Consider the following 57,274-nt stretch of genomic DNA (forward strand, 5'->3'; position numbering starts at 1 on the left):
GCGGCAGCAGCGGGGCCACCCGCTCCCACAGGTCGTCAGGAACAAGATCAGCACGCACTCCGGACACCCTGCCGACCAAGATCGTCGAGCACAAGACCCGCAGCGCAACTCATTCTGAAACGATCAGTAAGTCACACGGTGTCGGCTGTTGGCCGGGGATGGTGCGTTGTCGGTACCGGACTGGCGGGGCGTGTCCCGGTAGGGGCCTGCCGATCGTTGTGGCGTCCTCACGATTCTGACCGTCCGACGCGGCCCGGTACCGGCAACGCGACACGTCATCGGACCGGGAAGGGATCGGGTATGGCGAATTCGACCATGTCCAGTACGTTGCCTGCTCCGAAGGCCCGCCGCCGCCCCGCGGGTGAGGTGGTGCTGGGCGTGGATACACATCGTGATGCCCATGTGGCTGCGGTGCTTTCCTTGACGGGGGCGGTGCTGGCCACTGACGAGTTCCCGGCCACCGCGGCTGGATACCGCGCTCTGCTGAAGTGGGCCGGGAAGTCGGGAACCGTGAGGCGGGCTGGAGTGGAGGGGACCGGCTCCTACGGGGCGTCCCTGTCCCGCTATCTGCTGGCCCAGGGTGTGGACGTGTTTGACGTGAACTGGATGGACCGGGCGGATCGCCGTCGGCGCGGCAAGTCGGATCCGCTCGATGCCCAGAACGCGGCGCGAGCCGTGTTGAGCGGGCGGGCCCGCGCCCGGGCCAAATCGGGTGACGGGCCGGTGCAGATCGCGAGAATGTACAAGCTCACGAAGGCGTCGGCGGTCAAAGCCCGCACGCAGGCCATTAACCAGCTCAAGGCCGTACTCGTCACTGCCGAGCCCGCCTTACGGGAAGAGCTGGCTGGACTGGGTAATGCCGAACTCTTCCGTACCTGTGCGCGGTTCAACGACGCGAGCGGCCAGGAAGAGGTCGGCGAAGAGCCGGTAGCGCAGGCCACGCGGATCACGTTGGGCCTGCTGGCATCCCGGATCGGCCGGCTCTCCGAAGAGATCCGGGAGGTGGAGGTTCGTCTGGCCCGGCTTGTGCAACGGCATGCCCCGCAGCTGCTCGACGTGGTGGGGATCGGTCCGGACACGGCGGTCGCTCTGCTGGTCACGGTGGGGGACAATCCGGAGCGGCTGGACAGTGAGGCGTCGTTCGCTGCGCTGTGCGGTGTCAGCCCTGTCGAGCGTTCCTCGGGGCGCCGGCAGTTCCGTCGTCTCAACCGCGGCGGCGACCGGCAGGCCAATGCCGCGCTGCATCGCATCGTGTTCACCCGCCTGCGGGTCGATCCGCGCACTCAGGACTACTACGAGCGGCGGATCAAGGAGGGCAAGACCCGGCGCGAAATCGTCCGTTGCCTCAAGCGCTACGCGGCCCGGGAGGTCTTCCATCTGGTCAAACAGCTAAAGCCAGACCCCCGCTCATAGGGGCTGTCGTGACAGATGAGAGGCTCAGACGGGTGAGCGAGACACCACCGAACACCCTGCAATACCGCTTTGACGGGCCAGAAGACGCCCCGGTCCTGATCCTGGGCCCCTCGCTGGGCACCACGTGGCACATGTGGGACCGCCAGGTACCGGAGCTGGTCAAGCAGTGGCGCGTCTTCCGCTTCGACCTGCCGGGCCACGGCGGCGCCCCCGCGCATCCGGCCGGTTCCGTCGGCGAGCTGGCCGCCCGGCTGCTGGCCACCCTGGACGGCCTCGGCGTGCAGCGCTTCGGCTACGCCGGCTGCTCGCTGGGCGGCGCCATCGGCATCGAGCTGGCCCTGCGCAACCCCGAGCGGCTCGCCTCGCTCGCGCTGGTCGCCGCCTCGCCCCGGTTCGGCACGGCCGACGAGTTCCGCCAGCGCGGTGTGATCGTACGGACGAACGGGCTCGACCCGATCGCCCGCAGTGCCCCCGACCGCTGGTTCACCACCGGCTTCTCCGCCGCCCAGCCCGCCATAACCGACTGGGCCGTGCAGATGGTGCGCACCACCGACCCGGGCTGCTACATCGCCGCCTGCGAGGCGCTCGCCGGGTTCGACGTGCGGCCCGAGCTGGGCCGGGTCGACGCGCCGACGCTGGTGCTGGTCGGCTCCGACGACCAGGTCACCGGTCCGGCCGAGGCACGCACCCTGGTCGCCGGGATACCGGACGCGCGCCTCGCGGTCGTCCCCGGCGCCTCGCATCTGGTGCCGGTCGAGCAGCCCGCCGCCGTCACCGACCTCCTCGTACGGCACTTCTCCACCGCCTGGCGGCAGCTTTTCGACACCGGCCAGACCGCGCTTCCGGCCGCCCCGGTCAACCCCGCCCTGACGGCCGCGCCGCACGCCGGCCCCGTCGCCGAGATCGCCCCGGCCGTCGTACCGGCGCAGCCGCCCGGGACGCCCGACCGGTACGAGACCGGGCTGAAGATCCGCCGCGAGGTGCAGGGCGACGCGCACGTCGACCGGACCCTGGCCGACGCCGACGACTTCTCGGGCGACTTCCAGCAGTTCGTCACCCGCTACGCCTGGGGCGAGATCTGGGACCGGCCCGGCCTCGACCGCCGCGCCCGCAGCTGCGTCACGCTCACCGCGCTGGTCGCCGGCGGTCACCTGGAGGAGCTGGCCACCCACGTCCGTGCCGCCCTGCGCAACGGCCTCACCCCGGACGAGATCCGCGAGGTGCTGCTCCAGGCGGCCGTGTACTGCGGGGTGCCGGCGGCGAGCGGCGCGTTCCGGGTGGCCCAGCGGGTCATCCGTGAGGAGACCACGCCCGCCGAGTGAGCCCCGGGCACCCGGTGACGGCAGGATGGGGAGGCATGAAGCTCACCAAGAAGTCCCACGCCTGCGTCCGCCTGGAGAAGGACGGGCGGACGCTCGTCATCGACCCGGGCGGGTTCAGCGAGCAGGACGCGGCGGCCGGCGCGGACGCGATCCTGGTCACGCACGAGCACGCCGACCACTTCGACGAGGGCCGGCTGCGCGCCGCTCTGGAGGCGAACCCGGCCGCCGGGATCTGGACCCTGAAGTCCGTCGCCGACCAGATCTCGGCGGCTTTCCCGGGGCGCGTGCACACCGTCGGGCACGGCGACACCTTCACCGCCGCCGGCTTCGACGTCCAGGTCCACGGCGAGCTGCACGCGGTGATCCACCCCGACATCCCGCGCATCACCAACGTCGGCTACCTGATCGACGGCGGCCGGGTCTTCCACCCCGGCGACGCCCTCACCGTCCCCGACCGGCCGGTGGAGACCCTGATGCTCCCCGTGATGGCCCCCTGGAACAAGATCGCCGAGGTCATCGACTACGTCCGCGAGGTCGCCCCGCAGCGCGCCTACGACATCCACGACGCCCTCCTCACCGACCTCGCCCGCCCGATCTACGACCGCCAGATCGGCGCCCTGGCCGGCGCGGAGCACCTGCGGCTCGCCCCGGGAGCCTCCGCCGAGCTGTGAGCCGTCCGCCGTCAGCCGTCAGCCGTCAGCCGTCAGCCGTCAGCCGTCCGCCGTCAGCCGTGCACGGTGTGCTGTGCGCCGGGCCGGTTGTCAGACCCGGCAGGTAGGTTGTGAGGCATGCGCATCGCCACCTGGAACGTGAACTCGATCACCGCCCGCCTGCCGCGGCTGCTCGCCTGGCTGGAGAGCAGCGGCACCGACGTGCTCTGCCTCCAGGAGGCGAAGATCGCCGAGGAGCAGTTCCCGGTCGACCAGCTGCGCGAGCTGGGCTACGAGTCGGCGGTCAACGCGACCGGCCGGTGGAACGGCGTGGCGGTGCTCTCCCGCGTCGGCCTTGAAGACGTCGTCAAGGGCCTGCCGGGCGACCCGGGCTACGAGGGCGTGGTCGAGCCCCGCGCCGTCTCGGCGACCTGCGGCCCGGTCCGCGTCTGGTCGGTGTACGTGCCCAACGGCCGCGAGGTGGACCACCCGCACTACGCCTACAAGCTCCAGTGGTTCGAGGCACTGAAGGCCGCCGTCGCCGACGACGCGGCCGGCGGCCGCCCGTTCGCGGTGCTGGGGGACTACAACGTGGCGCCGACCGACGACGACGTCTACGACAGGGCCGCCTTCGAGGGCGCCACGCACGTCACCCCCGCCGAGCGCGCCGCCCTCGCCTCCCTGCGCGAGACGGGCCTGACCGACGTCGTCCCGCGCCCGCTGAAGTACGACCACCCGTTCACGTACTGGGACTACCGCCAGCTCGGCTTCCCGAAGAACCGCGGCATGCGCATCGACCTGGTGTACGGCAACGGTCCGTTCTCGAAGGCTGTCAAGGACTCCTACGTCGACCGAGAGGAGCGCAAGGGCAAGGGCGCGTCCGACCACGCGCCGGTGGTGGTCGATCTCGACGTGTGATGCCACGCTGGGTGCATGCATCTTCCGTTCCTGGGCCATCGGCACGACAAGAGCGGTGGTGCGGAGCTTCCGGCCGACCCGGAGGCGATCGCCGCGCTGCTGTCGGAATGTGAACTGCTCCGCTCCCAGGCGGCCGAGGCGGACGTCCAGCTGGACGACACGCCGGCCTCCCTGGCGGCGCTGGACCAGTTGGTCCCGCGCTGGCGCGACGACGCGGAGACGCTGCCCTGGCTCGGCAACGACGCCGGGCTGTACCTGGGCACGGTGGTCGTGCGCACCGTACCCGGCGCCGTGTGGCGCATCCGGTCCGACGGCGAGCCGGTCATACAGCTCCCCTCGGGCCGCGAGGTCGAGGTCGTGGAGTCAGGCCAGGAGTGGGCGGCGAGCGGCGTCCCCGAGCTGTCGCAGCTGTACGCGGAGGTCGCCGAGTCCTGAGCCCGGCCACGGGCACCGGCATCCGCCCGAAGCCCACGCCCGAAGCCCGCGCCCGAGGGTTAAATACGCCTAATGCCTGAAAGTGCGTGTCGTCCGTCGGCTCCACCGCTCTCTGGATAGTTTGCGGCGACCACGACACGGCAGAAGGTGAGTAGGGCTGCGGATGGCCGTCGAGCCGTTGATCGAGCTGCGCAACGTCAACAAGTACTTCGGGGAGCTGCACGTCCTGCGGGACATCGACCTCACGGTGGGCAAGGGGGAGGTGGTCGTGGTCATCGGCCCCTCGGGGTCGGGGAAGTCGACGCTGTGCCGGACGATCAACCGCCTGGAGACCATCGAGTCCGGCACGATCACCCTCGACGGACAGCCGCTGCCCTCGGAGGGCAAGGCCCTCGCGAAGCTCCGCGCCGAGGTCGGCATGGTCTTCCAGTCCTTCAACCTCTTCGCCCACAAGACGGTCCTGCAGAACGTCTCCCTCGCCCAGGTGAAGGTCCGCAGGCGCAGGAAGGACGAGGCCGACAGCCGCTCCCGTGCGTTGCTGGACCGGGTGGGCCTGCTGGCCCACGCCGACAAGTGCCCCGCGCAGCTCTCCGGCGGACAGCAGCAGCGGGTGGCCATCGCCCGCGCCCTCGCCATGGAGCCCAAAGCCCTCCTCTTCGACGAGCCCACCTCCGCCCTGGACCCCGAGATGATCAACGAGGTGCTGGAGGTCATGCGGCAACTGGCCCGTGAGGGCATGACCATGGTCGTCGTCACCCACGAGATGGGCTTCGCCCGCGCCTCCGCCAACCGGGTCGTCTTCATGGCCGACGGCCGCATCGTCGAGGACCGCACCCCGGAGGCCTTCTTCACCAACCCGCGCAGCGAACGCGCCAAGGACTTCCTCTCCAAGATCCTCAAGCACTGAGCCGGGGGAGTGCGACCCATGTCCCGTACCACACGTGTGCCTCTCCTCCTGACCGTTCTGGCCGTCCTGACCGCGCTGTTCGCCGCCGCCTGCGGCAAGGAGGGCAGCCCGCCCACCAAGGGTCCGGTGCAGAACAGGCTTCCCCACTACGAGGTCGACCGGGCCTTCACGCTGCCCGATTCCCCGACCTGGACCCGGGCGAAGAAGCGCGGGTACCTGCGCGTCGGGGTCAAGGAGGACCAGCCCTACCTCGGCGAGCGGGACCCGGCGACCGGTGTCTACTCCGGCTTCGACATCGAGGTCGCCAGGATACTGGGGGCCTCGCTCGGCTTCCCGGCGGACCGGGTCCGCTTTCGCACCATCGCCTCGGCCAACCGCGAAACCGCCCTGCAGAACGGCCAGATCGACTACTACGTCGGCACCTACACCATCAACGACAACCGCAAGAAGCTCGTGGGCTTCGCCGGTCCCTACTACATGGCCGGACAGTCGCTGCTGGTCCGCAAGGACGAGAAGCACATCCGGGGGCCGCAGGACCTCGACGGCAGACGCGTCTGCTCGGCGGCCGGTTCGACCCCCTACCAGCGCATCAAGGAACAGTTCCCGAAGGCGGTCCTGGTCGCCTACGACACCTACTCGGTGTGCGTCGACAACCTGCTCACCTACCAGGTCGACGCCGTCACCACCGACGACGCGATCCTCATCGGCTACGCGGCGAAGGCACCCGACGAGCTCAAGGTCGTCGGCAGGCCCTTCTCCCAGGAGCCCTACGGCATCGGCGTGCCGCGCGGCGACAACGCCCTGCGATACGCCCTCGACGACGCGCTGCGGGCACGCGAGGAGAACGGCGACTGGAAGAGGGCGTACGAGGCGACGCTCGGTCAGTCCGGAGTGCCCGCCCCCGAACCGCCCCCGATCGACCGCTATCCGGCGAGCTGAAGCGAAGACGGCATGAACGTACTGACAGACAACTTCTCCCTCTTCGCCGAGGGTTTCCTCGGCACGGTCGAACTGACCGTCTACGCCTCCCTGCTGGCCCTGGTGCTGGGCTTCGTGACGGCCTCCTTCCGTGTCGCGCCCGTCGCCTCGCTGCGCGTCTTCGGCACGGCCTGGGTCACCGTGCTGCGCAACACCCCGCTCACCCTGCTGTTCTTCGCGGTGCTGCTGGGCCTGCCGCGGTTCGGACTCGTCCTGCCCTTCAAGGTGTTCGCCGTGCTCGCGCTCGGCTGCTACACCTCGGCGTTCATCTGCGAGGCGTTGCGCTCCGGCATCAACACCGTGCCCAGGGGACAGGGCGAGGCGGCACGCAGCCTCGGCATGACCTTCACGCAGACCCTCGCACTGGTCGTGCTGCCGCAGGCGTTCCGGTCCGTGATCCCGCCGGTCGGCTCCACGCTCATCGCGCTCGCCAAGAACTCCGCGATCGCGGGCGCGTTCAGCGTCACCGAACTGCTCGGCACCTACAAGACCCTGGGCGAACTGGGCTACAACGTCGTCTGGACCTTCGTCTGGATCGCCGTCGGCTACCTGATCATCACGCTCGCCATCAGCGCCCTGTTCAACGTGCTGGAGCGCACCTACGGAGTCGCCCGATGACCGACGCCACCGCGCTCTACGACGTCCCGGGGCCCGGCACCCGGCGACGGCACGCCCTCTACGGCGTCCTGTCCACGGCCGTCCTGCTCGCCCTCGTCGCCTGGATCCTGTATCTCCTCTTCGCCACCAGGCAGTTCACGGCCACCAAGTGGGCGCCGTTCGAGTACAAGGGCATCCAGAAGCTGCTGCTGCGGGGCCTCGGGAACACGCTCAAGGCGTTCGCGATGGCGGCCGTCCTCTCGCTCGTCCTCGGGGGCGTCCTGGCCACCGGACGGCTCTCGGAGCACCGGGTGGTGCGCTGGGCGGCCACGGTCGTCGTGGAGTTCTTCCGCGCCATGCCCGTACTGGTGATGATCTTCTTCATCTTCGTGGCGCTCAAGGTCCAGCCGCTGCCCGCGCTGGTCGCCGGACTCGCCCTCTACAACGGCTCGGTGCTCGCCGAGGTCCTGCGCTCCGGCGTGAACGCCGTCGAACGCGGCCAGAAGGAGGCCGCGTTCGCGCTCGGGATGCGCAAGACCCAGGTCATGTCCCATGTGCTGGTCCCGCAGGCCGTGCGGGCCATGCTGCCGGCCGTCATCAGCCAGCTGGTGGTCGCCCTGAAGGACACCTCGCTGGGCTTTCTCATCACCTACGAGGAGTTCCTCCACGCCGGCAAGCTCATCGCGTCGAACCTCGACTACGATTTGCCGTTCATCCCTGTGGTGATGGTGATCTCGCCGATCTACATCGGGATGTGCATGCTGCTCTCGTGGTTCGCCGGCTGGGTGTCCCGCCGTGAGCAGCGCAGTCCCAAGACCGAGGCCGTGGCGCTCGACACGGTCGAACCTGGGACGCTGCTGCCGGGTGGGGAGCCCCCCACGGCCCCGCGACCTTAGGGGGGCGGCAGTTCACACGGGCCAGGCTCGTCCGGCGGCAGCCGGAGATCACTGCTCGCGCACGGGGACGGACGCGTACGACGGGTCGTCCGGGGGCGAGGAGAAGGTCAGCTGCGCGCCGGACGGGTTGTGCCTGTGCCGGGCGGTGTCACGACGCCCGGTGCCTGCTCCGCGCCTCCGTGGCGGCCGGCAGCGGCGCCTGGGCCACCCGCGTCACGTCCGCGACCAGCTCGACCAGATCGGGGCCGTACGCCTGGGAGTTGACGACCTTCAGCAGCAGCACGAAGGTGCCCGAGCCGTGCTTGCGCGCCAACCGCTCGTGATTGCGGGCCAGATAGCGGGTCGCGGCCTGGTTGGTGATGGCCCGCTGGCCGCAGAAGAGGAACACCGGCCGGGTCTCCGTACCCGCCGAGACCCGGGCGAGCAGGACGTACTCGGTGACACCCGCGTCCATGCGGTAGCGCTCGGCGCCGATCTGGAACGCGCCCCGGTCCGCGACCGGTTCGGGGTCGACGTTCACGCGTATGCCGGGCAGCATCGCCGACATGTGGGCCATCATCCGCCGGTTGGAGGCGGGCCCGCCCACGCAGAACTCGGTGCGCTCGCCGAAGCTCTGCTGGGGCGCGTCCTGCGTGACCATGGTGACGTGCGCGCCGCAGTCCTTGATCAGCGCGGCGAGCTCCAGCAGTGCGAACACGTCGAAGCGGTGGACCGCGGGCTCGGACGTGGCGGGGTCCCGGTTGACGACGAGCAGGGCCTCCGAGTTCTCCGGCAGACCGAAGAAGGCCTGTTTGCGGCGCAGCTTGCGGCGCCACAGATAGGTACGGGCGAGCCAGCCCAGTGAGGCGCTGATGCCGGCGGCCACGACACCCAGGACGATGTTGCGTACGTCGTCGTTCATGGGGGCGCATGGTAGCGGGCCCCGGTGGCGGGTACGTACCCCTGTTCGAACTGTGGCGTTCGTGCAGTGAGTGACTCAGGCACTCTGTCGGTACCGCCGGTAGTCTGGTTAGGCTGCGCGGACGGTTCCGACGGGAGGTTAGTATGGGTCGTCCTTGCACGCGGAAGCTGGCGGTTCTGGCGGTCTCGGCCGCTGTGGTGACGGTGGGAGCGGCGGCTCCGCCGGGCGCACCGCGGGCCCCCGCCCCGAAGGTCCCCGTCGCGGTCGGCTACGGCGGCGCGGTCGCGAGCGTCGACGAGGACGCCTCGGCAGCCGGCATCGAGGTACTGAAGAAGGGCGGCAACGCCGTGGACGCGGCCGTCGCCACCGCCGCGGCGCTCGGCGTCACCGAGCCCTACTCGGCCGGCGTCGGCGGAGGCGGCTACTTCGTCTACTACGACGCCAAGTCCCGCACGGTGCACACCATCGACGGCCGCGAGACCGCGCCGCTGAGCGCGGACTCCGACCTGTTCACGGAGAACGGCAAGCCGCTCGCCTTCGGCGACGCCGTCAGCAGCGGTCTGAGCGTCGGCACCCCGGGCACCCCCGCCACCTGGCAGACGGCACTGGACGAATGGGGCAGCAGGAAGCTCGGCAAGGTCCTCGAACCCGCCGAGCGCATCGCCCGCGACGGCTTCACCGTGGACGACACCTTCCGTTCGCAGACCGCCTCCAACGAGAACCGGTTCCGCTACTTCCCCGACACCGCAAGGCTGTTCCTGCCGAACGGACAGCTCCCGGTCGTCGGCTCCACCTTCAAGAACCCCGACCTGGCCCGGACTTACGAGGAACTGGGCCGCAAGGGCGTAGGCGCGATCTACCACGGCGACCTGGGCGACGACATCGTCCGGACCGTCAACAAGCCGCCGGTGGACCCCGGTTCGGGCTGGAACGCCCGCCCCGGCCAGCTCTCCGACAAGGACCTCGCGGTCTACCACGCCAAACTCCAGCAGCCCACGAGGACTTCCTACCGGGGCCTGAAGGTGTACTCCATCGCGCCCTCCTCCTCCGGCGGCACCACCGTCGGCGAGGCCCTCAACATCCTTGAGCGCACGGACCTGTCCAGGGCGAGCGAGACGCAGTACCTGCACCACTACATCGAGGCGAGCCGTATCGCCTTCGCCGACCGGGGCCGCTGGGTCGGCGACCCCGCCTTCGAGGACGTACCGGCGAAGGAACTGCTGTCGCAGAAGTACGCCGACTCGCGCGCCTGCCTGATCAAGGACGACGCGGTCCTCACCAGCCCGCTCGCCCCCGGCGACCCGCGCCACCCCGCCGCCTGCGCCACCGGCGGCACGGCGGCCCCGACGACGTACGAGGGCGAGAACACCACCCACCTCACCGTGGCCGACAAGTGGGGCAACGTCGTCGCCTACACGCTCACCATCGAGCAGACCGGCGGCAGCGGCATCACCGTGCCCGGCCGGGGCTTCCTGCTCAACAACGAGCTGACCGACTTCTCCTTCACTCCGGCCAACCCGGCCGTGCACGACCCGAACCTGCCCGGACCCGGCAAGCGGCCGCGCTCCTCGATCTCCCCGACGATCGTCCTCGACCGGCACGACAAGCCCGTCGTCGCGCTCGGTTCGCCCGGCGGCGCGACCATCATCACCACCGTGCTGCAGACCCTCACCGAGTTCGTCGACCGGCATCTGCCGCTCGTCGACGCCATCGCCGCACCCCGCGCCAGCCAGCGCAACGCGGCCCGGACCGAACTCGAACCCGGCCTGTACGACAGCGACTTGAGAAGGCAACTGGAGGCCATCGGGCACAGCTTCACGCTCAACCCCGAGATCGGCGCCGCGACCGGCGTCCAGCGGCTGCCGGACGGCAAGTGGCTGGCCGCCGCCGAGAAGGTGCGGCGCGGCGGCGGCTCCGCGATGGTCGTGAACCCGACACCGTAGAGCACGACACCGTAGAACCCGACACCGTAGAGTCGGCGCCCCGGAGATCTCCGGGGCGTCACGCCTCGGCAGGGGACGGCGGCCGGGCCTCCCGCACGCGGAAGTCCAGCTGTTCGTCCCGCACGTCCACGGTCACATGGCCGCCCTCGGAGACCGTGCCGTTCAGCAGCAGCCGGGACAGCCGGTTGTCGACCTCGCGCTGGATGGTGCGGCGCAGCGGCCGGGCGCCGTACTCCGGCTGATAGCCGTGCTCGGCCAGCCAGTCCACGGCCGCGTCCGTGAAGTCCACCGTGACACCCTGGCCGTCCAGCATCCGGCGGGTGCTCCCCAGCAACAGGTCGGTGATCTGCCGCAGTTGCTCGCCGGTGAGCTGCCGGAAGACCACGATCTCGTCGATGCGGTTGAGGAACTCGGGCCGGAAGTGCTCGCGCAGGGGCCGCAGGATCCGCTCCTGCCGTGCCTCCTCGTCGGCGTTCGCGCCGCCCGGCCCGAACCCTATGCCCGCACCGCGCCGGGTGATGGCCTCGGAGCCGAGATTGCTCGTCATCACGATGACCGTGTTGGTGAAGTCCACCGTGCGGCCCTGGGAGTCGGTGAGCCGGCCGTCGTCCAGGACCTGCAGCAGGATGTTGAAGACGTCCGGGTGCGCCTTCTCCACCTCGTCGAGCAGCAGCAGCGAGTACGGGTGCCGGCGCACCACCTCGGTCAGCTGGCCCGCCTCCTCGTGGCCGACGTACCCGGGCGGGGCGCCCACCAGCCGGGAGACGGTGTGCCGCTCCTGGTACTCGCTCATGTCGAGCCGGACCATGCGGTCCTCGCTGCCGAACAGGGCCTCGGCGAGCGCGCGGGCCAGCTCGGTCTTGCCGACGCCGGTCGGGCCGAGGAAGAGGAAGCTGCCGATCGGCCGGCTCGGGTTCGACAGCCCGGCCCGGGAGCGCAGCACGGCCTCGGAGACCACGCCGACCGCCTCGTCCTGGCCGACCACCCGGTGGTGCAGATGCTCCTCCAGGCCGAGCAGCCGCTCCTTCTCCTCCTGGGTCAGCCGGCTCACCGGGACACCGGTCTGCCGCGACACCACCTCGGCGATCGCCTCCGCGGTCACCTCCAGGTGCTGCCCCTCGTCGGCCTCGTCCTCGTCGCTGGCGTCCGTGATCCGCTGCTTCAGCTCGCCGATCCGGTCGCGCAGCTGGGTGGCCTGCTCGTACTGCTCGTCGGCGACCGCCTGGTCCTTGTCCCGGACCAGCTGCTCCAGCTCGCGCTCCATCACGCGCACGGCCGTCCCCTTCGTCCGGGCGCCCAGCCGCACCCGCGCGCCCGCCTGGTCGATCAGGTCGATCGCCTTGTCCGGCAGCCGGCGGTCGGTGAGATAGCGGTCGGACAGCTCCACGGCGGCCACCAGCGCCTCGTCCGTGTAGCGGACCTGGTGGTGGGCCTCGTACCGGTCGCGCAGCCCTCGCAGGATCTCGATGGTGTCCTCGACGGTCGGCTCGGGCACCATGACCGGCTGGAACCGGCGGGCCAGAGCCGCGTCCTTCTCGATCCGCCGGAACTCCTCCAGCGTGGTCGCGCCCACGATGTGCAGCTCGCCCCGGGCGAGGGCCGGCTTGAGGATGTTGCCCGCGTCCATCGCGCCGCCCTCGGCGCCGCTGCCGGCCCCGACGACGGTGTGCAGCTCGTCGATGAAGACGATCAGCCGGTCGGAGTGCGCCCGGATCTCCTCCACGATGTTGTTCAGGCGCTCCTCGAAGTCGCCCCGGAACCGGGTGCCCGCGACCACCCCGGTCAGGTCAAGGGCCACGACCCTGCGGCAGGCCAGGACGTCCGGGACGTCACCGTCCACGATGCGCTGCGCGAGCCCCTCCACGATCGCCGTCTTGCCGACACCCGCGTCACCGATCAGCACCGGGTTGTTCTTGCCGCGCCGGGACAGCACCTCGACGGTCTGCTCGATCTCCGTGTCCCGGCCGATGACCGGGTCGATACGACCCTGCCGGGCCAGCTCGGTCAGATCGCGGCCGTACTTGTCGAGCGTCGGCGTCGACGTGGGCCGCTGGCGCTCCGGGCGGGTCTGGGTGACCTCCGCCGTCTCCGGCGGCCCGCCGCTCGTCGGGAAACGGGCCGCGTGCAGGATGTGGCCTGCGGCCGAGTCCGGGTTCGCGGCCAGCGCGCTCAGCACATGCTCCGGGCCGATGTACCCGGCGCCGCTCGCCCGCGCCAGCTCGTGCGCGTCCAGCAGGGCCCGCTTGACCGCCGGGGTCAGCGACAGCGAGGTCGGCGGGGGCCCCTCGCCCGGCTGGTGCTGGGCGGGGCCCGCACGGCCGTCGATCTCGGTCGCCAGCGAGTCCGGGTCCGCGCCCGCCCGGCTGAGCAGGCTCCGGGTGGGTTCGGCCGACAGCGCCGCACGCAGCAGGTGCTGGGTGTCCAGGTCCCGGCTGCCGTGCTCGGCGGCGTATTGCGCGGCCCCTCTGACCAGCTCCCGGGCCGGCTGGCTGAGCAGACGGCCGATGTCGATGTGGCGCTGGCCGGGCTGTCCCGGCGTGGTGCCGGTTCCGCCGAAGAAGCGGGCGAAAAACTCTCCGAAGGGGTCGCCCTCCGGGCCGAGGTAGCCGCTGTTCATCGTGTCCGTCCTTCGCCGAAGGATGTGCGGAGCGGCCGCGCTGCCGGGGGGCCGCTCATGCCACGATGACACGATCCGTTGGAGGGGGCATGTTCGCTCGCGGGGGCCCGGCGTCCGCCGACGAGAGGGCGCCCGCGCTCGCTCCGAGGCGCCCGCGCTCACCCTAAGGGGTGTGAAACACGATCGACTCAGCGGGTTGACGACGATGGTCTTGGCAAGGACCCCGGTGAGGCTTACTTTCGTCCCTCTACGGCCGTTTCTACGGGCGTAGAGGCTCGGACGCCGCGTCGAAGGAGCAACTCATGGCCAACGTCGTACGTGCCGCACTGGTCCAGGCCACCTGGACCGGCGACACCGGGTCCATGGTGGCGAAACACGAGGAACACGCACGTGAGGCGGCCCGCCGGGGTGCGAAGGTCATCGGTTTCCAGGAGGTCTTCAACGCCCCCTACTTCTGCCAGGTCCAGGAGCCCGAGCACTACCGCTGGGCGGAGCCGGTGCCCGACGGGCCCACGGTGCGCCGCATGCGGGACCTCGCCCGCGAGACCGGCATGGTCATCGTCGCACCGGTCTTCGAGATCGAGCAGCCCGGCTTCTACTACAACACCGCCGCGGTGATCGACGCCGATGGTAGCTACCTCGGCAAGTACCGCAAGCACCACATCCCGCAGGTCAAGGGCTTCTGGGAGAAGTACTACTTCAAACCCGGCAACCTGGGCTGGCCCGTCTTCGACACGGCCGTCGGCCGGGTCGGCGTCTACATCTGCTACGACCGCCACTTCCCCGAGGGCTGGCGGCAACTCGGGCTCAACGGAGCCCAGTTGGTATACAACCCCTCCGCCACCCACCGTGGCCTGTCCGCCCACCTGTGGCAGCTGGAGCAGCCCGCCGCGGCCGTCGCCAACGAGTACTTCGTCGCCGCCATCAACCGGGTCGGCCAGGAGGAGTACGGGGACAACGACTTCTACGGGACGTCGTACTTCGTCGACCCGCGCGGGCAGTTCGTCGGCGACGTCGCCGGCGACAAGACCGAGGAACTCCTCGTCCGCGACCTGGACTTCGACCTCATCGACGACGTGCGGCAGCAGTGGGCCTTCTACCGCGACCGCCGCCCCGACGCCTACGAAGGGCTGGTGCAGCCGTGAACGACCTCTTCGACCGCCACCGCCAGGTGCTGCCCGACTGGCTCGCCCTCTACTACGACCGGCCGCTGGAGATCACCCACGGCGAGGGACGCCACGTCTGGGACTCCGCCGGCAACCGCTACCTGGACTTCTTCGGCGGCATCCTCACCACCATGACCGCGCACGCCCTGCCCGAGGTGACCAAGGCGGTCAGTGAGCAGTCCGGCCGGATCATCCACTCCTCGACCCTCTACCTCAACCGGCCGATGGTCGAACTCGCCGAGCGCATCGCGAAGTTGAGCGGCATCCCGGACGCCCGGGTCTTCTTCACCACCTCCGGGACCGAGGCCAACGACACCGCACTGCTGCTCGCCACCACCTACCGGCGCAGCAACACGATCCTGGCCATGCGCAACAGCTACCACGGCCGCTCCTTCAGCGCCGTCGGCATCACCGGCAACCGCGGCTGGTCCCCGACCTCCCTGTCCCCGCTGCAGACCCTGTACGTCCACGGAGGCGTCCGCACCCGGGGCCCCTTCGCCCACCTGGACGACCGCGCCTTCACCGACGCCTGCGTGGCGGACCTGAAGGACCTCCTCGGACAGACCCGGCCGCCCGCCGCGCTGATCGCCGAACCCATCCAGGGCGTCGGCGGCTTCACCTCCCCGCCCGACGGACTGTACGCGGCGTTCCGCGAGGTGCTGAGCGAGCACGGGATCCTGTGGATCGCCGACGAGGTGCAGACCGGCTGGGGCCGCACCGGCGACCACTTCTGGGGCTGGCAGGCACACGAGGGGAGCGGCCCGCCGGACATCGTCACCTTCGCCAAGGGCATCGGCAACGGCATGTCCATCGGCGGGGTCATCGCCCGCGCCGAGATCATGAACTGCCTGGACGCCAACAGCATCTCGACCTTCGGCGGCACCCAGATCACCATGGCCGCGGGCCTCGCCAACCTGGCCTACCTCGTGGAACACGACCTCCAGGGCAACGCCCGGCGGGTCGGCGGACTTCTCATCGAGCGGCTGCGGGCCGTCGCCGCACAGCTGCCCGGCGTCCGTGAGGTGCGCGGGCGCGGGCTGATGATCGGCGTCGAGCTGGTCAGGCCCGGCATGGACGAGGCGGATCCGCGGGCGGCCTCCGCGGTCCTGGAGGCGGCCCGCGAGGGCGGCCTGCTCATCGGCAAGGGCGGCGGCCACGATACGAGTGCTCTGCGCATCGCCCCGCCGCTGTCGTTGACGGTCGCGGAGGCGGAGGAGGGGGCGGCGATCCTCGAACAGGCCCTGAGGAGCGCGTATTAGCTCCGTCGGAAGAGCCGTGACGGGGTCCGTCGTCGAACGTCCGCGGGTTCGTCGTGGCTTGTCGCGCAGTTCCTCGCGCCCCTTCGGGGGCGCGCTGTCCCGGGCATCGTCCGAGCGAGGGATACGGTCATGGTCAGCACTTCCGTCACCCGGCGACCGGGCCGGCAGCCACCCGAACCCGTCCTCTCCGTGCGGCACGTCCTCGCGCTGGAGCGTGTGCTCGCCGGGGAGCCCGAGGTGGTGGCCGGTGCCGGGCAGCTCGACCGGGCCGTGCGCTGGGTGCACGTCGCCGAGGCGCCCGATGTCGGCGTGATGCTCAGCGGCGGCGAGATGGTCCTCACCACCGGCGTGCTGCTCGCCGGTGACGAGGCCAAGCAGGCCGAGTACATCCAGTCGCTGCACCGCGCGGAGGCCGCCGCCGTGGTCCTCGGCCTCGGGCGGGCCTTTCCCGCGCCGCCCGAGGTGATGCGCCGGGCGGCCGAACGGTGCGGGCTGCCCCTGGTCGTCCTGCACCGGCCGTTCCCGTTCGCCGAACTGACCGAGGAGGTCCAGTCCCGCCTGGTACGGCGGAAGTTCGCCGCCGTCAGCCTCTCGGAGACCGTACGCACGGCGCTCACCGCGCTGATCACCGCGGACGCGCCCCTGCAGCGGCTCCTCGACGAGGTCGCCCAGCACAGCGGCTGCCCGGTCGTCGTCACCAACCTCGCCCACCGCGTCCTCGCCACGGCGGGGGAGCGGCCCGCCGTGGACGACGTGCTGCGCGACTGGGAGCGCATCGCCCGGCAGGCCGGCGGCGCCGAGGGCGACGGCTGGATCCGCGCCGAGCTGGGCGGGCGCGGCGAGCACTGGGGGCGTCTGCTGCTGTGCGGGTACCGGGGCGAGGCGGCCACCGGGCGGCTGCTCGCCGACCGGGCGGCCGAGGCCCTCGTCCTGCACCGCATGCTCGGCGGCGGCTCCGCCCACACCTGGGAGGAGCAGGCCGCGCAGAGCCTGCTGACCGACCTCGCCAGTGGCGTCGTACCGGCCAGGCAACTGCTGCCGCGGGCGCGGGCGGCCGGGCTGCCGGTGAACCGGCGGACCTTCGTGCCCCTCGTCGTCCCGGGCGCGCGGCCGGGCCGGCTGGAGCGCGTGCTGCGGCTGCTGGGCCTTTCCGGACTGGTGGCCGAGCTGGCCGAGGAGAGCACCGCCGTCCTGCTCAGCCTCGCCCGCGACCAGCACGCCGAGGCGCTCACCGCGCACTTCGCGGCCCGGCTGCGCACCGAGACCGGAGCCCCGCACGCGGTGATCGCCGCCGCCGACCCGCGCACCGACTGGGACGACGTGCCCGCCGGGCTGCGCGAGGCCCGGCACGTCGCCGACGCCGTCGCCGACTCCTGCGCCGCCCGCGACCTGCCCTCTGTCGTACGGCTGCGGGACGTCCATCTGCGCGGCCTGGTCCGGCTGCTCCGGGACGATCCGCATGTGCAGTCCTTCGCCGAACGCGAGCTGGACGGGCTGCTGAGCGAGGCCGACCCGGAGCTGCTGAACGTCCTGCGCACCTACCTCGCCACCGGCCGCAACAAGTCCCGCACCGCCCAGCTCCACCATGTCTCCCGGCCCGCCCTCTACCGCCGCCTGGAGGCGATACGGGCACGGCTGGGCGCCGACCTCGACGACTTCGAACAGGCCGCCTCCGTCCACATCGCGCTCCTCGCGCACGACGCGCAACAACGGTGAAACATGCCACGACCTGGGAAAACGACGGTGAAACATGGGCTCGCCGACACGTGACACGGTGGCACGCCCACGGCCCCGGGACGTGACACGCTGCCACTCAAACGCCGCCCCGGGACTTCCTAGGCTCACCGCACACCGAGCTACCGGAGGTCCCGATGAGCCGAGTGATCCGTGCCGCCCTCTTCCAGACCGCCTGGACCGGCGACAAGGAATCCATGATCCAGGTCCACGAGCAGGCCGCCCGCGACGCCGCCGCGCAGGGCGCCCAGGTCCTGTGCTTCCAGGAGCTGTTCTACGGCCCCTACTTCTGCCAGGTCCAGGACAAGGCGTTCTACGAGTACGCCGAGCGGATCCCCGAGGGCCCGACCGTCCAGCGCTTCCAGGCCCTCGCCCGGGAACTGGGCCTCGTCCTCGTCCTGCCCATGTACGAGGAGGAACAGCCCGGCGTCCTCTACAACACCGCCGCCGTGATCGACGCGGACGGCTCCTACCTCGGCAAGTACCGCAAGACCCACATCCCCCAGGTCCACGGATTCTGGGAGAAGTTCTACTTCCGCCCCGGCAACAGCGGCTGGCCCGTCTTCGACACGGCCGTGGGCAGGATCGGCGTCTACATCTGCTACGACCGCCACTTCCCGGAGGGCTGGCGGGCGCTCGGCCTCGCCGGCGCCGAGATCGTCTTCAACCCCTCGGCCACCTCGCGCGGACTGTCCCGCTATCTCTGGCAGTTGGAGCAGCCGGCGGCGGCGGTCGCCAACGAGTACTTCGTCGGCGCGATCAACCGGGTCGGCGTGGAGGACCTCGGCGACAACGACTTCTACGGCACGACCTACTTCGTGGACCCCGAGGCCCAGTTCGTCGGCGAGCCGGCGAGCGACAAGGAGAGCGAACTCGTCGTCCGCGACCTGGACCTGGCCAAACTCCGCGAGGTCCGCGACCGCTGGCAGTTCTACCGGGACCGGGCACCGGGTGCGTACGGGCCGCTGACGGCGCCGTGACAGCACCGGCGGCCTTGGTTCCGTCAGGGGCGCGGGGAACCGCGCGACCAGCCACGAACGACCCGCACGTACCGAGGAGAGGCACATGAGCAGCCGTACTCTCGTCCGGGGCGGTCTCGTCATCACCGCGTCCGACGAGATCCACGCCGACGTCCTGATCGAGGACGGCCGTATCGCCGCCCTCGCCGTCACCGGCACGCCCGCCGCCGAGGCGTTCACCGCCGAGAGGGTCATCGACGCCGCCGGGAAGTACGTCATCCCGGGCGGCGTCGACGCCCACACCCACATGGAGCTGCCGTTCGGCGGCACCTTCGCCTCCGACACCTTCGAGACCGGCACCCGGGCCGCCGCCTGGGGCGGGACGACCACGATCGTCGACTTCGCCGTGCAGAGCGTCGGCCACACCCTGCGCGAGGGCCTGGACACCTGGCACGCCAAGGCCGAGGGCAACTGCGCGATCGACTACGGCTTCCACATGATCGTCTCCGACGTGAACGAGGAGACGCTCAAGGAGATGGACCTCTTGATCGAGGAGGGCGTGACCTCGTTCAAGCAGTTCATGGCCTACCCCGGGGTGTTCTACTCCGACGACGGCCAGATCCTGCGCGCGATGCAGCGCTCCGCCGAGAACGGCGGCCTGATCATGATGCACGCCGAGAACGGCATCGCGATCGACGTCCTCGTGGAACAGGCGCTGGCCCGCGGCGAGACCGACCCCCGCTACCACGGCGAGGTCCGCAAGGCCCTGCTGGAGGCCGAGGCCACCCACCGCGCCATCCGGCTCGCCCAGGTGGCCGGCGCCCCCCTGTACGTCGTACACGTCTCGGCGGCGGAAGCGGTCGCCGAACTCGCGCGGGCCCGCGACGAGGGCCTGAACGTCTTCGGCGAGACCTGCCCGCAGTACCTGTTCCTGTCCACCGACAACCTCGCCGAGCCCGACTTCGAGGGCGCGAAGTACGTGTGCAGCACGCCCCTTCGCCCCAAGGAGCACCAGGCCGCCCTGTGGCGGGGCCTGCGCACCAACGACCTCCAGGTCGTCTCCACCGACCACTGCCCCTTCTGCTTCGTCGGCCAGAAGGAACTGGGCCGCGGCGACTTCTCCAAGATCCCCAACGGCCTGCCCGGCGTCGAGAACCGTATGGACCTGCTGCACCAGGCCGTCGTCGACGGGCACATCTCCCGCCGCCGCTGGATCGAGATCGCCTGCGCCACCCCGGCCCGCATGTTCGGCCTCTACCCCACGAAGGGCACCATCGCCCCCGGCGCCGACGCCGACATCGTCATCTACGACCCGCACGCCGAGCAGATCATGTCCGCCGAGACCCACCACATGAACGTCGACTACTCGGCCTACGAGGGCAAGCGGACCACCGGCCGGGTCGAGACCGTGCTCTCGCGCGGCGAACCCGTCATCACCGAGCGGGAGTACACCGGACACGCCGGACACGGCGTCTACACCCCGCGCTCCACCTGCCAGTACCTCGACTAGGAGCAGCGCCCATGGACTTCGGACTCGTCCTGCAGACCGACCCGCCGGCCTCCCGGGTCATCAGCCTGATGAAGCGGGCCGAGCGGGGCGGCTTCCGCTACGGCTGGACCTTCGACTCCGCCGTGCTGTGGCAGGAGCCGTTCGTGATCTACAGCCAGATCCTCGCCAACACACAGAAGTTGACGGTCGGCCCGATGGTCACCAACCCGGGCACCCGCACCTGGGAGGTCACCGCCTCCACCTTCGCCACCCTCAACGACATGTTCGGCAACCGCACCGTCTGCGGTATCGGCCGCGGCGACTCCGCCATGCGCGTCGCGGGCCGCAAGCCCAACACCCTCGCCCGGATCAGCGAGGCCATGAAGGTCATCCGCGCCCTCGGCCGGGGCGAGTCGGCCGACCTCGGCGGCGGCACCGTCGTCCGCTTCCCCTGGATCAGGCCGGGCGCCGAACTCCCCGTGTGGATGGCCGCGTACGGGCCCAAGGCGCTGAAGATGGCCGGCGAGGAGGCCGACGGGTTCATCCTCCAGCTGTCCGACCTGTATCTCACCGAGTACATGGTCAAGGCGGTGAAGGACGCGGCCGTCGCCGCCGGGCGCGACCCGTCGGAGGTCACCGTGTGCGTCGCCGCCCCCGCCTACGTCACCGAGGACGACTCGCCCGAGGCGCTCGCCCACGCACGCGACCAGTGCCGGTGGTTCGGCGGCATGGTCGGCAACCACGTGGCCGACCTCGTCGCCAGGTACGGGGAGCACTCCGGCCAGGTCCCGGACGAACTCACCGACTACATCAAGTCCCGTGCGGGGTACGACTACTCCCACCACGGCCGGGCCGACAACCCCGACACCGCGTTCGTGCCCGACGAGATCGTCGACCGGTTCTGCGTCATCGGGCCGGCCGCGAAGCACATCGAGAAACTGAACGCGCTGCGCGACCTGGGCGTCGACCAGTTCGCCGTGTACGACATGCACGACGCGCAGGAAGCCACCATCGACGCCTACGGCACGACGGTGATCCCGGCCGTCAACGGCTGACCGTTCGGCCCCTGCCCGTTCCCCGCCGCTGCCCGTTCCCCGTTCCCCGTCTCTGCCCGTTCCCCGTCTCTGTCCGTTCCGCGTTTCTGTCCGTTCCGCGTCCCTGTCCGTTTCCCGTCCCGCCCCCTGGTCGCCCCTCCCCGCCGTCCCGGGGAGGGGCTGGTGCCCGCACGGCCTCCCGACCCACCCCTCCTCGATTGGCCTGCCCATGACCGACACCGCTCCCACGGCCATACCGCCGAGCACTCAAGTCACCCTCACCGACGGCCGGGTGGAGATCGCCCCCGGCGCCCCGCAGCCCAGCGGCCCCTACGCCAACGCGGACCTGCTCCCCGTCCCCACGGCGAGACGCACCTGGACGACGTACAACTTCTTCGCGCTCTGGGTCGGCATGGCCCACAACACGGCCTCCTGGACGCTTGCTTCCGGGCTGATCGCGGTTGGCATGGACTGGAAGCAGGCCGTGTTCACGATCGCGCTCGCCAACCTGATCGTGCTGGTGCCCATGCTGCTCACCGGGCACGCCGGACCCAAGTACGGCATTCCCTTCCCGGTCTTCGCCCGCGCCTCCTTCGGCGTACGCGGCGCCAACCTGCCCGCCATCGTGCGGGCGTTGGTGGCGTGCGGCTGGTTCGGCATCCAGACCTGGATCGGCGGCGAGGCCATCTACTTCCTCGCCGGCAAGCTGATCGGCGACAGCTGGTCGGACACCTCGCACATCGGCGGCTACGCGTGGACCATGTGGCTGTCGTTCGCGATCTTCTGGGTGATCCAGGTGGCCATCATCTACCGGGGCATGGACACCATCCGCCGGTTCGAGAACTGGGCCGCGCCCTTCGTGCTCGTCGGCGCCTTCGTGATGCTGTGGTGGATGAGCGGCAAGGCAGGTGGCGTCGGCCCGCTGTTCGACCAGCCCTCCAAACTGGGCTGGGGCGGCGACTTCTGGAAGCTGTTCTGGCCCTCGCTGATGGGCATGATCGGATTCTGGTCCACGCTGTCGCTGAACATCCCCGACTTCACGCGCTACGGCAGGAGCCAGAAGGCGCAGACCTGGGGACAGGCCCTCGGCCTGCCGACCACCATGACGTTGTTCGCCTTCCTCTCCGTGCTGGTGACCTCCGGTTCGCAGGCGGTGTACGGCGAGCCGGTCTGGGACCCGGTCCAGCTCGCCGCCAAGACGGACAACGTGGTCGGTCTGCTCTACGCCCTGGTCACCGTGTTGGTGGCGACCCTGTCCGTGAACATCGCGGCCAACCTGGTCTCCCCGGCCTTCGACTTCTCCAACCTGGCGCCCAGGAAGATCAGTTTCCGCACCGGCGCGCTGATCACCGCCGTGCTCGCGGTCCTGATCCTCCCGTGGAAGCTGTACTCCGACCCCCAGGGCTACATCTTCACCTGGCTCGGCCTGGTCGGCGGACTGCTCGGCACGGTCGCGGGCATCCTCGTGGCCGACTACTGGGTGCTTCGCCGCACCCGCCTCGTCCTCGCCGACCTGTATCGCGCGGGCGGCCGCTACTGGTACACCGGCGGCTGGAACTGGCGGGCCGTCGTTGCCTTCCTCGTCGGCGGCGTCCTCGCCATCGGCGGCGCGGACTTCCATCCGCTGTTCGACGGCCGCCCCGTCCCGGCGCTCAAGTCCCTCGCGGACTACGGCTGGGCGGTGGGCCTCGGCACCTCGCTGGTGCTGTACCTGACGCTGACCCTGCTGACCGGACCCGGACGGAGGGAGCGGACGGCACAGGCCGTCTGAGCGAGTCAGCCGGATGTGCCGGACGCGTCGGCCGCGCTGCTCCCCAGCGCGGCCACCGCGCCCTTCGCGGCCTTGATCGCACCCTTGTTGATCTCGTCCGTGCTCGGCGCCTTCTTCGTGTCGAAGTCGCTGCCGCTGTAGGTGACGATCACCAGGGCGTTGGAGACGCGGGTCATCACCACGCCCTCACGGGTGTCCTGCTTGTCCTCGCTGGAGAGGTTCACGACGGAGTAGCCGGCGTCCCCGAGTCCCGGGACCGTACCGCCGCCGCTCTTGGCGGCGACGCGCCGTTCGTACTCCTTGGTCGCGTCCTGGTCCGAGCCGGTCAGCTCGAAGGAGACGTCCAGCCAGCGGTAGTCGTAGCCCTTGAGGGCGTTCCAGGAGCAGGTGCGGCGCAGTTTCGTGTCCGTCGACGGGATCTCCTTGCCGGCCGTCTTCGCCCCGGGCACCAGCGACTTGATGGTGTCCACCGACACACCGGTGCAGGGGGCGGGCGCGCTGGTGTACGCCTTCGACGCGGCCGTGGAGGACGGCGCGGAGGCCGACTGCGCGGGTGTCTGCCCGTCCGCCCGGTGAGCGGCGGCGTCCGGCGCGGCCGGCCCCGAGGACAGCGCCCAGCCGGCGCAGGCGAGAACGGCGACCGGCGTCAGACGCGCGGTGAGGGCGAGCGGCAGAGGAAGGGAACGCACGGCTCACTTCTCGTGGGGGAGGGAAGCGGGGGAAGGAGACAGGGGATAGGCGATATGGCAAGGGCCCCGTGGTGGACGGCGACGACAGTCTCACACGAGAGCCAGTGGGGCGGAAGGGAAAACTCGCTGCGTGCCCGCGCGGTGACGCAGGCCGCCGGTTGACGTCCACTGTGCCCGTTTATGTTCCGGGTGGGTGCCGGCCGTATCGGCGCGGCCGTCGCCGTCACCTCTTCCCCGTTGCCCCCTTCCCTGTTGTCCCGTCACCTCTTCCCCGTCGCCTCGTCGCCTCGTCGCCCCGTTGCCCCGGGGATGAAGCGACGGCTGGCCCGGGGACGAAGCGACGGCGCCGTCCCGGAAGTGGGACGGCGCCGTCGGGGCCGGAGAACCGGTGATGCGGTGATGCGGTGATGCGGCGATCAGGCGTTCAGTTCCTCCAGCGTCCGGCCCTTCGTCTCCACCGCGAACAGCGCGATGACCGCGCCCACCGCGGCCACGCAGGCCAGTTGGGTGAAGACCAGGCTCAGGCTGCCGCCCGCGCCCAGGATCGCGCCGACGGTGATGGGGCCGAGGATGACGCCCACGCGGTTCCACACGCCGCCGAAGGCCGCGCCCCGTGCGCGGTTGCGCGTCGGGTAGAGCTCGGGGGAGTAGAGGTAGAGGCCGGCGTTGATCGCGTACACGAAGAAGGTGGTGCAGGAAGCGAACACGGCGACCTGGCCGCCGGAGACGGCCCCGGTCAGGGCGAGGGCGCCCAGTGCGAGTGCGGCGCCGCCGAGCGCGGCGACGAGTGCCGGACGCCGGCCGACGCGGTCGATCACGAGCGCGACCGCCAGGGTGCCGAGCAGGCCGGTGACATTGCTGAGCAGCGTGTAGACCAGCGCGGTGGTCAGGTCGAGGCCGAAGTACTTGGTGTACAGGGACGGCAGCCAGGTGGAGATGCCGTGGTTGACGTAGTACGCGACGAACCAGAGGGCCGACAGGACGGCGGTGCGGCGCAGGTAGCGGCCGGTGAACAGCTCCCGCAGCCGGCCCCGGGCGGTCTCCACGGTGCCGGTGGCGGTGCCGGTGGCGACGGCCGGCTTGGGCAGCGGGGCGCCGGTCGAGCGGGTCACCTGCTCCTCGATCCGTGCCAGGACCCGTTCGGCCTCCTGCGTCCGCCCGTGCGCCAGCAGCCAGCGCGGGGACTCCTCGACCTGTTTCGGCAGGGCGGCGGCGATCAGGACGGGCAGGGCGCCGATCACGAACATCGCCCGCCAGCCGAAGTGGGGCACCACCCACACCGCGACCAGGGTCGCGGCGGCCAGGCCGGCCGGGAAGATCATCTCGTAGAGCAGTACGAAACGGCCGCGGCGGTCCGAGCGCGCGATCTCGTTGATGTAGGTGGCGGCGACGGGGACGACGCCTCCGATGCCGAGGCCCTGGACGAACCGGAAGAGCGAGAACAGCTCGATGCCGGTCGCCAGGGCGACGGCCAGGCTGGCCAGCGCGGTGACGGCGACCCCGAGCGCGACGGTGCGCACCCGGCCGATCCGGTCGCCCAGGGATCCGGCGCCCAGGGCGCCCAGGAGCATGCCGATGGAGCCGGCGGTCACGGCGAAGGTGGCCTGCCCCGTCGTGAGGTGCCAGTCCCGGATCAGGACGGGGAGCGCGGAGGCGGCCAGCAACTGGTCGAACGCCTCGAAGAACGTCACGGTGCCGATGAGGAAGCGGACCTTGACGTGCCAGCGGGAGTGCGGCAGTCGGTCGAGGCGTGCGGCTACTGATTCCGCCGATCCCGCGGCGGTTTCGCCGGCCACAGTCGTCATGGAGGTTCCTTCCGCGAACAGAGAGGTTGCGGAGACAGTAGGAGCAGATACCTAAGTGGTCAATGGTTAAGGGCAAAGACACTTTTCATTGATCCGGGTCTTGCTAGACAGATACTTAAGCGCTTAGATTTCTAGCGCTGAGAGTCAGCCCCAACTCCACCGACCCGTCCGGGAGGTTCGCCGTGCCTCGTTTCGCCACCGACATTCTCATCGGGGGCCAGTGGCGCCCCGGCGCCGGCGACCCCCTCACGACCGTGGACCCGGCCACCGGCGAGGTCCTCGCCACGCTCCGTGCGGCCTCGGTCGCCGAGGTGGACGAGGCCGCACGGGCCGGTGCCCACGCCGCCGCCGACCCCGCCTGGCGCGACCTCCTGCCCCACCAGCGGGCCCGGCTGCTGCACCGCATCGCGGAGCTGGTCGAGGACGCGGCGGACGAGCTGTCCGCGGTGCAGACCGCCGACACCGGCAAGACCCTCACCGAGACCCGGGCCCTCGCGCTCAGCGCCGCCGCGACCTTCCGCTACACCGCCGCCGCCCTGGAGACGGCCGAGGAGACGATCACCCCCTCGCGCGGCGACTACGTCACGATGAGCGTGTACGAGCCGATCGGTGTCGTCGCGGCCATCAACCCCTGGAACTCCCCGGTCGCCAGCGACGCCCAGAAGATCGCCCCCGCGCTCGCCGCCGGCAACGCCGTCCTCCTCAAGCCCGCCGCCTGGACCCCGCTGGTCTCCCTCGCCCTCGGCCGGCTGATCACTCGTGCGCTGGACGAACTCGGCCTGCCCGCCGGGCTGTTGTCGGTGCTCCCGGGCAGCGGCCGTACCGTCGGCGACGCCATCGCCACCCACCCGCTGGTCGGCCGCATCGGCTTCACCGGGGGCACGGACACCGGCCGCGCCATCGCCGCCGTCGCCGCCGCCAAGCTGGTCCCCGCCTCGCTCGAACTGGGCGGCAAGTCGCCGACCGTCGTCCGCGCCGACGCCGACGTCCCTCAGGCCCTGGCCGGCGTGATGTTCGGGATCTTCTCCTCCAGCGGGCAGTCCTGCATCGCCGGATCCCGGCTGTTCGTCGCCCGTGAGATCTACGACGAGTTCATCGGCGAACTCGTCGAGCGGGTACGGAAGTTGCGCGTCGGCCCCGGCACCGCACCCGGCACCCAGGTCGGCCCCCTCGTCCACCACCGGCACCGCGACGCCGTCGCCGCCTACGTCGACCTCGCCCGCGAGCAGGGAGGCCGCGTCCTGTGCGGCGGCGCCGTACCCGAGGGCGAGGCGTACCAGGACGGCGCGTACTACCTGCCGACGGTGATCGACGGCCTCCCCAACACCGCCCGGGTGTGCCAGGAGGAGATCTTCGGCCCCGTGCTGATCGCTCTGCCCTACGACGACGAGGACGACCTGGTCCGCCAGGCCAACGACTCGGTCTACGGCCTGGCCTGCGGCATCTGGACCCGGGACCACCGCGCCGCCTGGCGCCTCGCGCGCCGCATCGAGGCCGGCACCGTCTGGATCAACACGTACAAGCAGTTCAGCATCTCCACCCCCTTCAGCGGGATGAAGGACAGCGGCCTCGGCACCGAGAAGGGCCGCGACGCGATCCGCGCCTACCAGCGTCAGAAGTCCCTGTACTGGGGGACGTCCGAGACGCCGCTGCCCTGGGCCGGATGAGCCCCCGCCCTTCGTGTCCGTACGTCTGGAGACCCTCATGCCCCACCCGCCCATCGCCCGGCTGCGCGCCCTGCGCTCGGTCGAACTGCTCACACCCGAACTCGGTGACGCCGCGGACTTCTACGCCGAGGCGTGGGGGCTCGGGGTCGTCGAGTCCGGGCACGACGCCATCTGGCTGCGCGGCACCGGCGAGGAGCACCACGCGCTCCAGCTGACCCGCTCGCACCGCGTCGGCCTCGGCCGGATCTCCTTCGCCGTCGCCACGCCCGCCGAGGTGGACGAGGCCGCCCGCCGGCTGCTCGCCCGCGGCATCACCCCGGTGGCCGGACCCGGCCCCCTCGACCAGGTCGGCGGCGGCTACGGCCTGCGCTTCACCGACCCCGAGGGCCGCCTGCTCGAACTGTCCGCCGAGACCTGGGCGGTGCGGCCCCGAGGCCGCGACGAGGCCGTACCCGTCGGCGTCACCCACGCCGTCCTCAACACCACCGACATCGACGCGTCCGTCGCCTTCTACCGCGACGTCCTCGGCCTGCGCGTCTCCGACTGGTCCGAGCACCAGATGGCCTTCCTGCGCTGCAACGCCGACCACCACTGCATCGCCTTCAACCAGGCCGACTGGGCCTCGCTCAACCACGTGGCCTACGAGATGCGTTCCGTCGACCACTTCATGCGGGGACTGGGCCGGCTGCGCCACCACGGCATCACCCCCCAGTGGGGCCCCGGCCGGCACGGCCCCGGCGACAACACCTTCTCCTACTTCACCGACCCGACCGGTCTGGTCTGCGAGTACACCTCCGAGGTCGCGCAGGTGGTCGAGGACCGCTGGATCGCCAAGGTGTGGCGCCGCACCCCCGAACTGTCCGACCTGTGGGGCACGGCGGGCCCGCCCTCCACGAAGATCCGCTGCCACATGGCCGGAACCCCCGATCCCGGCCCGCTCGCCGCCGCCCCCGGCCCGCTCGCCACCCCTCCCTCCCCATCTCCTTCCCCCTCCCCGTCACCCCTCGCCCCCGCCCTCGCCGAGGAGACCCCCGCATGAGCAGCAATCGGATCCGCAAGGTCGGCGTCGTCGGCTGGGGCGCCATCGGACGCGTCGTCGGCTCCGCCCTCGCCGAACGGTCCGTCACCGGCGCCGTGTTGGAGTGCATCGTCGACAACCGCCCCCTGGGCGACAGCGCGCCCGCTCCTCAGGTCGCCTTCGAGGAGGCCCTCCAGCGCTGCGACCTGATCGTGGAGGCGGCCGGGCAGGGCGTCGTCCGCGAGTGGGGCGAGCGCGTCCTCGAATCCGGCACCGACCTGCTGATCGCCTCCACCGGGGCACTGACCGACGAGGAACTGGCCAAGCGGCTGCTCGCGGCGGGTCCTGGCCGGGTGTACTTCACCGGCGGCGCCGTCGGCGGCCTCGACCTCCTCCAGGCCGTACGCTCCCTCGGCCCGCTGCACGACGTGCGGCTCACCACCACCAAGCTGCCCTCCACCCTCGAACAGCCCTGGATGGACGACGAGTTGCTCACCCGGCTGCGGACGGCGACCGGCCCGGTCGAGGTGATGTCGGGCACCGCGCGCGACATCCCGGTGAAGTTCCCCAAGTCGACGAACGTGGCCGCCTCGGTCGCGCTGGCCGTCGGCGACCTGGACGCTGTGCGGGTCCACGTCGTCGCCGACCCCGGAGCGCACCACACCCGGCACGTCGTCGAGGCCCGCGGTGCGCACGGCGCCTACCGCTTCGAGGTCGCCCACCTGCCCGACCCGGGCAACCCGGCGACCAGCCAGGTCGTGCCGTACGCCGTACTGCGCAGCCTCGCCGCGCTGGCCGGACGGACAGGACAGATCCTGTGACGGCCCCGGTGACGGACTCGGTGGCGGCCCTCGCCTCAGCGCTGCACGTCGAAGAGGCGGGCGACCAGGGCCCGTTGCTCCTGTGCCTGCACGGCATCGGCTCCTCCTCGGCCGCCTTCGCCCCGCAGCTCGCCGAGCTGGGCCGGTACGCGCGGGTCGTCGCCTGGGACGCCCCCGGGTATGCCAAGTCCCCTGACCCCGAAGGCCCGTTGACCCTGGACGACTACGCCGACACGGCCGCCGCGCTGATCCGCGCCCGCGGCGGCAGCGCCCACGTCCTCGGTGTCTCCTGGGGCGGAGTCATCGCGCTGCGGCTCGCCGTCCGCCACCCGGAGCTGGTCGCCTCCCTCGTCGTCGCGGACTCCAGCCCGGGTTCGGGCACGGACCCGGCGAAGGCGACCGCGATGCGGGCACGGGCAGGCGAGCTGGCCGAGGCCGGCCCCAGGGCGTTCGCCGAACGCCGCGCCTCCCGCCTGCTGTCCGAGAACGCGCCCGCCGACCTCGTACGACGCGTCACCGACACCATGGCGGACGCGATCCGCCTGCCGGGCTACGCGTACGCCGCCGAGTCGATGGCCGCCGCCGACCTGCGCGCCGAACTGCCCCGGATCACCGCCCCGACGCTCGTCCTGTGCGGCGACCAGGACCGCGTCACCGGCGTCGACGCCTCCCAGGCCATCGCCGGCGCCATCCACAAGACCGCCTACGTGATCGTCAAGGACGCCGGTCACCTGGCCAACCAGGAGCAGCCCGAGCGCTTCGACGCCTGGGTGCTCTCCCACCTCCGCATCACCGCCCGTATCCCCGCCTAGGAGTTCACCGTGCCTTTGACCACCACCGCGTACGACAACGGCGGCGACCTCGCCTCCTACACCGACTCGCTCATCGCGACGAAGGACTCCCGCGAGCCCGACTGGAACACCCTCGCCTTCCAGGCGAAGGCCGGCGACCAGTACCGCCGCGCGCAGATCCGCTACGTCGGCTCCGGCGCCACCGGCAACCACGAGGGCGACAACCGGATCCTCCCGTCCGGCGGGTTCACCTTCTCCAACATGCTGCTCCCGCCCGGCGCCGAGGGCCCCGAGCACACCCACCACGACGTCGAGGAGGCCTTCTTCGTCCTGGAGGGCGAGGTGCGGGTCGGCATCCACCGCGGCGAGGACGAGGCGGAGTACCGCACCCTCGGCTACCGCGACATGATCGTCGTCCCGGCGGGCGTGGCGCGTTCGCTGAAGAACGAGGGCGACAAGGACGCGCTGTTCTGCGTCGTCATCGGCACACAGAAGCCGCAGGTGCCCACCTACCCCGAGCACTCGCCGATGCACGGCGTCACCCGTGACTGAGCGTTCCCCGCGCGACGCCCGGACGGTCGTCGTCACCGGGGCGGGCCGTGGCCTGGGACTGGCCATGGCCCGCCGGGCCGGCCAGGACGGCTTCCGCGTCGTCCTGGCCGAGCTGGCCGAGGACCGGGGCCGCGCCGCCGAGCGGGAACTGCGCGCGGAGGGCATCGACGCCCACTTCACGCCCTGCGACGTCGCGGACCCCGCCTCGGTGGAGCGACTCGGTGAGTTCACACGGCAGTTGGGCCCGCTGTACGGCCTGGTGAACAACGCGGCGCTCGCCAACGGCGTGGGCGGCAAGGAGTTCCAGGACATCGACGTCGAGACGTGGGACCGGCTGATGACGGTCAACGCCCGGGGCCCCTGGCTGGTGTCCAAGGTCCTGCTGCCGCAGCTCCTCGCCCACGGCGGACCCGGCCGCATCGTCAACCTCGCCTCCGACGCCGCCCTGTACGGCTCCCCGCGCCTCGCCCACTACATCGCCTCCAAGGGCGCCGTGATCGCCCTGACCCGGGCCATGGCCCGCGAACTCGGCGACAAGGGCATCACCGTCAACGCTCTCGCCCCCGGTCTGACCGAGGGCGAGGCCACCGAGACCGTGCCCGCGCAGCGCCACGACCTCTACCGCGCGAACCGCGCCATCTCCCGCCCCCAGCGACCCGACGACCTCACCGGAGCCGTCGCTTTCCTGCTCGGCGAGGAGTCCCGCTATCTGACCGGACAGGTGATCGCCGTCAACGGCGGCTTCACCATGCACTGATCGACAGGAGTCACCCGCCATGGATCTGGGCCTCGCCGACCGCACCATCGTGGTCACCGGCGGCAGCTCGGGCGTCGGCCTGGCCACGGTCCGCGCCCTACTCGACGAGGGCGCGAACGTCGCCACCTGCGGACGCGACGCCGACCGCCTCGCCCGCGCGACGGCCGGCCTCGACGCCGGCCGGCTGCTGACCGCCGTGTGCGACGTACGGGACGCCGGCGCCGTACGCGACGTCGTCGAGCAGGCCGCCGGCCGCTTCGGCGGCGTCGACGGACTCGTCAACAACGCCGGGCAGTCCCGGATGAAGGGCCTGGACGAGTCCACCGCCGACGACTGGCGCGACGAGCTGGAGCTGAAGTTCCACGGCGTCCTCAACCCGCTGCACGCGGCCCGCCCGCACCTGAAGGCGTCGGACGCGGCGAGCGTCGTCAACGTCAACGCCGTCCTCGCCAAGCAGCCCGAGCCCCGCCTCATCACGACGAGCGCCGCCCGCGCGGGCATCCTCAACCTGTCCAAGTCCCTCTCTGTGGAACTCGCCGCCGACGGCATCCGGGTCAACTCCGTGTGCCTGGGCCTGATCGACACCGGCCAGTGGACCCGCCGCCACGCCGCCGCGGACACGGACCAGAGCTACGAGGAGTGGCAGGCGCACCTCGCCGCCGACCGCGGGGTCGCCCTCGGCAGGCTCGGCCGGGCCGACGAGGTCGCCTACGCGATCGTCGCGCTGCTGTCCCCCCGCGCCTCGTACATCACCGGCACCGCCATCGACGTCTGCGGCGGCGTCGGCCGCTCCATCCTCTGAGGAGATCTCACCATGCGTCACGACAACGGAGGCGATCTCCTCGTCGCCGTCCTGCGGGACCTGGGCATCGACACCGTCTTCGGCATCGTCAGCGTGCACAACCTGCCGCTGGTGGAGGCCGTCGACCGCGAGCTGCGGTTCGTGCCCGTGAGGCACGAGGCGTCCGCCGTGAACGCCGCCGACGCCTACGGGCGTGCCCGCGGCGGCATCGGCTGCGCCCTCACCTCCACCGGCACCGGCGCGGGCAACGCCGCCGGCTCCCTGATCGAGGCGCTCAGCGCGGGCACCTCCGTCCTGCACGTCACCGGGCAGGTGGAGAGCCGGTTCCTCGGCAGCGGACGCGGCTTCATCCACGAGACCAAGGACCAGCTGGGCATGCTGACCGCCGTCTCCAAGCACGCCGCCGCCGTGACGTCCGCCGCCGACGCCGGCCGTGTCCTGCGCGAGGCCGCGCACGCCGCGCTCACCGCTCCGGGTGGCCCCGCGAGCGTCGAGTGGCCGATCGACCTGCAGTACGCGGCCCAGAACGACACCATCACCGAGATCGCCCCGGCCGCTGCACCGGTCCCCGACCCGGACGAACTGGCCGCCGCCGCAGCCCTGTTGGCCTCGGCCCGTCGGCCCCTCGTCTGGGCGGGCGGCGGCGCGACCCGGGCCCGCGCCGAACTCGCGGACCTGCTCGCCGCGACCGGCGCCGGACTGATCACCTCCAACTCCGGGCGCGGCGCCGTACCCGAGGACCACCCGCAGGTCATCGGCAACTTCGCCACCAACCCGGCCGTCCGCGCGCTCCTCGCCGACGCCGACGTGCTGCTGACCGTCGGCACCCACTTCCGCTCCAACGAGACCGCCGACTACACGCTCCGACTCCCCGCCGCACACATCCAGATCGACCTCGACGCCGCCGCCCTCGGCCGCGTGTACCCGGCGCGGCACCCGCTGCACGGCGACGCGGCCGGCGTCCTCGCCGCCCTGCTGCCGCACGCGTCCGAGGCCGAGCCGAACTGGACCGGCCGGGTCACCGACGTCCGCGAGCAGGTGAGGGCCACCCTGCACGAGAACATCGGCCCCCAGGCCGCGATCTGCGACGCGATCCGCGCCGCCCTGCCCCGCGAGGCCGTCGTCGCCCGCGACGTCACCATCCCCTCCAGCAGCTGGGGCAACCGGCTCCTGGAGATCTACGACCCGCGCGACAACGTCTTCCCGCGCGGCGGCGGCATCGGACAGGGCCTCGGCATGGGCATCGGAGCCGCACTCGCCCGGCCCGAGGCACCCACCGTCGTCCTCGCCGGCGACGGTGGCCTCGCCGTCCACCTCGGCGAACTCCTCACCCTCGCCCAGGAACGGCCCCGGCTCACCCTGATCGTCTTCAACGACGGCGGCTACGGCGTCCTGCGCAACATGCAGGACACCTACCGCGAGCGCCGCGCCGGAGTCGACCTCGCCACACCCGACTTCGAGCGGCTGGCCGGCGCCTGCTCGCTGCCGTACCTGCGCATCGCCGCCGAGGAGCACGCCGTACCCGTGCTGGAACAGGCCGTCGCCGCCGACGGGCCGGTGCTCGTCGAGGTCGACCTGACCGCGCTGGGCCCCATGAAGAACCCGTTCACCCCGCCCGTGACCATCCCGGGCAGTTGAGGAGCGAGCCGAGATGAGCCAGACGTCACCGCGGCTGACCGTGCGCCGCATGACCTGGGAGGCCGACGGCGTCCTGTCCGTCGAGCTGACCCACCCCGAGGGCAAGCCCCTGCCCGCCTGGACCCCCGGCGCCCACATCGACGTCGAGGTGGGCGGCCGGATCCGCCAGTACAGCCTGTGCGGAGACCCCCAGGCGACGGGCACGTACCGGATCGGCGTGCTCAACGAGCCCGCCTCACGCGGCGGTTCGCGCCACGTGCATACGACGTTGCGCCCGGGGCAGACCGTCACGGTCTCCGAACCCCGCAACCACTTCGCCCTGGAGGACGCCCCCGGGTACGTCTTCGTCGCCGGCGGCATCGGCATCACCCCGCTGCTCGCCATGGCCCGCGAGGCCGCCCGGCGCGGTGCCGACTGGCGCATGGTCTACGGCGGACGCAGCCGCGCCTCGATGGCCTTCACCGACGAACTCGCCGCTCTGAACGGTGACGTGACGGTCGTACCGCAGGACGAGCACGGCCACATCGACCTGGACACTGCGCTCGCCGACCTGCCCGACGGAACCCTCGTCTACTGCTGCGGACCCGAACCGCTGCTCGCGGCCGTCGAGCGGAAGTGCCCCGCCGACCGGCTGCGCGTCGAGCGGTTCGCCGCACCCGCCGTCGAACGCACCGGGGACGACGAGGAGTTCGAGGTCGAGTGCCGCGCCTCCGGCCGCACCCTCACCGTCGGCCCCGACACCTCGATCCTCCAGGCCGTGGAGGACGCCGGTATCAGCGTCGACAGCTCCTGCCGCGACGGCATCTGCGGTTCCTGCGAGACCCGGGTGCTCGCCGGCACCCCCGACCACCGCGACTTCCTGCTCAGCGAGGCCGAGCACACCGCGAACGCGACCATGATGATTTGCGTCTCGCGCTGCGCCTCCGGCCGCCTCGTCCTCGATCTGTGAACCGGGGATCCACACCCCCACGACCCCCCGACCCGAGTCCCGACCGCTGGAGACCCCGATGACCACCCCGCCCTGGCCCTACCTGGACGCCCACCAGTCCCGTACGCACGAACCCACCCCCTACGAGTACAAGCTGGCCGCCACCCTCGAAGAGATCTTCACCAAGGACGGCCACGAACTCACCGACGTGGTCCACGGGTTGAACGCACGTCAGGTCCACGCGCCCGACGGCGCCCCCTGGACCGAGGAGTCCTTCCGCGCCGAGATGCACCGCCTGGGAGCCTGACCATGACCCTGTCCAGCAACGTCACCGCCGACCACGTCTACGCCACCGGTCTGCGCAACCAGTGGCACCCCGTCGTCCCCTCCTCCTACGTCGCACCCGGCGCGATGCGCAAGGTGACCGCGCTCGGCGAGCAGTGGCTGCTGTTCCGCCGCTCCGACGGCACCCTGTCGATGCTCGCGGACCGCTGCCCGCACCGCGGCGCCCCGCTGTCCCTCGGCAAGCACCTGGGGGACCGGGTCGCCTGCTGGTACCACGGCGTCGAGGTCCGCACCGACGGCACCGTCTCCTCCGTGCCCGGCCTGCCCGGCTGCAACCTGGAGGGCAAGAAGCTCGTCGCCTCCCCGCCCGTGCGCGAGGTCGCCGGCGCGATCCTCGCCTACTTCGGCGACGAACAGCACCCGGAACCGGTCGAACCGACCCTCCCCGACCCGCTCGACGACCCCGACATCGAGCCCATCCTGTGCTACGCCGAGTGGAACGTGCCGTGGCGGTTCGCCATGGAGAACCTCCTCGACCCCATGCACGGCGCCTTCCTGCACCACGAGTCCCACACCATGTACGACGGGGACACCACGGCCCGCTTCCGCATCCGGGAGACCGCGCGGGGCTACTTCTTCGAGAAGACCGACCAGCGGGGCGTGAACTTCGACTGGGTCGAGCTGTGCCGCACCGGGATCGACTGGGTGGACCTCTCCATCCCGTACCCGCCCTCCGCGGGTCCCGGCGGCGCCTTCGGCATCGTCGGCATGGCCTGCCCGGTGGACGCCGGGCGCACCGGCGTCTTCTTCTGGCGCTACCGCCGTGTGCAGGGCTGGCAGCGCGACACCTGGCGCTTCCTGTACAGGACGCTCATCGAGAAGCGGCACTGGGAGGTGCTGGAGCAGGACCGGGTCATGCTGGAGGCCATGCCCGCCGACGCCGACCAGCAGGAGAACCTCTACCAGCACGACCTGGGCGTGGTCCGGCTGCGCCGCCTGTACCGGGCGCAGGCCGAGGCGCAGGCGGCACAGCCGGCGGCGCGGGAGACGGCGGGCGAGCCGGCCGGGTGACCTGGACCCCGCGCCGGGTGACCCGTGCCCCGGGGCTCAGACCGGGAGATCACCGTCCGAGGAGAGGATCGAGTGCTCCAGCCTGCGCAGCAGCCGCGCGAGCTGGCGGCGCTCGGCGGGGGAGAGGTCGCCGAGCATCCGGCGCTCGTTGTCGAGATGCTCGGCGAACACCTCGTCCACCTTGGCGAGGCCCGCGTCGGTGAGCCGCGAGTACACGACACGGCGGTCGTCGGCGTCCCGCTCGCGCACGATCAGCCCGTCCTTCTCCAGCCGGTCGATGCGCAGCGTGACCCCGGCGGAGGACACCAGCCCCGAGTCGGCGAGCTGGCCCGCGGTCAGCCGGTACGGCGCACCCGCCCGGCGCAGCGCGGTCAGCACGTCGAAGCCGGCGACGGACAGCCCGTGGCGTTCGATGGACGTGGTGAGGCGGGTGCTGTAGCGCAGGAACGAGCGGTGCAGCCGGGCCAGGACCTCCAGCGGGGTGGTGTCCAGTTCGGGGCGCTCGCGCGCCCAGTCCTCGATGACCATCGCGACGGCATCCCGCTCCGCCGTCGTCTTCCGCTCCGCCATCCCGGCCCCCGTTCACCCAGGTAGAAAGTCCTCTTACCCCTCAAAATCCTACCCCTGAGGCGAATGAGGCCGGACGGAGCACTGCGCCCGGCGGGACGGCGCCGGGACGGCGCCGCGCAGGGCGGCCGGCTCCGAGCCATTGGGGTGCCATTAGGGCGCTATGTCCCGATCGCCTGGATATTCTGTCGGGTGTGATCGAGTCAGGACGGCTGCGGCCCCGTCGCCGCCACGGGCGCGGGAGGGTCGTGCGGCTGTCGCCGGTCGTCCTCACCGGTGTCATCGCCGGCCTGGCATACGCGACTCCCCCGGAAATGGCCTTCAGTCGCCTTCTGCCCGCGGCGCCGGCCCTCGCCGCCGCCATGTGGCCGGTGTTCCCCACCGTCCTGCTGGGCACCGTCTGCCTCTTACTGATGATCGGCCTCAGCGCGGTGTTCCCCGGCCTGGGGACGTGGTGGACGGCTTCGGGGATCATCGCGGTCACCGTGGCGGCAGCCTACGGAAGTCACGTCCGGCTCCAGCGGGAGCGGACCCTCTTCCAGGTGCGCCTCGTCGCCGACGCGGCACAGCAGGTGGTGCTGAGCCCCATGCCGCGCCGCTTCGGGTCCGTCGAGATCGAGTCGCTGTATCTCGCCGCCGCGGCGGAGGCCCGTATCGGCGGGGACTTCTACGAGGTGGTCGACACGGGCTTCGGGATCAGGCTGCTCATCGGCGACGTGCGGGGCAAGGGGCTGCCGGCCGTGGGCGCGGCGGCGGCGATCGTCAACGCCTTCCGGGAGGCGGCCTACGGCGAGGCCGACATGGCCGACGTCGCGCGCCGGCTCGACGCCAGCAGCACCCGTTACAACGCCGCGTTTCCCCCCGAGGGACCGACCGAGCGTTTCGCCACCGCCCTGCTCGTCGAGATCCCGCACGAGGGAGGGCGTATCGGGATCCTCAACTGCGGACACCCCCCGCCGCTGCTCCTGAACCACGGGGAACTCCGCCTCCTGGAACCCACCTCTCCCTCGCCCCTGCTCAATCTCGCGGAGCTGATCGGCGATCACTACCACGTCGACACCTTCGACTTCGCCCCCGGCGACCTGATGCTTCTCTACACCGACGGGGTCGCCGAGGCCCGCGCCCGCGACGGCGAGTTCTTCCCCCTGGCGGCCTGGATGCGCCGACAGCCTCCGACACCGCCCCACGAACTGCTCACGGCTCTCCACCGCGACCTGCTGCGCTACAGCAGAGGACGTCTTGAGGACGACATCGCCGCCCTCGCCGTGCGCCTGCGCGAACCCTCGAAGTGAGCCGGCCGCCAGGTACCGGCACCGGGCCGCGATGGGGGAGCATGGCCGCGTGACGTCCACCGCGAGGCAGGCGGAACACGGGTGGACAGGCCGGCCGGCGTACGCGAACACCGAGGTGAGAGATGCGGTTCACGACTCGACCCACGCTTCAGGGCACCTTCGGCATGGTGTCCTCGACGCACTGGCTGGCCTCCCAGTCGGCGATGGCGGTCCTGGAGGACGGCGGCAACGCCTTCGACGCCGCGGTCGCCGGCGCGTTCGTCCTGCACGTGGTGGAACCGCACCTCAACGGGCCCGCCGGCGAGGTGCCGATCCTGCTGGCCCCGGCGGGCGGCGAGGTACGGGTGCTGTGCGGACAGGGCGTGGCCCCGGCCGGCGCCACGGTCGCGCACTACAAGGGGCTGGGCCTCGACCTCGTACCCGGCACCGGACCCCTCGCCGCCGCCGTGCCCGGCGCCTTCGACGCCTGGCTGCTGCTCCTGCGCGACCACGGCACCAAGCCCCTGGACGACGTGCTGAAGTACGCCATCGGGTACGCCGAACACGGGCACCCGCCCGTGGAGAACGTCGGCGCGACCGTGGAGAGCGTGCGCAAGCTGTTCGAGACCGAGTGGACCTCGTCGGCCGAGGTGTACCTGCCGGGCGGCGCACCGCCGCGGATCGGTGAGCCGCTGCGCAATCCCGCCCTCGCCGCCACCTGGAAGCGGCTGCTCGCCGAGACCGCCGGCGCCGGCGACCGGGAGGCGCGCATCGACGCCGCGCGCGAGGTGTGGCGCACCGGCTTCATCGCCGAGGCCCTGCTGCGGCAGTCCCGGCGGCCCACCATGGACACCAGCGGCGAACGGCACACCGGCACGCTCACCGAGACCGACCTGGCCGGCTGGTCGGCGTCGTACGAGACACCCGTGACGTACGACTGGAACGGCTGGACCGTGTGCAAGGCCGGCCCCTGGAGCCAGGGCCCCGCCCTCCTCCAGCAGCTCGCCCTGCTCCCGCCCGAGCTGCCCCCCTACGGCTCCGCCGACTACCTCCACCTGCTGATCGAGGGCTGCAAGCTCGCCATGGCCGACCGCGAGGCCTGGTACGGCGACGCCGCCGAGGTGCCCGTCGCCGAACTGCTGTCGGACGGCTACAACACCGAACGGCGCGCCCTCGTCACCGCCACCGCCTCCCACGAACTGCGCCCCGGCAGCCCCGGCGGCCGCACCCGCGCCTGCCCGCACAGGCCCACGCGCGCGTGGACGCCGGCGCCGACACCTTCGACGCGCTGGGAACGGGCGAACCGACGGTCGCGCAACCGCCCGGTGCGTCCACCACCACGGATCCGCTCGGTGCGTCCACCGTCACGGATCCGTTCGGTGCGTCCACCGCCCCCGATCCCGTCGGTGCGTCCACCGCCACGGATCCGCTCGGTGCGTCCCGTGCGTCCACCAGTACGGATCCGCTCGGTGCGTCCCGTACTGCGTATCCGCTCGCCGCGCCGTCTGTCCCGCAGCCGCCCGCCGGCCTCGCCGCGCCCCCCGTCCCGCAGCCGCCCCGCGAGCCCCAGGTCGCCGCCGACGGCAGCACCCGTGGCGACACCTGCCACCTGGACGTCGTCGACCGCTGGGGCAACATGGTCGCGGCCACGCCCAGTGGCGGCTGGCTGCAGTCCAACCCGGTCGTCCCGGAACTCGGGTTCCCGCTCGGGACCCGGCTGCAGATGACCTGGCTGGAGGAGGGGCTGGCGAACTCGCTCACCCCGGGCCGCCGCCCCCGCACCACCCTCACCCCGTCCCTCGCGCTGCGCGACGGCGTCCCGGTGCTCGCGTTCGGCACCCCCGGCGGCGACCAGCAGGATCAGTGGCAGCTGCACTTCTTCCTCGCCGCGGTGCTGCGCTCCCCGGTCCGCGGCGGCCTCGACCTGCAGGGCGCCATCGACGCCCCGAACTGGCACAACGACAGCTTCCCCAGCTCCTTCCACCCGCGCGGCCACCGCCCCGGCAGCGTGACCGTGGAGTCGCGCACGGCGGCGGACGTGGTCGAGGAGCTGCGCCGCCGCGGCCACGACGTCACCGTCGGTCCCGCCTGGTCGGAGGGCCGTCTGTGCGCGGTGGCCCGCGACCCACGTACCGGCATCCTGTCGGCCGCGGCCAATGCGCGGGGCATGCAGGGGTACGCGGTGGGCCGGTGACAGCCGGGGGTGGGGGAGAGCGTGGGGGTACGAGGTGCGAGGGAGAGCCCGGGAGCACGAGGAGCGGGGAGAGCCCGGGGCACGGGGAGCGGCCCCGCGTGTTCATCGTGATTCCACCCCTCATCCACCGTACGGGCGGGGATTGTCAGCGGGGCGTGTTCTCATGGGGGCATGATCGACGACACCGAGACGTGGGAGTCACCCCTGGACGAGATCCTTGAGGGAGATTTCCTCGCCCGCCACTCGGCCGACGTGGAAGACGCCGTCCGCAAGGCCGCCGCCGCAGAGATCCTGCCCCGCTTCCGCCGGCTCGCCGACCACGAGGTGGACCAGAAGAGCGGACCGCACGACCTGGTGACGGACGCCGACCGCCTTGCCGAGCGCCAGCTCACCGAGGTGCTCGGCGCCCTGCTGCCCGGCTCGCTGGTGGTCGGCGAGGAGGCGGTGCACGCCAACCCGGCCACGTACGACGCGCTCCAGAGCGACGCCCCGGTCTGGATCATCGACCCGGTCGACGGCACCCGCCAGTTCGTGCACGGCGACGAGGGCTTCTGCACCCTGGTGGCGCTCGCCCGCCGCGGCACCGTCCTCGCCTCCTGGACCTACGCCCCCGTACGCGACCAGTTCGCCACGGCGGTGCGCGGACAGGGCGCCCACCTCGACGGGGAGCGGCTGTTCGCCGGCCCGCCGGCCCCCGGCCGGGACCTCGTCGTCGCCACCTCCCACCCGGACTACACCACCGACGAGCAGAAGCGCTCGCTGCGCGCCCTGTGGACCGACGGCATCGCCCCGCGCCCCTGCGGATCGGCGGGTCTGGAGTATCTCGCCGTGGCCCGGGGCGAGTTGGACGCGGTCGCGTTCGGCTGGGAGGCTGCCTGGGATCATGCGGCGGGTCTGCTGCTGGTCCAGGAGGCGGGCGGCGCCGACCTCACCCTCACCGGTGAGCCGTTCCGTATCACCGGCGGCAACGCGCTGCCCTTCACCGCCGCCCGGGACGCCGCCACGGCCCGCCGCGTCGCCGAACTGCTGCGCACGGCGGTCTGAGGTACCCGGCACCCCGACCCTGGTCACCCGACCCTGATATCCGCCCCTGGTACCCGACCCGGGCATTGTCGGTGCCCCGGCATATCCTGATCCCGAGTGGCCATCGGCTGACGAGGGGGTCCGAAGGTGCCGTCGATGCTCGATGCGGTCGTGGTGGGTGCGGGGCCGAACGGACTGACCGCGGCCGTGGAACTGGCCCGCCGCGGGTTCTCGGTCGCCCTGTTCGAGGCGCGGTCCACCGTCGGCGGCGGTGCCCGCACCGAGGAGCTGACCCTGCCCGGGTTCCGGCACGACCCGTGCTCGGCCGCCCACCCCCTCGGCATCAACTCACCGGCGTTCCGCGCCCTTCCACTGGAGCGCTACGGCCTTGAGTGGCTGCACGCCGACCTGCCCATGGCGCATCCCTTCCCGGACGGCAGCGCGGCGGTGCTGGCCCGGTCCGTCGCCGAGACGGCCGCCTCGTTCGGTCCGCGCGACGCGGGCACCTACCGCAGACTGGTCGCGCCGTTCCTGTCCAAGTGGGACACCCTGGCCAGGGACTTCATGTCCCTGCCGCTGACCGCGCTGCCCCGCGACCCGGTCACCCTCGCCCGCTTCGGCCTGGCCGGACTCCCGCCCTCCACCGTGCTGATGAGCCGCTTCCGGGACGAGCGGTTCAAGGCCCTCTTCGCCGGCCTGGTCGCCCACGTCATGGCCCCGCTGGGCGGCGTCGCCACCGGCGCCGTCGGCCTGGTCTTCGCCCTGGCCGCGCACGCCCGCGGCTGGCCCGTCGCCCGCGGCGGCTCCCAGGCGATCTCCGACGCCCTCGCCGGTTATCTGAAGGACCTCGGCGGCGCGATCCACACCGACTACGAGGTCAAGCGCCTGGACGACCTGCCGCCCGCGCGTGCCTACGTCTTCGACACCTCGCCCACCGCGCTCGCCCGCATCGCCGGCTTCGGCAGCCACTACGACCACTACCGCTACGGCCCCGGCGTCTTCAAGATCGACTACGCGCTGGACGGCCCGGTCCCGTGGACCGCGCCCGAGGCCAGAGCCGCCGGCACCGTGCAGATCGGCGCGAGCCGCGCCGAGATCGGCCGGGCGCTGCGCGCCGCGTCCCGCGAGGGCCGCGCCCCGGACAAGCCGTTCATGATCACCGTGCAGCCCAGTGTGGCCGACCCGACCCGCGCCCCGGAGGGCAAGCACGTCTTCTGGGCGTACGGCCACGTCCCGGGCGGCTGGAGCGGCGACCTCACCGACGCCATGGAACGCCAGCTGGAGCGCTTCGCCCCCGGCTTCCGCGACCGCGTCCTCGCCCGCGCCGTTGCCGGGCCGACCGAGATGGCCGCCCGCAACGCCAACTACGTGGGCGGCGACATCGCCTGCGGCGCGGCCTCCGGGCTCCAGCTCCTGCTGCGCCCCAGACTGTCCCTGCACCCGTACAGCACCCCCCACCCGGCGGTCTTCATCTGCTCCTCCGCGACCCCGCCCGGCCCGGGTGTACACGGGATGTCGGGGCACAACGCGGCGAAGGCCGTCTGGAGAAGACTGAGGCAGTCATGACCACCGTCACCATCACCTTCGTACAGGGCGACATCACGCGGCAGAGCGCCGACGCGATCGTCAACGCGGCCAACTCCTCCCTGCTCGGCGGCGGGGGCGTCGACGGCGCCATCCACCGGCGCGGCGGCCCCGCGATCCTTGAGGCCTGCCGCGCCCTGCGCGCCTCCCGCTACGGCAAGGGCCTTGCCACCGGCCAGGCCGTCGCCACCACGGCGGGCGAGCTGGACGCGCGCTGGGTGATCCACACCGTGGGCCCGGTCTGGTCCGCCTCCGAGGACCGCTCCGGCCTCCTCGCCTCCTGCTACCGGGAATCCCTCCGCGTCGCCGACGAACTGGGCGCCCGCACGGTCGCCTTCCCGGCGATCTCCACCGGTGTCTACCGGTACCCGAAGGAGGACGCGGCCCGGATCGCGGTGGAGACGGTGCGCGGCACGCCGACTGCCGTCGAAGAGGTGCGCTTTGTTCTCTTCGACGAGGAGACGTACGAGGTGTTTGCGCGCCGGCTGGGCTGAGCGCTTCGCTGGATCTCCGGTTCGTCGTCTGCGGGTTCGTTGTGGCTGGTCGCGCAGTTCCCCGCGCCCCTTGGGGGTGTTGCTGAGGCGTGTCGGAGTTCGCTGGCCTCGTTTGAGTGCTCTCGTGGGGGCTGGTTCGTCGTCTGCGGGTTCGTTGTGGTTGGTTGCGCAGTTCCCCGCGCCCCTTGGGGGGTGTTGCCGAAGCGTGTCGGATTTCGCTGGCCCTGTTTGACTGGTCCGTTGGAAGTTCGGTTTGCCGTCTGCGGGTTCGTGTTGGTTGGTTGCGCAGTTCCTCGCGCCCCTTTGGGGCGCTGCCGAGGCGCACCCGACTTCGTCGGCCTTCTCCAGCCCTTGGGGCTCTCGGCCCTGGATGTCGTACGGTTTAGAGTTCCGTCGCCACCGTCAGTCCCTCCAGCACAGCCTCCTCCACGGTGCGTGGTGTGATGCGGTCGCCTGCGGAGAAGATGTGGTCGGCGGGGATGCCGAGGGCTACCGGGTCGAGGTCGTCGACCGGTTCGTGGCCCTGTGCGAGGACGGTGCCCGCGACGCCGTCGAGCAGTACGGGCTCCTCGGTGAGGGTGTGCTGGAGGTAGACGGTGTCGCTGTCGGCGCCGTAGAGCCGCACGTTGGGCACGATGTCGATCCGGGCCCGTACCGCCTGGGCCAGCATGGCGGCGCGTACGTACTGCTGGAGGTGCTCGCCGGCCGCGAAGCCGGTCACGCAGAGCGTCACCTTCCGCCCCAGGGCGGCGAGTTGGAGGGCGACGCCCAGGCCGATCCAGTCGCCGCGCCAGTCCGCCACCACGATCCGCCCGCGCGGCACCTCGCCGCCGCGGATCACCGACCAGGCGTCGAGCACCACGGGGTCGTCCATCAGCTCAAGCCGGGGACGGCGGGGCCGTGCGCCGGTGGCGAGCACCACCGCGTCCGGGGCCGCGGCGGCGAGAGCCGGGCCGTCCACCAGGGAGTTCACCAGGATACGGGCGCCCGCGCGGCGCGCCTCCCCTTCGAGGTTGGTGATCGCGCCGCCGAACTCGGCGCGGCCGGGCAGCAGTTCGGCGAGGAGTACCTGACCGCCGACGCGTCGCCCGGCCTCGTGCAGCTCCACCTCGTGCCCGCGGGCCGCGGCCACGGCGGCGGCCTTCAGGCCGGCCGGCCCGCCGCCCACCACCAGCACCTTCTTCCGCCGGGTGATCGTCGGCAGCACCCCGAAACGGCGCTCCCGGCCCGTCTCCGGGTGCTGGATGCAGGAGATCGGGTAGCCGAGCTGGAAGTGGCCGATGCAGGCCTGGTTGCAGCCGATGCAGGCGCGGATCTCCTCGGCGCGGTCGTCCGCGGCCTTGACCGGCATGTCCGGGTCGCAGATCAGGGCCCGGGTCATCGCGCACGCGTCCGCCTGACCACCGGCGATGATCTGCTCCGCCTCCTGCGGCTGGTTGATCCGCCCGGCCACCATCACGGGGACACCGACGACGGCACGCACCTTGGCGGCGAGCGGCGCGGTGTAGCCCGCCTGATGGAACATGGGCGGCGCGATGTGCTGGGCCCCGGACAGGCTGGAGGAACTGCCCGCGGCCACCGACACGTAGTCGATCAGCCCCTCCGCGTCGAGTTCGGCGACGGCTTCGAGGACCAGGTCCGTGCCCAGGCCGTCGTGGCTCAGTTCGTCGCCGGAGATGCGCAGGCCGACCACGAAGCCGTCCCCCGCCTGCTCCCGGGCACTGCGCAGCGCCTCGCGCAAGAAGCGCAGCCTGCCCCGCGCGTCGCCGCCCCAGCCGTCGGTGCGGACGTTGACCTCGGGGTTGAGGAACTGCGCCGGCAGATAGCCGTGACTGGCGACGACCTCCACGCCGTCGAGCCCGGCCTCGCGCAGCCGGCGGGCCGCCTGGCCGTAGCCGTCGAGGACCTCATGGATCTCGGCCTCGGTCATGGCGCGCGGCATGACGTGGAAGCGCTCGCTCGGTGTGGCCGAGGGTGCCCAGGCGACCGGTGCGCTGCCGTCCTTGGACTCCAGGATCTCCCGGCCGGGATGGAACAGCTGGCCGAAGACCTTCGTGCCGTGCCGGTGCACCGCCTCGGCGAGCCGGGCGTACCCGGGAACGCACGCGTCCTCGGTGGCCATGAGGACGTGGGTGGTGTACCGGGCGGACTCGTGCACGCCGGAGACCTGGAGCACGATCAGGCCGACGCCGCCCGCCGCACGGGCCTCGTGATAGGCGATCAGCTCCTCGGTGACCGCGCCGTCCCTGACCAGGACCGTGTCGTGGCCCGAGGACAGGATCCGGTTGCGCACCGTCACCTTGCCTATCCGCAGCGGGCTGAACAGATGCGGGAACCGCACTCCCATGGAACGTCTCCTCCCTTAGATCCCTTAGATCCCTTAGATTCGTCGAATCCTTTAGATTCCTTAGATCCGTCGGATTCCTCAGAGCCCTCAGAGCCCTCAGAGCCCTCAGGTGTCTCGGATTTCTTGGATTTCTTGGATTCCTCGGATCGCTTGAGCGCTAGGCGCGGACGCCGAGCACGACGCGCGCGGTGCCGAGCATCACCTCGGCGTAGCGCTCGGCGGTGAGTCCGGACCCGGACGCCACCGCCATGTCGCAGCCGTCGACCAGGGCCGTCAGCGAACCGACGGCGAGGTCGGCCGCCAGCGGGGGATCGAACTCCCCGCCGCGCACGCCCTGTTCGACGATCTCGCTGATCAGCGCCCGCCATTCGGCGTGGACCCGGCGCACTCCCTCGCCCAGTTCCTCCCGGCGCGAGGCACTCGCGCAGAACTCGGTCCAGGTGGCACAGCGCCGGACGAGGGCGGGGTCGGAGGTGAGTGCCCCGACGAGCAGTTCGAAGCGGCGCCACGCTCCGGCGGCGTCGACGGCCGCGGCCCGCCAGCGGTCGATCAGGTCGTCGATGGACCAGGCGAAGGCCTCGCGGAAGAGGGCGTCCCGGGTCTCGAAGTAGTGCTGCAGCGAACCGATGGACAGCCCGGACGCCGTCGCGACATCGCGCAACCGGCCCGCGTCGAAGCCCCGTTCGGCCAGCACCTCGGCCGCCGCCCGCAGGATCCGTTCCCTCTGCTCGTCCACGACCGCTCCTCGCTGCCGTACGTTTCCTGACCGCATGTTCTCGCCCGCCTATATTGCCATCCAATAATAACGCATTATTGTGACGCCCGACACAGCCCCTGTTCCCTCCAGACGGGTGGTCGACGTGCACCAGGATCAGAAGGACGCCAAGGACGCCAAGGACGCCAAGGACGCCAAGGACGCCAAGGACGCCAAGGACGCCAAGGACGCCAAGGACGCCAAGGACGCCAAGGACACCGCAGAGCTGCGCAAGACACTCACCTGGCGCGACGGCTTCGCCATCGCGTTGGTCATCAACGGCCTGCTCCTGACGGTGGGTTACGGAATCGGCGCGGTCGGCGCCTGGACCGCCATCGCACTGTGGGTCGGCGGCGCGGTCGTCGGCCTGCTGCAGAACATGCTGTTCGCGGAGAGCGCCGCGATGTTCCCCGGCATGTCCGGCGGGGTCAGCCGCTACGCCACCGAGGGCTGGAAACGCTACTGCGCCCCGCTCGGCGCGGTGGCCTCCTTCGGGTACTGGATCGGCTGGTCCTTCAGCATCGCCGTGAACGCGGCCGCGATCGGCGCGCTGGTGCGCACCCAGTGGTTCCCGCACTCCGGCCACATCGAGATCGCGGGCCGGAGCCTGGGCCTGACCGAAGCGGTGGCCGTGGCCTCGATCGTCGCCGGATGGGCCTGCAACTACTTCGGCGCCCGGCTGGCCGCCCGCACGACCAAGGTCATCGCCGTCATTCCAGGTCGCCTGGCTCCTGCTCGCCTTCAACCTGCTGATCGTCTTCGTCGGCGTGACCCATCCGTCCCTCGCCGGCGATGGCGACAGCACCGAGACACTCGTGGGCGTCGGCATCCTGCTGCTCTCCGTGGTCCTCTACGCCTACCGGCGCCTGGTCCAGGACGGCGAGCGCATCGCCTGGCGCATCGAGACCCCCGCGCTGCCCGAGGGCTCCCGGCCCTCCGCCACGGCGCCGCCCGTCCGGGCAGCGGAGCGTTGATGTCCTGACAAAGGTCTCCTGACAAAGGTCTCCTGACAAAGGTCTTCTGGCGAAGGTCTTCTGGCGAAGGCGGATGAAGGCGGATGAAGGCGGGCGAAACGTATTCCTGGCGGTCTCTGGCCGACCAGGGCGTCGTACGCCCATGGCATCATCGGCCGGGAGTACGAACCTGACCGCCCCCGTGAAGGTGCACTTCTACACCTTCGGGGGCCTGCGCACGACCGCCGAGTGGATCGCGGGCTTCGAGCAGCGCGCCTGACCCCCGGGGAATTTCCTCCCGCCCCAGGCCACCCCCAGGCACATGTCGGATTCCCGCCAGCGGTGAGCCCCCGCGAGAGCCGATCCTGTCTGCATGCAGACACGCATGCGGACAGGGACGCACCTCGACCGGGAGCACTGCGTACGCGCCGTGCAGTCCAAGGACGCACGGTTCGACGGCTGGTTCTTCACCGCCGTCCTGACCACCGGCATCTACTGCCGGCCCAGCTGCCCGGTGGTCCCGCCCAAGCCGGAGAACATGACGTTCTACCCGAGCGCGGCCGCCTGCCAGCAGGCCGGATTCCGGGCCTGCAAGCGCTGCCGCCCGGACACCAGCCCCGGCTCCCCGGAGTGGAACCAGCGGGCCGACCTCGTCGCCCGAGCCATGCGCCTCATCCGCGACGGTGTCGTGGACCGCGAGGGCGTAACCGGACTGGCCGGCCGGCTCGGCTACTCCGCCCGCCAGATCGAGCGCCAGCTGCTCGCCGAGCTGGGCGCGGGCCCCCTCGCCCTGGCCCGCGCCCAGCGCGCCCAGACCGCACGGCTGCTGATCGAGACGACCCCGCTGCCCATGGCGGAGATCGCCTTCGCGGCCGGCTTCTCCTCCATCCGCACCTTCAACGACACCGTCCGCGAGGTCTTCGCCCTGTCCCCGAGCGAGCTGCGCGCCCGGCTGCCGCGCACCAGCCCCGCGGGCGCCTCCGGCACCCCCGGCACCCCCGGCACCCCCGGCACCCCCGGCACCCCCGGCACCCCCGGCACCCCCGGCACCCCCGGCACCATCGCGCTGCGGTTGCCCTTCCGCGCCCCGCTCAACCCCGACAACCTCTTCGGACACCTGGCCGCCACCGCCGTACCCGGCGTGGAGGAGTGGCGGGACGGCGCGTACCGGCGCACGCTGCGGCTGCCGCACGGGCACGGCATCGTCGCGCTCACGCCCCGCCCCGACCACATCGCCTGCCGCCTCACCCTCGGTGACCTGCGCGACCTGACCGTCGCCATCAGCCGCTGCCGGCGCCTGCTCGACCTGGACGCCGACCCGGTGGCGACCGACGACCAGCTGCGCACGGACCCGGTCCTCGCCCCGCTGGTCGACAAGGCCCCGGGGCGCCGCGTCCCGCGCACCGTCGACGAGGCCGAGTTCGCCCTCCGGGCCGTCCTCGGGCAGCAGGTGTCCACGGCCGCCGCCCGCACCCACGCCGCCCGCCTGGTCACGGCCCACGGCACACCGCTGGAGGACCCCGAGGGCGGACTCACCCACCTCTTCCCGTCGCCCGAGGCGCTGGCCGCCGTGGACCCCGAGACCCTGGCCATGCCCCGCACCCGGCGCACCACCTTCACCACCCTCGTCGGTCAACTCGCCGATGGAACCCTCCACTTGGGGGTCGAGTCCGACTGGGCCGAGACCCGCTCCCGCCTCCTCGCGCTGCCCGGCTTCGGCCCCTGGACGGTCGACGTCATCGCCATGCGCGCCCTCGGCGACCCCGACGCCTTCCTCCCCACCGACCTCGGCATCCGGCGCGCCGCAGAGGAGCTGGGACTGCCCGGCACCCCGGCCGCGCTCACCGCCCGCGCCGAGGCCTGGCGCCCCTGGCGTGCCTACGCGGTCCAGTACCTGTGGGCGACGGACAGCCACCCCATCAACTTCCTTCCCGTATGAGGACTTTCGAGAGGAACTTCGCGATGACCTCCGCGATGAAGCAGCACACCGTCATGGACAGCCCCTACGGCCCCCTCACCCTCGTCGCCGACGACGGTGTCCTGTGCGGCCTCTACATGACCGACCAGCGCCACCGCCCGCCGGAGGAGACCTTCGGCAGCCCCGACGACACCCCCTTCGCCGAGGCCGAGGAACAGCTGACCGCCTACTTCGCGGGCGAGTTGAAGGAGTTCACCCTCGAACTCCGCCTGAACGGCACCCCGTTCCAGCGCAGTGTCTGGGAACAGCTCACCCGCATCCCCTACGGCGAGACCCGCTCCTACGGCGAACTCGCCGACGCCCTCGGCAACCCCAGGGCCTCCCGCGCCGTCGGCCTCGCCAACGGCAGGAACCCGATCGGCATCATCGTCCCCTGCCACCGCGTCATCGGCGCCGCCGGCGACCTCACCGGCTACGGAGGCGGCCTCGACCGCAAGCGCCGCCTGCTGGACTTCGAACGGGGAACGGCCCTCTTCTAGAGCGTGCGCCGGATCGACGCAGCCCGGTGCGCTGCGACCAGCCGGTCCAGCAGCGCCGGCAGCGCCGTGCCGATCGGTTCGCGCACGACCTCCTGGGCACGGTCGTCGTACGGAGTCGGCTCGGCGTTGACGACGATCAGGCGGGCGCCGTTGTCGGCGGCGACACCGGCGAGGCCCGCGGCGGGCTGGACCTGGAGGCTGGAGCCGACGGCGATGAAGACGGTGCACGCCTTGCTGATCGAGAGGGCCTGCCCGAGGACCACCGGGTCGAGCCGTTCACCGAACATCACGGTCGCCGACTTCAGGATCCCGCCGCACTCCAGGCACGCCGGATCCTCCTCACCGGCCTCCACCCGCGCCAGCGCCTCCTCCATCGGCCCCCGTGCGTGGCACTTGGTGCACACCACGCTCCGGACCGTGCCGTGCAGCTCCAGCACCTTGCGGGCCGGCATCCCGGCCAGCTGGTGCAGCCCGTCCACGTTCTGGGTGAGCACCCGCACCGGGATGCCCGTGCGCTCCAGCGCCGCGACGGCCCGGTGCGCCGCGTTCGGCTCCGCCCGCAGCGCACGGTTCGCGCGCCGCATCTGCCAGGAGCGGCGGCGGATCTCCGGATCGCTCATGTAGTACTCGTACGTCACCAGCTTCTCGGCCCCCGGATCCCGCCGCCACAGCCCGTTCGGGCCGCGGTAGTCGGGGATTCCGGAGTCGGTGGAGATGCCGGCGCCGCTGAGGATCGCCACGAGGGGCTTGGTCATGACACCGAGCGTAGGGCCGGCGGGCGCGGACAGCGAGTGGATATCTGTTCACGGAATCTGCGTGCACTTCCCTTCTCATGCCGTTCTTTCCGGTAATTCATACGGCCGTGAACTCATCGGTCATGGGATGTGATGGTCCGATTCGGGACTTCTAAGTCCGCTTCATCCGGACTTCATGGGAAGAGGCTGCGATGAACCTCCTTCACAAATCGATGAGTTGGGTGATCCATTTCATCCGGCCAGGCGACGGTATGCCCGCGGAGCTGTGCCGACTTGTCCGAGGCGGGCATCAACTGACCTTGTGGAAAGGGAAATTGGTGGTCCCGAGGCGCTGTTTCGGCGAGTCGCCGCAAACACATAAATGGTCAGTAGTGTGACGCTGAGCCACTGGATTCGTCATTGCGTCATCAATTCATGTGAGTGTGGGTGCTCAGTGAATTTCCTGTGATCGAACTCCGTGTTAGCGTCCCACGGCCCGAGTTCGCCTGTGGAAGGAGAAGTTGTGGGACACATGGAGCACTTCGGTGCCGGATGGGTGTCTCCCGTACTCGCCTACGCGATGGCGTGCGTGGGTGCGGCGCTCGGACTGCGCTGCACGATGCGGGCGCTCGAAGCGAGCGGACGCTCACGACGCAACTGGCTGCTGACCGCCTCCCTCGCCATCGGAACCGGTATCTGGACGATGCACTTCATCGCCATGCTCGGCTTCTCCGTCGTCGGATCACCGATCCGCTACGACGTCCTCGGCACGGTGGCCAGCCTGCTGGTCGCCGTCCTCGTGGTCGGCGTGGGCGTCTTCATGGTCGGCTACGGCCGCGACCGGAACCGGTCCCTGGTGCTGGGCGGTCTGGGCACCGGCCTCGGCGTGGCCGCCATGCACTACCTCGGCATGGCCGCGGTGAAGCTGCACGGACGTGTGACGTACAACCCCGTGCTGGTCACGCTCTCCGTGATCATCGCCGTCGTCGCGGCCACCGCCGCGCTGTGGGCCGCGCTCAACGTCACCGCGGCCCGGGGCGTGTGGATCGCGTCCCTCGTGATGGGGCTCGCCGTCAGCAGCATGCACTACACCGGCATGACCGCCGTACAGATCCACCTCACGGCCGGCCGAGCGGCCCTGAGTGGCGCGTCCGCCATGAAGTTCATCTTCCCGCTGGCCGTCGGGCTCGGCTCGTTCCTCTTCCTCACCGCCGCCTTCGTCGCCCTGTCGCCGACCGCGCGCGAGCGCGAGGCGTCCGCGGCGGTCACGAATCCGCATCCCCGGTCCGAACTGCCCACCGCGTAACCGCCCACCGCGTAACCGCCCACCGCGTAACCACCCACCGCGTAACCACCCACCGCGTAACCACCCACCGTGTGAACCCCTGCCGCTCCTCGCCCCCTCCTACCGGCCAGGGCCCCAACCCCCCTCCCCGGGCCGGCGTCCCCCTAGGAATCCATGCGTGCACAACAGCCGTCGACCCACCGTCCTCCCCGCCACGCCCGACGCCGTCCCCCGCTCCCGGCACTCCGGCTGAGACCCAGAACCGTCCGGGCCAAGATCGTCTGCCTGCTCGTCCTTCCGATCGTGTCGCTGATGGCCCTGTGGGGCTCGGCCACCGTCACCGCCGCCCGCGACATCTCCGGCCGGGCACAGCTCAGGGACGTCAGCTCCAGCCTGCTCGTCCCGGCCGACGACTTCCTCACCGCCGTACAGGCCGAACGCGGCGCGGCCACCCGGTATCTCGCCCACCCGGACACGCGTCGCCAGGCCGCGCTGCGCGCCACCTGGACGCGCACCGACACCGCGGCCGCCGCGCTGCGCCGGGGGGCCGCCGCCGGCGACGCCGACGCCACCGCCCTCGAACCGCGCCTCCCGGACCGGGTCAGGTCCCTGCTGGACGACGCGGCCGAACTGCCCCGGCTGCGCGCGGACATGACCGGCGGCGACGGCGGCAAACGTGACAGCCGCGATACCCGCTCCAGTGGTGATGCCCGCGCCAGCGGCGACAGTCGTGACAAGGAGGACTGGTTCCGGGCGTACACCGCGTACACCGAGGTGGCCGACCACGCCCTCTCGATCGGCGGAGCCCTCACCGACGTCCAGGGTCCGGACGAGGCGTCCTCGCTGCGCGTGGTGCAGGAACTCGCACGGGCCCGTGAGGAGATCGCCCGCGAGGACGCGCTCCTCGGCGCCGCCGAGGCGACCGGGCAGATGTCCCGGGACCAGCAGGCCGAGTTCACCGGAGCGGTGCACACGCAGCGGCAGTTGCTCGACTCCGGAGTGCGGGACCTGCGGCCCGCGGACGCGGCCACGTACCGTTCGGTCACCGACGGCACCGCGTACCGCGGCCTGCGAGGCGCCGAGGACGCGGTGATCCGCGCCGGTTCGCGCACCGCGGCGGCGAACGCGGCCCCCGCCGCACGGTGGAGCGAGAACAGCGCCGCCGTTCTCGGCGGACTCCAGCGGGCCCAGACCGCCGCGGGCACCGGCGCGATCGGCCGGGCGGACGTGCTCGGCCCGAGCCTGCTGAACGGCTCGGGCGCCGCCGTGGTCCTCGGCCTGGCCGCCGTCCTCGTCTCCCTCCTGATCCTGGTCCGGATCGGCCGCGGGCACATCGTCGAACTCGTCGACCTGCGCAACTCGGCGCTGCGGCTGGCCGGACAGGAACTCCCGCGCGCCATGGACAGGTTGCGCGCCGGCGAGAGCATCGACGTCGATAAGGCCGCACCCGTCCGCGACCACGGCGACGACGAGGTCGGGCAGATCAACTCCGCGCTCGGCGCCGTGCACCGGGCCGCGCTGCAGGCCGCCGCCGAGCGCGCCGAGATGCTGGGCGGCATCTCCCGGGCGTACGTCCAGCTCGCCCGGCGCAGTCAGGTGCTGCTGCACCGTCAACTGTCGCTGCTGGACACGATGGAGCGCCGCAACGAGGATCCCGTGGAGCTGGAGGACCTCTTCCGGCTGGACCACCTCACCACCCGCATGAGGCGGCACGCGGAGAGCCTGATCATTCTCTCCGGTGCCGCGCCCGGACGCGCCTGGCGCCGGCCGGTCCCCCTGCTGGACGTGGTGCGGGCGGCCGTCTCCGAGGTCGAGGATTTCGCCCGCGTCGACGTGCAGAACGTCCCCGGGGTCCGGCTCGTCGGAGGCGCGGTCACCGACCTCGTCCACCTGCTCGCCGAACTCGCGGAGAACGCGACCGCGTTCTCGCCCCCGCACACCCGCGTGCAGGTCCGCGCGGAGCGCGTCGGCACCGGCGCCGTCGTGGAGATCGCGGACCGCGGACTCGGCATGGGGGCGGACGCGCTCGCGGAGGCCAACCGGCGCATCTCCGACACCACCCGGGTCGACCTGCTCGACACCGAGCAGCTCGGCCTGTTCGTGGTGAACCGGCTCGCGCACCGCCAGCACGTGCAGGTGTCGCTCCAGCCGTCGCCGTACGGCGGCGTCACCGCCGTCGTCCTGATACCGGAGGTTCTGCTGGACATGACCGGCCTCGACGACGAGCCCGACGGCTCCGCAGAACCCGCCCGCCCCGCCCGCCCCGTTCGTCCCGCCCGTCCCGCGCGCCTGTCCGGCCCGCCCCGGCCCGTCAGGCTCGTCGACGGCGCCGAGCGGGGCGAGATCACCGCGCCGCGGACGGCCTCCGCCGCCCCGGCCGTCCCACCTGCTCCTGCCTCCGCTCCCGCGGCCCTCCCGGCGGCTCCGGCCGCCCCAACTCCTCAAGTCCCTCCGGGCGCACCGGCATCGACACCCGCAATGGCATCGACCCCCGCGCAGTCACCAGCACTCGCGCAGTCACCGGCACCGAGCCGCGACGGCGTGCCGGACGGTGTCGACCCGCTGCCGCGCCGCGTCCGACAGGCCAGCCTGGCACCCGAGTTGCGGACCACGCCGCGGCCCCGGACACCCGCGCCGCCGAACTCCGCGCCGACGGCGTCCCGGCACTCCCCGGAGGCCTTGCGCGCCACCATGACCGCGTTGCGTGCCGGCTGGGTCCGGGGCCGCGACGAGGCCGACCCCGCACATCACCCCGCACACCAGCCCGCACATCACCCCGCGAACGAGACCCCGACCGTAGGAGAAGACAGCTGATGACCGGAGCACCGGACAACTTCCGTGACCTCGACTGGCTTCTGGACGAGTTGGTGGCCGGCGTACCGGAGATCGGGCACGCGGTCGTGCTCTCGGGCGACGGGCTGGCCGTCGGCACGTCGGCCGGACTGACCCAGGAGGACGGCGAGCGCTTCGCCGCCATCGCCTCCGGATTCCACAGCCTGGCCAAGGGCGCCGGACGGCACTTCCAGGCGGGCGGCGTCATCCAGACCATGGTCGAACTCGAGGACGGCTTCCTGTTCGTCGTCGCGGCCGGCCAGGGGTCCTGTCTGGCGGTGTTCACCCGGGCCGACGCCGACATGGGCCTGATCGCCTACGAGATGGCCAGGATGGTCAAGCGGGTCGGTGAACATCTGCACACGCCGCACCGGTTCGACCTCCCGGGCGGGGCCGCCGCCGCCGAGTGAGGACGCAGCACATGGATGACTCCACCGACTCCGCTGACCCCATCACCTCCACCGACCCCACCGACCCCCTCAGCTCCACCGACCCCACTAGCTCCACCAACTCCACTGACTCCACGTCGAACTGGTACGACGACGATGCCGGGCCGCTCGTGCGCCTGTACGCCATGACGGCCGGCCGGGCCCGGCCCGGCAGCGCGGCATTCGACCTCATGGCGGTCGTCACGGCGGACCCCGGCTCCGGGAGCGAGACCGAGCGTGCGCTCCCACCCGAACAGCGGACGATCCTCCACCGGTGCCGGCGCGAGCCACAGACCGTGGCCGACATCGCCTCCGACTCCGGTCTGCCGCTGGGCGTCGTCCGCGTCCTGCTCAGCGATCTGCTGGCGGCCGCACTGATCCGGGTCACCCATCCCGTGCCGCCCGCCCAACTGCCGGACGCAAGCATCCTGAGGGAAGTGATCAATGGACTCCGCGCGCTCTGACGCCCACGTCGCTCTGAAGATCCTCGTCGCGGGAGGCTTCGGCGCGGGCAAGACGACCCTCGTCGGCTCGGTCAGCGAGATCCGCCCCCTGCACACGGAGGAACTCCTCACCGAGGCGGGGCGTCCGATCGACCGGCTGGAGGGGGTCGAGCAGAAGACGACGACCACGGTGGCGATGGACTTCGGCCGCATCACCATCCACCGGGACCTGCTGCTCTACCTGTTCGGCACCCCGGGCCAGGACCGGTTCTGGTTCATGTGGGACGAACTGGCCCAGGGCGCGCTCGGGGCCGTGGTGCTCGCCGACACCCGCCGGCTGGGAGACTGCTTTCCGGCCGTCGACTTCTTCGAGCACCGGGGCATCCCGTTCGTCGTCGCCGTCAACTGCTTCGACGGCGCCCGGACCTACGAGGCCGGGTACGTCGCCGACGCGCTCGACCTGGACCCGGGAACACCCGTCGTGCTCTGCGACGCACGGGAGCGCGAGTCCGGCAAGGAGGTACTGATCTCCCTGGTCGAACACGCCGCCCGCCGCCACGCCGACCAGCGGCGGCCGTGAGCGTCAGGGGCAGCGGGTCTCACGCGGCCCGGTCGCCGTTCTCCAGTTCCGCCGTGCCCGAGCCCTCCTTCAGGACGTCCAGTGCGGCCAGGACGCGGCGGCCGAGGGCGCCGGGCAGGTGGGCGGTGATCTCCTCGCGGGGCACCAGGCGCCAGGACAGCAGCTCCTCCTCCTGCAGCCGGATCGCCTTCAACTCCGTGTCGGTCAGGACACCGCCGTCGTACACGTACGCCACCAGCGGCGGCCGGCCGGCGCCCGGCACCCAGTCCACCGCCAGCAGCCGGCCCGGCTCCCGGTCCAGGCCGATCTCCTCCAGCGTCTCGCGGCGCGCGCCCCGGCGCGGCGTCTCGCCCTCGTCCGACTCGATCGTGCCGCCCGGAAGCCCCCATCCGTCACGGTAGTTGGGCTCGACGAGCAGGACCCGCCCCGTGGCGTCCCGGAACAGCACGGCGGCACCGGCGAGGACACGGGGGAGACCCGCGATGTACATGGCGAAGTCGTCAGAGGTCGTCATCCGGGAAGCCTAGCGAGAGGCGGAGAGCGTGTCGGGGCACTGTGCCGATCACATCGCCTTCGCGGGGCGGCTTACGACGGATTCGCGCCGCCCCCGGGGACGGTCACGCCGCTCCCCGCCGCCCCTGGGGACGGTCACGCCGCTGCCCACCGCTCAGGAGTGTTCCTCGGCCAGAGATTCTTCGGCCAGCCGTACCGTCCGCCCGGCGAGGTCGCTGATGCGGGCGCCGTCGAAGCCGAACACGGCGCTGCGCACGGTGTCCTCCAGCGGGTCCTTCCACCGGCCGGGGATCGAGGCCGCGCCGGTGAGGACGCCGGCCACCGAGCCGGCCGTCGCCCCGTTGGAGTCGGTGTCCAGGCCGCCGCGGACGGTCAGGGCGATGGTCCGGGTGAAGTCGCCGTCGCCGTAGAGCAGGCCCGCGGTGAGGACGGCCGCGTTCGGCACGGTGTGGATCCAGCCGAGGCCCGCGGTCTCCGCGGCCAGCGTGGTCAGCGTCTCCTCCCAGGGCAGCCGGGTCCCGTGCAGGGACGCCACCCGGCGCACCGTGCGGGCCAGCCGGCTGCTCGCCGGGATCTCGGCGAGCGCGGACTCCAGCGCGTCCCGCACGCTCGGCGCGGTGAACGCGGCAGCGATCAGCGCGGCGGCCCACATCGCGCCGTAGACGCCGTTGCCGGTGTGCGAGAGCACCGCGTCCCGGCGGGCCAGTGAGGCGGCCCGGCGCGGGGCGCCCGGACAGGTCCAGCCGTACACGTCGGCACGGATCAGCGCGCCGATCCACTCCTGGTACGGGTTGTCGTACGTCGCCGTCAGCGGCGGCTTCAGACCGCTCGCGAGATTGCGGTACGCCGCCCGTTCCGCGGTGAACGTCTGCAGGTACGGCAGCCTGAGCAGCCACAGGTCGCCGACCTGCTCGGTGCTGAAGCCGAAGCCGTGGGTCTCCAGCAGGTGCAGGCCGAGGATCGCGTAGTCGACGTCGTCGTCGCGGCAGCTGCCGTGGACGC

Annotated in this window: 50 protein-coding genes and 1 pseudogene (1 of these 51 cut by a window edge); 41 read left to right on the top strand and 10 right to left on the bottom strand. The window is 71.7% G+C overall.

Annotated elements, in window-relative coordinates; genetic code table 11:
• Positions 1-300: 300 nt before the first annotated feature.
• The 9 genes from ACGFYV_RS18130 (at position 301) to ACGFYV_RS18170 (ending at position 8,116) form a co-directional block, all read left to right on the top strand.
• Positions 301-1,413 (top strand): IS110 family transposase, encoded by a 1,113-nt coding sequence (locus ACGFYV_RS18130; protein WP_393879382.1) that lies wholly within the window; start codon positions 301-303, stop codon positions 1,411-1,413.
• A gap of 32 nt (positions 1,414-1,445) precedes the next feature.
• On the top strand, positions 1,446-2,735 hold the full coding sequence (gene pcaC, locus ACGFYV_RS18135; protein ID WP_393879383.1) for a 4-carboxymuconolactone decarboxylase: 1,290 nt from the start codon (positions 1,446-1,448) through the stop codon (positions 2,733-2,735).
• A gap of 35 nt (positions 2,736-2,770) precedes the next feature.
• Complete coding sequence (locus ACGFYV_RS18140) at positions 2,771-3,406, top strand: MBL fold metallo-hydrolase (RefSeq protein ID WP_393879384.1); 636 nt, start codon at positions 2,771-2,773, stop codon at positions 3,404-3,406.
• A gap of 117 nt (positions 3,407-3,523) precedes the next feature.
• Positions 3,524-4,303, top strand: a complete 780-nt coding sequence (locus ACGFYV_RS18145) for an exodeoxyribonuclease III (RefSeq protein ID WP_393879385.1) — start codon at positions 3,524-3,526, stop codon at positions 4,301-4,303.
• A gap of 15 nt (positions 4,304-4,318) precedes the next feature.
• Positions 4,319-4,738 (top strand): DUF6278 family protein, encoded by a 420-nt coding sequence (locus ACGFYV_RS18150; protein ID WP_393879386.1) that lies wholly within the window; start codon positions 4,319-4,321, stop codon positions 4,736-4,738.
• Positions 4,739-4,901: 163 nt separating this feature from the next.
• The gene (locus tag ACGFYV_RS18155; protein WP_393879387.1) at positions 4,902-5,645 is read left to right on the top strand and encodes an amino acid ABC transporter ATP-binding protein; all 744 of its coding nucleotides are present in this window, start codon (positions 4,902-4,904) and stop codon (positions 5,643-5,645) included.
• A gap of 18 nt (positions 5,646-5,663) precedes the next feature.
• The gene (locus ACGFYV_RS18160; protein WP_393879388.1) at positions 5,664-6,584 is read left to right on the top strand and encodes a glutamate ABC transporter substrate-binding protein; all 921 of its coding nucleotides are present in this window, start codon (positions 5,664-5,666) and stop codon (positions 6,582-6,584) included.
• Positions 6,585-6,596: 12 nt separating this feature from the next.
• Positions 6,597-7,241 carry an amino acid ABC transporter permease gene (locus tag ACGFYV_RS18165; RefSeq protein ID WP_393879389.1) on the top strand — a complete coding sequence of 215 codons (645 nt, stop codon included), beginning with the start codon at positions 6,597-6,599 and terminating at the stop codon, positions 7,239-7,241.
• On the top strand, positions 7,238-8,116 hold the full coding sequence (locus ACGFYV_RS18170) for an amino acid ABC transporter permease (protein ID WP_393879390.1): 879 nt from the start codon (positions 7,238-7,240) through the stop codon (positions 8,114-8,116). Before ACGFYV_RS18165 ends, ACGFYV_RS18170 begins: the two co-directional genes overlap by 4 nt.
• Before the next feature lie 148 nt (positions 8,117-8,264).
• On the opposite strand, the gene ACGFYV_RS18175 is transcribed toward ACGFYV_RS18170, so the two are convergent.
• On the bottom strand, positions 8,265-9,017 hold the full coding sequence (locus ACGFYV_RS18175; RefSeq protein WP_393879391.1) for a hypothetical protein: 753 nt from the start codon (positions 9,015-9,017) through the stop codon (positions 8,265-8,267).
• Between the two features lie 143 nt (positions 9,018-9,160).
• On the opposite strand from ACGFYV_RS18175, the gene ggt reads away from it, so the two are divergent.
• Positions 9,161-10,960 (top strand): gamma-glutamyltransferase, encoded by a 1,800-nt coding sequence (gene ggt, locus ACGFYV_RS18180; RefSeq protein WP_393879392.1) that lies wholly within the window; start codon positions 9,161-9,163, stop codon positions 10,958-10,960.
• Positions 10,961-11,018: 58 nt separating this feature from the next.
• Here the strand turns inward: ggt and ACGFYV_RS18185 are convergent, their stop codons facing one another.
• Positions 11,019-13,577 (bottom strand): ATP-dependent Clp protease ATP-binding subunit, encoded by a 2,559-nt coding sequence (locus ACGFYV_RS18185; RefSeq protein WP_393879393.1) that lies wholly within the window; start codon positions 13,575-13,577, stop codon positions 11,019-11,021.
• A 302-nt stretch (positions 13,578-13,879) separates the two neighbouring features.
• On the opposite strand from ACGFYV_RS18185, the gene ACGFYV_RS18190 reads away from it, so the two are divergent.
• From ACGFYV_RS18190 to ACGFYV_RS18220, 7 genes are all read left to right on the top strand, one after another.
• A complete protein-coding gene (locus ACGFYV_RS18190; protein WP_393879394.1) occupies positions 13,880-14,722 on the top strand; it encodes a nitrilase-related carbon-nitrogen hydrolase in 843 nt (280 codons plus the stop codon).
• The gene (locus tag ACGFYV_RS18195; RefSeq protein ID WP_393879395.1) at positions 14,719-16,002 is read left to right on the top strand and encodes an aspartate aminotransferase family protein; all 1,284 of its coding nucleotides are present in this window, start codon (positions 14,719-14,721) and stop codon (positions 16,000-16,002) included. Before ACGFYV_RS18190 ends, ACGFYV_RS18195 begins: the two co-directional genes overlap by 4 nt.
• Positions 16,003-16,131: 129 nt before the next feature.
• Positions 16,132-17,718 carry a PucR family transcriptional regulator gene (locus ACGFYV_RS18200; protein ID WP_393879396.1) on the top strand — a complete coding sequence of 529 codons (1,587 nt, stop codon included), beginning with the start codon at positions 16,132-16,134 and terminating at the stop codon, positions 17,716-17,718.
• Between the two features lie 155 nt (positions 17,719-17,873).
• Positions 17,874-18,716: a nitrilase-related carbon-nitrogen hydrolase gene (locus ACGFYV_RS18205; RefSeq protein WP_393879397.1), complete on the top strand. Its 843-nt coding sequence runs from the start codon at positions 17,874-17,876 to the stop codon at positions 18,714-18,716.
• An 85-nt stretch (positions 18,717-18,801) separates the two neighbouring features.
• Complete coding sequence (gene hydA / locus ACGFYV_RS18210) at positions 18,802-20,205, top strand: dihydropyrimidinase (protein ID WP_393879398.1); 1,404 nt, start codon at positions 18,802-18,804, stop codon at positions 20,203-20,205.
• An 11-nt stretch (positions 20,206-20,216) separates the two neighbouring features.
• Positions 20,217-21,239: a TIGR03842 family LLM class F420-dependent oxidoreductase gene (locus ACGFYV_RS18215; RefSeq protein ID WP_393879399.1), complete on the top strand. Its 1,023-nt coding sequence runs from the start codon at positions 20,217-20,219 to the stop codon at positions 21,237-21,239.
• A gap of 208 nt (positions 21,240-21,447) precedes the next feature.
• Positions 21,448-22,989, top strand: coding sequence for an NCS1 family nucleobase:cation symporter-1 (locus tag ACGFYV_RS18220; protein ID WP_393879400.1), 1,542 nt, complete (start codon positions 21,448-21,450; stop codon positions 22,987-22,989).
• A 5-nt stretch (positions 22,990-22,994) separates the two neighbouring features.
• Here ACGFYV_RS18220 and ACGFYV_RS18225 read toward each other — a convergent pair whose 3' ends face one another.
• Both ACGFYV_RS18225 and ACGFYV_RS18230 read right to left on the bottom strand, forming a co-directional pair.
• The gene (locus ACGFYV_RS18225) at positions 22,995-23,678 is read right to left on the bottom strand and encodes a hypothetical protein (RefSeq protein WP_393879401.1); all 684 of its coding nucleotides are present in this window, start codon (positions 23,676-23,678) and stop codon (positions 22,995-22,997) included.
• 416 nt (positions 23,679-24,094) lie between these two features.
• The gene (locus tag ACGFYV_RS18230; RefSeq protein WP_393879402.1) at positions 24,095-25,483 is read right to left on the bottom strand and encodes an MFS transporter; all 1,389 of its coding nucleotides are present in this window, start codon (positions 25,481-25,483) and stop codon (positions 24,095-24,097) included.
• Positions 25,484-25,665: 182 nt separating this feature from the next.
• On the opposite strand from ACGFYV_RS18230, the gene ACGFYV_RS18235 reads away from it, so the two are divergent.
• The 11 genes from ACGFYV_RS18235 to ACGFYV_RS18285 are packed head-to-tail and all read left to right on the top strand — an operon-like array spanning position 25,666 to position 35,813.
• Positions 25,666-27,150, top strand: coding sequence for an aldehyde dehydrogenase (locus ACGFYV_RS18235; RefSeq protein ID WP_393879403.1), 1,485 nt, complete (start codon positions 25,666-25,668; stop codon positions 27,148-27,150).
• A 37-nt stretch (positions 27,151-27,187) separates the two neighbouring features.
• Complete coding sequence (locus ACGFYV_RS18240) at positions 27,188-28,189, top strand: VOC family protein (RefSeq protein ID WP_393879404.1); 1,002 nt, start codon at positions 27,188-27,190, stop codon at positions 28,187-28,189.
• Entirely contained in the window at positions 28,186-28,989 is an 804-nt protein-coding gene (locus ACGFYV_RS18245; RefSeq protein WP_393879405.1) for an aspartate dehydrogenase domain-containing protein, read from the top strand. Before ACGFYV_RS18240 ends, ACGFYV_RS18245 begins: the two co-directional genes overlap by 4 nt.
• Positions 28,986-29,801: an alpha/beta fold hydrolase gene (locus tag ACGFYV_RS18250; protein WP_393879406.1), complete on the top strand. Its 816-nt coding sequence runs from the start codon at positions 28,986-28,988 to the stop codon at positions 29,799-29,801. Before ACGFYV_RS18245 ends, ACGFYV_RS18250 begins: the two co-directional genes overlap by 4 nt.
• A gap of 9 nt (positions 29,802-29,810) precedes the next feature.
• Positions 29,811-30,332 carry a cupin domain-containing protein gene (locus ACGFYV_RS18255; protein WP_393879407.1) on the top strand — a complete coding sequence of 174 codons (522 nt, stop codon included), beginning with the start codon at positions 29,811-29,813 and terminating at the stop codon, positions 30,330-30,332.
• Entirely contained in the window at positions 30,325-31,089 is a 765-nt protein-coding gene (locus ACGFYV_RS18260; RefSeq protein ID WP_393879408.1) for an SDR family oxidoreductase, read from the top strand. Before ACGFYV_RS18255 ends, ACGFYV_RS18260 begins: the two co-directional genes overlap by 8 nt.
• Positions 31,090-31,108: 19 nt before the next feature.
• Positions 31,109-31,891 carry an SDR family oxidoreductase gene (locus ACGFYV_RS18265; RefSeq protein ID WP_393879409.1) on the top strand — a complete coding sequence of 261 codons (783 nt, stop codon included), beginning with the start codon at positions 31,109-31,111 and terminating at the stop codon, positions 31,889-31,891.
• Between the two features lie 12 nt (positions 31,892-31,903).
• Positions 31,904-33,529, top strand: a complete 1,626-nt coding sequence (locus ACGFYV_RS18270) for a thiamine pyrophosphate-binding protein (protein ID WP_393879410.1) — start codon at positions 31,904-31,906, stop codon at positions 33,527-33,529.
• Between the two features lie 13 nt (positions 33,530-33,542).
• On the top strand, positions 33,543-34,478 hold the full coding sequence (locus tag ACGFYV_RS18275) for a PDR/VanB family oxidoreductase (protein ID WP_393879411.1): 936 nt from the start codon (positions 33,543-33,545) through the stop codon (positions 34,476-34,478).
• A gap of 58 nt (positions 34,479-34,536) precedes the next feature.
• Positions 34,537-34,764 carry a recombinase-like helix-turn-helix domain-containing protein gene (locus tag ACGFYV_RS18280; RefSeq protein WP_393879412.1) on the top strand — a complete coding sequence of 76 codons (228 nt, stop codon included), beginning with the start codon at positions 34,537-34,539 and terminating at the stop codon, positions 34,762-34,764.
• 2 nt (positions 34,765-34,766) lie between these two features.
• Positions 34,767-35,813: a Rieske 2Fe-2S domain-containing protein gene (locus ACGFYV_RS18285; RefSeq protein WP_393879413.1), complete on the top strand. Its 1,047-nt coding sequence runs from the start codon at positions 34,767-34,769 to the stop codon at positions 35,811-35,813.
• 36 nt (positions 35,814-35,849) lie between these two features.
• On the opposite strand, the gene ACGFYV_RS18290 is transcribed toward ACGFYV_RS18285, so the two are convergent.
• Entirely contained in the window at positions 35,850-36,383 is a 534-nt protein-coding gene (locus tag ACGFYV_RS18290; RefSeq protein ID WP_393879414.1) for a MarR family winged helix-turn-helix transcriptional regulator, read from the bottom strand.
• 191 nt (positions 36,384-36,574) lie between these two features.
• Between ACGFYV_RS18290 and ACGFYV_RS18295 the strand changes: the two genes are divergently transcribed.
• The 5 genes and pseudogenes from ACGFYV_RS18295 (at position 36,575) to ACGFYV_RS18315 (ending at position 42,946) form a co-directional block, all read left to right on the top strand.
• Positions 36,575-37,672, top strand: coding sequence for a PP2C family protein-serine/threonine phosphatase (locus tag ACGFYV_RS18295; RefSeq protein WP_393879415.1), 1,098 nt, complete (start codon positions 36,575-36,577; stop codon positions 37,670-37,672).
• Positions 37,673-37,794: 122 nt separating this feature from the next.
• A pseudogene (locus ACGFYV_RS18300) lies at positions 37,795-39,845 on the top strand (gamma-glutamyltransferase family protein).
• A gap of 171 nt (positions 39,846-40,016) precedes the next feature.
• Entirely contained in the window at positions 40,017-40,889 is an 873-nt protein-coding gene (locus tag ACGFYV_RS18305) for an inositol monophosphatase family protein (RefSeq protein ID WP_393879416.1), read from the top strand.
• Positions 40,890-41,024: 135 nt separating this feature from the next.
• Positions 41,025-42,434 carry a phytoene desaturase family protein gene (locus ACGFYV_RS18310; RefSeq protein ID WP_393879417.1) on the top strand — a complete coding sequence of 470 codons (1,410 nt, stop codon included), beginning with the start codon at positions 41,025-41,027 and terminating at the stop codon, positions 42,432-42,434.
• Positions 42,431-42,946, top strand: a complete 516-nt coding sequence (locus ACGFYV_RS18315) for an O-acetyl-ADP-ribose deacetylase (protein WP_393879418.1) — start codon at positions 42,431-42,433, stop codon at positions 42,944-42,946. The genes ACGFYV_RS18310 and ACGFYV_RS18315 overlap by 4 nt, the downstream gene beginning before the upstream one ends.
• Positions 42,947-43,328: 382 nt before the next feature.
• Here the strand turns inward: ACGFYV_RS18315 and ACGFYV_RS18320 are convergent, their stop codons facing one another.
• Together ACGFYV_RS18320 and ACGFYV_RS18325 are read right to left on the bottom strand one after the other, a co-directional pair.
• Entirely contained in the window at positions 43,329-45,293 is a 1,965-nt protein-coding gene (locus tag ACGFYV_RS18320) for an FAD-dependent oxidoreductase (RefSeq protein WP_393879419.1), read from the bottom strand.
• A 157-nt stretch (positions 45,294-45,450) separates the two neighbouring features.
• On the bottom strand, positions 45,451-46,029 hold the full coding sequence (locus ACGFYV_RS18325) for a TetR/AcrR family transcriptional regulator (protein WP_393879420.1): 579 nt from the start codon (positions 46,027-46,029) through the stop codon (positions 45,451-45,453).
• Between the two features lie 124 nt (positions 46,030-46,153).
• On the opposite strand from ACGFYV_RS18325, the gene ACGFYV_RS18330 reads away from it, so the two are divergent.
• The 3 genes from ACGFYV_RS18330 (at position 46,154) to ACGFYV_RS18340 (ending at position 49,457) form a co-directional block, all read left to right on the top strand.
• Positions 46,154-47,029, top strand: coding sequence for a hypothetical protein (locus tag ACGFYV_RS18330; protein WP_393879421.1), 876 nt, complete (start codon positions 46,154-46,156; stop codon positions 47,027-47,029).
• Between the two features lie 356 nt (positions 47,030-47,385).
• Positions 47,386-48,939 (top strand): AlkA N-terminal domain-containing protein, encoded by a 1,554-nt coding sequence (locus ACGFYV_RS18335; protein ID WP_393879535.1) that lies wholly within the window; start codon positions 47,386-47,388, stop codon positions 48,937-48,939.
• Between the two features lie 35 nt (positions 48,940-48,974).
• Positions 48,975-49,457 carry a methylated-DNA--[protein]-cysteine S-methyltransferase gene (locus ACGFYV_RS18340; protein WP_393879536.1) on the top strand — a complete coding sequence of 161 codons (483 nt, stop codon included), beginning with the start codon at positions 48,975-48,977 and terminating at the stop codon, positions 49,455-49,457.
• On the opposite strand, the gene ACGFYV_RS18345 is transcribed toward ACGFYV_RS18340, so the two are convergent.
• On the bottom strand, positions 49,454-50,212 hold the full coding sequence (locus ACGFYV_RS18345) for an NAD-dependent deacetylase (protein ID WP_393879422.1): 759 nt from the start codon (positions 50,210-50,212) through the stop codon (positions 49,454-49,456). The two genes, ACGFYV_RS18340 and ACGFYV_RS18345, sit on opposite strands and share 4 nt — an antisense overlap.
• 502 nt (positions 50,213-50,714) lie before the next feature.
• Between ACGFYV_RS18345 and ACGFYV_RS18350 the strand changes: the two genes are divergently transcribed.
• From ACGFYV_RS18350 to ACGFYV_RS18370, 5 genes are all read left to right on the top strand, one after another.
• Entirely contained in the window at positions 50,715-51,497 is a 783-nt protein-coding gene (locus tag ACGFYV_RS18350; RefSeq protein WP_393879423.1) for an MHYT domain-containing protein, read from the top strand.
• Between the two features lie 291 nt (positions 51,498-51,788).
• On the top strand, positions 51,789-54,290 hold the full coding sequence (locus tag ACGFYV_RS18355; RefSeq protein WP_393879424.1) for a nitrate- and nitrite sensing domain-containing protein: 2,502 nt from the start codon (positions 51,789-51,791) through the stop codon (positions 54,288-54,290).
• A complete protein-coding gene (locus ACGFYV_RS18360) occupies positions 54,290-54,718 on the top strand; it encodes a roadblock/LC7 domain-containing protein (protein ID WP_393879425.1) in 429 nt (142 codons plus the stop codon). Before ACGFYV_RS18355 ends, ACGFYV_RS18360 begins: the two co-directional genes overlap by 1 nt.
• Before the next feature lie 11 nt (positions 54,719-54,729).
• Positions 54,730-55,200, top strand: coding sequence for a DUF742 domain-containing protein (locus ACGFYV_RS18365; protein ID WP_393879426.1), 471 nt, complete (start codon positions 54,730-54,732; stop codon positions 55,198-55,200).
• Positions 55,181-55,759 (top strand): ATP/GTP-binding protein, encoded by a 579-nt coding sequence (locus ACGFYV_RS18370; protein WP_393879427.1) that lies wholly within the window; start codon positions 55,181-55,183, stop codon positions 55,757-55,759. Before ACGFYV_RS18365 ends, ACGFYV_RS18370 begins: the two co-directional genes overlap by 20 nt.
• A 19-nt stretch (positions 55,760-55,778) precedes the next feature.
• Here the strand turns inward: ACGFYV_RS18370 and ACGFYV_RS18375 are convergent, their stop codons facing one another.
• Both ACGFYV_RS18375 and ACGFYV_RS18380 read right to left on the bottom strand, forming a co-directional pair.
• Positions 55,779-56,273: an NUDIX domain-containing protein gene (locus tag ACGFYV_RS18375; RefSeq protein ID WP_393879428.1), complete on the bottom strand. Its 495-nt coding sequence runs from the start codon at positions 56,271-56,273 to the stop codon at positions 55,779-55,781.
• A gap of 153 nt (positions 56,274-56,426) precedes the next feature.
• Positions 56,427-57,274: the 3' portion of an ADP-ribosylglycohydrolase family protein gene (locus ACGFYV_RS18380; protein WP_393879429.1), read on the bottom strand. It continues 241 nt past the right edge of the window; only the last 848 of its 1,089 coding nucleotides appear in the window; the start codon falls outside the window, past its right edge; it ends in the stop codon at positions 56,427-56,429.

The sequence above is a fragment of the Streptomyces sp. NPDC048297 genome (genome assembly GCF_043201585.1).
In the GTDB taxonomy this organism is placed as follows: domain Bacteria; phylum Actinomycetota; class Actinomycetes; order Streptomycetales; family Streptomycetaceae; genus Streptomyces.

Bases quoted from the DNA above. Each gene is read 5' to 3' on its own strand.
- ACGFYV_RS18130 (WP_393879382.1), top strand. From the start codon at position 301: ATGGCGAATTCGACCATGTCCAGTACGTTGCCTGCTCCGAAGGCCCGC.
- ACGFYV_RS18140 (WP_393879384.1), top strand. From the start codon at position 2,771: ATGAAGCTCACCAAGAAGTCCCACGCCTGCGTCCGCCTGGAGAAGGAC.
- ACGFYV_RS18145 (WP_393879385.1), top strand. From the start codon at position 3,524: ATGCGCATCGCCACCTGGAACGTGAACTCGATCACCGCCCGCCTGCCG.
- ACGFYV_RS18150 (WP_393879386.1), top strand. From the start codon at position 4,319: ATGCATCTTCCGTTCCTGGGCCATCGGCACGACAAGAGCGGTGGTGCG.
- ACGFYV_RS18155 (WP_393879387.1), top strand. From the start codon at position 4,902: ATGGCCGTCGAGCCGTTGATCGAGCTGCGCAACGTCAACAAGTACTTC.
- ACGFYV_RS18160 (WP_393879388.1), top strand. From the start codon at position 5,664: ATGTCCCGTACCACACGTGTGCCTCTCCTCCTGACCGTTCTGGCCGTC.
- ACGFYV_RS18165 (WP_393879389.1), top strand. From the start codon at position 6,597: ATGAACGTACTGACAGACAACTTCTCCCTCTTCGCCGAGGGTTTCCTC.
- ACGFYV_RS18170 (WP_393879390.1), top strand. From the start codon at position 7,238: ATGACCGACGCCACCGCGCTCTACGACGTCCCGGGGCCCGGCACCCGG.
- ACGFYV_RS18175 (WP_393879391.1), bottom strand. From the start codon at position 9,017: ATGAACGACGACGTACGCAACATCGTCCTGGGTGTCGTGGCCGCCGGC.
- ggt (WP_393879392.1), top strand. From the start codon at position 9,161: ATGGGTCGTCCTTGCACGCGGAAGCTGGCGGTTCTGGCGGTCTCGGCC.
- ACGFYV_RS18185 (WP_393879393.1), bottom strand. From the start codon at position 13,577: ATGAACAGCGGCTACCTCGGCCCGGAGGGCGACCCCTTCGGAGAGTTT.
- ACGFYV_RS18190 (WP_393879394.1), top strand. From the start codon at position 13,880: ATGGCCAACGTCGTACGTGCCGCACTGGTCCAGGCCACCTGGACCGGC.
- ACGFYV_RS18200 (WP_393879396.1), top strand. From the start codon at position 16,132: ATGGTCAGCACTTCCGTCACCCGGCGACCGGGCCGGCAGCCACCCGAA.
- ACGFYV_RS18205 (WP_393879397.1), top strand. From the start codon at position 17,874: ATGAGCCGAGTGATCCGTGCCGCCCTCTTCCAGACCGCCTGGACCGGC.
- hydA (WP_393879398.1), top strand. From the start codon at position 18,802: ATGAGCAGCCGTACTCTCGTCCGGGGCGGTCTCGTCATCACCGCGTCC.
- ACGFYV_RS18215 (WP_393879399.1), top strand. From the start codon at position 20,217: ATGGACTTCGGACTCGTCCTGCAGACCGACCCGCCGGCCTCCCGGGTC.
- ACGFYV_RS18220 (WP_393879400.1), top strand. From the start codon at position 21,448: ATGACCGACACCGCTCCCACGGCCATACCGCCGAGCACTCAAGTCACC.
- ACGFYV_RS18230 (WP_393879402.1), bottom strand. From the start codon at position 25,483: ATGACGACTGTGGCCGGCGAAACCGCCGCGGGATCGGCGGAATCAGTA.
- ACGFYV_RS18240 (WP_393879404.1), top strand. From the start codon at position 27,188: ATGCCCCACCCGCCCATCGCCCGGCTGCGCGCCCTGCGCTCGGTCGAA.
- ACGFYV_RS18245 (WP_393879405.1), top strand. From the start codon at position 28,186: ATGAGCAGCAATCGGATCCGCAAGGTCGGCGTCGTCGGCTGGGGCGCC.
- ACGFYV_RS18265 (WP_393879409.1), top strand. From the start codon at position 31,109: ATGGATCTGGGCCTCGCCGACCGCACCATCGTGGTCACCGGCGGCAGC.
- ACGFYV_RS18270 (WP_393879410.1), top strand. From the start codon at position 31,904: ATGCGTCACGACAACGGAGGCGATCTCCTCGTCGCCGTCCTGCGGGAC.
- ACGFYV_RS18275 (WP_393879411.1), top strand. From the start codon at position 33,543: ATGAGCCAGACGTCACCGCGGCTGACCGTGCGCCGCATGACCTGGGAG.
- ACGFYV_RS18280 (WP_393879412.1), top strand. From the start codon at position 34,537: ATGACCACCCCGCCCTGGCCCTACCTGGACGCCCACCAGTCCCGTACG.
- ACGFYV_RS18285 (WP_393879413.1), top strand. From the start codon at position 34,767: ATGACCCTGTCCAGCAACGTCACCGCCGACCACGTCTACGCCACCGGT.
- ACGFYV_RS18290 (WP_393879414.1), bottom strand. From the start codon at position 36,383: ATGGCGGAGCGGAAGACGACGGCGGAGCGGGATGCCGTCGCGATGGTC.
- ACGFYV_RS18305 (WP_393879416.1), top strand. From the start codon at position 40,017: ATGATCGACGACACCGAGACGTGGGAGTCACCCCTGGACGAGATCCTT.
- ACGFYV_RS18310 (WP_393879417.1), top strand. From the start codon at position 41,025: ATGCTCGATGCGGTCGTGGTGGGTGCGGGGCCGAACGGACTGACCGCG.
- ACGFYV_RS18315 (WP_393879418.1), top strand. From the start codon at position 42,431: ATGACCACCGTCACCATCACCTTCGTACAGGGCGACATCACGCGGCAG.
- ACGFYV_RS18320 (WP_393879419.1), bottom strand. From the start codon at position 45,293: ATGGGAGTGCGGTTCCCGCATCTGTTCAGCCCGCTGCGGATAGGCAAG.
- ACGFYV_RS18335 (WP_393879535.1), top strand. From the start codon at position 47,386: ATGCGGACAGGGACGCACCTCGACCGGGAGCACTGCGTACGCGCCGTG.
- ACGFYV_RS18340 (WP_393879536.1), top strand. From the start codon at position 48,975: ATGAAGCAGCACACCGTCATGGACAGCCCCTACGGCCCCCTCACCCTC.
- ACGFYV_RS18345 (WP_393879422.1), bottom strand. From the start codon at position 50,212: ATGACCAAGCCCCTCGTGGCGATCCTCAGCGGCGCCGGCATCTCCACC.
- ACGFYV_RS18355 (WP_393879424.1), top strand. From the start codon at position 51,789: ATGGCCCTGTGGGGCTCGGCCACCGTCACCGCCGCCCGCGACATCTCC.
- ACGFYV_RS18360 (WP_393879425.1), top strand. From the start codon at position 54,290: ATGACCGGAGCACCGGACAACTTCCGTGACCTCGACTGGCTTCTGGAC.
- ACGFYV_RS18365 (WP_393879426.1), top strand. From the start codon at position 54,730: ATGGATGACTCCACCGACTCCGCTGACCCCATCACCTCCACCGACCCC.
- ACGFYV_RS18370 (WP_393879427.1), top strand. From the start codon at position 55,181: ATGGACTCCGCGCGCTCTGACGCCCACGTCGCTCTGAAGATCCTCGTC.
- ACGFYV_RS18375 (WP_393879428.1), bottom strand. From the start codon at position 56,273: ATGACGACCTCTGACGACTTCGCCATGTACATCGCGGGTCTCCCCCGT.